The 55869-nt window shown below is 68.8% G+C and carries 59 protein-coding genes and 1 pseudogene; 36 read left to right on the forward strand and 24 right to left on the reverse strand.

Features of this window, described 5'->3' with window-relative positions; translation table 11 throughout:
* Window positions 1–368: 368 nt before the first annotated feature.
* Window positions 369–1895: a hypothetical protein gene (locus ABZ911_RS36610; RefSeq protein ID WP_358066942.1), complete on the forward strand. Its 1527-nt coding sequence runs from the start codon at window positions 369–371 to the stop codon at window positions 1893–1895.
* A gap of 72 nt (window positions 1896–1967) precedes the next feature.
* On the forward strand, window positions 1968–3746 hold the full coding sequence (locus ABZ911_RS36615; RefSeq protein ID WP_358066944.1) for a HEAT repeat domain-containing protein: 1779 nt from the start codon (window positions 1968–1970) through the stop codon (window positions 3744–3746).
* A gap of 24 nt (window positions 3747–3770) precedes the next feature.
* Here the strand turns inward: ABZ911_RS36615 and ABZ911_RS36620 are convergent, their stop codons facing one another.
* The gene (locus tag ABZ911_RS36620; RefSeq protein ID WP_358066946.1) at window positions 3771–4316 is read right to left on the reverse strand and encodes an EF-hand domain-containing protein; all 546 of its coding nucleotides are present in this window, start codon (window positions 4314–4316) and stop codon (window positions 3771–3773) included.
* Window positions 4317–4614: 298 nt separating this feature from the next.
* Here ABZ911_RS36620 and ABZ911_RS36625 point away from each other — a divergent pair, with 298 nt between their 5' ends.
* From ABZ911_RS36625 to ABZ911_RS36645, 5 genes are read left to right on the forward strand one after another with little or no spacing between them, the layout of a single operon-like run.
* Window positions 4615–5142, forward strand: coding sequence for a hypothetical protein (locus ABZ911_RS36625; protein ID WP_358066949.1), 528 nt, complete (start codon window positions 4615–4617; stop codon window positions 5140–5142).
* A 32-nt stretch (window positions 5143–5174) separates the two neighbouring features.
* A complete protein-coding gene (locus tag ABZ911_RS36630; RefSeq protein ID WP_358066952.1) occupies window positions 5175–6083 on the forward strand; it encodes a DUF4097 family beta strand repeat-containing protein in 909 nt (302 codons plus the stop codon).
* Between the two features lie 10 nt (window positions 6084–6093).
* Window positions 6094–7059 carry an ATP-binding cassette domain-containing protein gene (locus ABZ911_RS36635; protein ID WP_358066955.1) on the forward strand — a complete coding sequence of 322 codons (966 nt, stop codon included), beginning with the start codon at window positions 6094–6096 and terminating at the stop codon, window positions 7057–7059.
* On the forward strand, window positions 7056–7859 hold the full coding sequence (locus ABZ911_RS36640) for an ABC transporter permease (protein ID WP_358066958.1): 804 nt from the start codon (window positions 7056–7058) through the stop codon (window positions 7857–7859). The genes ABZ911_RS36635 and ABZ911_RS36640 overlap by 4 nt, the downstream gene beginning before the upstream one ends.
* Complete coding sequence (locus tag ABZ911_RS36645) at window positions 7856–8398, forward strand: DUF1707 domain-containing protein (protein WP_358066961.1); 543 nt, start codon at window positions 7856–7858, stop codon at window positions 8396–8398. Before ABZ911_RS36640 ends, ABZ911_RS36645 begins: the two co-directional genes overlap by 4 nt.
* A 1-nt stretch (window position 8399) precedes the next feature.
* Here ABZ911_RS36645 and ABZ911_RS36650 read toward each other — a convergent pair whose 3' ends face one another.
* Both ABZ911_RS36650 and ABZ911_RS36655 read right to left on the reverse strand, forming a co-directional pair.
* Window positions 8400–9128: a response regulator transcription factor gene (locus ABZ911_RS36650; RefSeq protein WP_358066964.1), complete on the reverse strand. Its 729-nt coding sequence runs from the start codon at window positions 9126–9128 to the stop codon at window positions 8400–8402.
* Window positions 9125–10300: a sensor histidine kinase gene (locus tag ABZ911_RS36655; RefSeq protein WP_358066967.1), complete on the reverse strand. Its 1176-nt coding sequence runs from the start codon at window positions 10298–10300 to the stop codon at window positions 9125–9127. The genes ABZ911_RS36650 and ABZ911_RS36655 overlap by 4 nt, the downstream gene beginning before the upstream one ends.
* A gap of 363 nt (window positions 10301–10663) precedes the next feature.
* Between ABZ911_RS36655 and ABZ911_RS36660 the strand changes: the two genes are divergently transcribed.
* The gene (locus tag ABZ911_RS36660; RefSeq protein ID WP_358066973.1) at window positions 10664–12874 is read left to right on the forward strand and encodes an MMPL family transporter; all 2211 of its coding nucleotides are present in this window, start codon (window positions 10664–10666) and stop codon (window positions 12872–12874) included.
* Window positions 12875–13015: 141 nt separating this feature from the next.
* Here the strand turns inward: ABZ911_RS36660 and ABZ911_RS36665 are convergent, their stop codons facing one another.
* From ABZ911_RS36665 to ABZ911_RS36695, 7 genes are all read right to left on the reverse strand, one after another.
* Window positions 13016–14908, reverse strand: coding sequence for a CocE/NonD family hydrolase (locus ABZ911_RS36665; RefSeq protein ID WP_358066976.1), 1893 nt, complete (start codon window positions 14906–14908; stop codon window positions 13016–13018).
* Between the two features lie 414 nt (window positions 14909–15322).
* A complete protein-coding gene (locus ABZ911_RS36670) occupies window positions 15323–16495 on the reverse strand; it encodes a serine hydrolase domain-containing protein (RefSeq protein ID WP_358066979.1) in 1173 nt (390 codons plus the stop codon).
* 432 nt (window positions 16496–16927) lie between these two features.
* Window positions 16928–17335, reverse strand: coding sequence for a hypothetical protein (locus tag ABZ911_RS36675; RefSeq protein WP_358066982.1), 408 nt, complete (start codon window positions 17333–17335; stop codon window positions 16928–16930).
* A gap of 677 nt (window positions 17336–18012) precedes the next feature.
* Window positions 18013–18837, reverse strand: a complete 825-nt coding sequence (locus ABZ911_RS36680; protein ID WP_358066985.1) for an alpha/beta hydrolase — start codon at window positions 18835–18837, stop codon at window positions 18013–18015.
* A gap of 82 nt (window positions 18838–18919) precedes the next feature.
* Window positions 18920–19327 carry a DUF1048 domain-containing protein gene (locus ABZ911_RS36685; protein WP_358066988.1) on the reverse strand — a complete coding sequence of 136 codons (408 nt, stop codon included), beginning with the start codon at window positions 19325–19327 and terminating at the stop codon, window positions 18920–18922.
* A gap of 2 nt (window positions 19328–19329) precedes the next feature.
* The gene (locus ABZ911_RS36690; protein WP_358066991.1) at window positions 19330–19650 is read right to left on the reverse strand and encodes a PadR family transcriptional regulator; all 321 of its coding nucleotides are present in this window, start codon (window positions 19648–19650) and stop codon (window positions 19330–19332) included.
* 654 nt (window positions 19651–20304) lie between these two features.
* Complete coding sequence (locus tag ABZ911_RS36695; protein WP_358066994.1) at window positions 20305–20952, reverse strand: hypothetical protein; 648 nt, start codon at window positions 20950–20952, stop codon at window positions 20305–20307.
* Between the two features lie 354 nt (window positions 20953–21306).
* Here ABZ911_RS36695 and ABZ911_RS36700 point away from each other — a divergent pair, with 354 nt between their 5' ends.
* Both ABZ911_RS36700 and ABZ911_RS36705 read left to right on the forward strand, forming a co-directional pair.
* Window positions 21307–21468, forward strand: coding sequence for a hypothetical protein (locus tag ABZ911_RS36700; protein ID WP_358066997.1), 162 nt, complete (start codon window positions 21307–21309; stop codon window positions 21466–21468).
* A 187-nt stretch (window positions 21469–21655) separates the two neighbouring features.
* Window positions 21656–21778: a hypothetical protein gene (locus ABZ911_RS36705; RefSeq protein WP_358067000.1), complete on the forward strand. Its 123-nt coding sequence runs from the start codon at window positions 21656–21658 to the stop codon at window positions 21776–21778.
* A gap of 785 nt (window positions 21779–22563) precedes the next feature.
* Here the strand turns inward: ABZ911_RS36705 and ABZ911_RS36710 are convergent.
* A complete protein-coding gene (locus ABZ911_RS36710) occupies window positions 22564–23301 on the reverse strand; it encodes a VOC family protein (RefSeq protein ID WP_358067003.1) in 738 nt (245 codons plus the stop codon).
* A gap of 148 nt (window positions 23302–23449) precedes the next feature.
* On the opposite strand from ABZ911_RS36710, the gene ABZ911_RS36715 reads away from it, so the two are divergent.
* From ABZ911_RS36715 to ABZ911_RS36735, 5 genes are all read left to right on the forward strand, one after another.
* A complete protein-coding gene (locus tag ABZ911_RS36715) occupies window positions 23450–24622 on the forward strand; it encodes a histidine kinase (protein WP_358067006.1) in 1173 nt (390 codons plus the stop codon).
* Entirely contained in the window at window positions 24619–25281 is a 663-nt protein-coding gene (locus tag ABZ911_RS36720; protein WP_358067008.1) for a response regulator transcription factor, read from the forward strand. Before ABZ911_RS36715 ends, ABZ911_RS36720 begins: the two co-directional genes overlap by 4 nt.
* Window positions 25282–25389: 108 nt before the next feature.
* On the forward strand, window positions 25390–26832 hold the full coding sequence (locus tag ABZ911_RS36725; protein WP_358067011.1) for a serine hydrolase domain-containing protein: 1443 nt from the start codon (window positions 25390–25392) through the stop codon (window positions 26830–26832).
* 103 nt (window positions 26833–26935) lie between these two features.
* Entirely contained in the window at window positions 26936–27835 is a 900-nt protein-coding gene (locus ABZ911_RS36730) for an alpha/beta fold hydrolase (protein WP_358067014.1), read from the forward strand.
* Between the two features lie 23 nt (window positions 27836–27858).
* On the forward strand, window positions 27859–28644 hold the full coding sequence (locus ABZ911_RS36735) for a MerR family transcriptional regulator (protein ID WP_358067017.1): 786 nt from the start codon (window positions 27859–27861) through the stop codon (window positions 28642–28644).
* A gap of 426 nt (window positions 28645–29070) precedes the next feature.
* Here the strand turns inward: ABZ911_RS36735 and ABZ911_RS36740 are convergent, their stop codons facing one another.
* A complete protein-coding gene (locus ABZ911_RS36740; RefSeq protein WP_358067020.1) occupies window positions 29071–29493 on the reverse strand; it encodes a hypothetical protein in 423 nt (140 codons plus the stop codon).
* A 283-nt stretch (window positions 29494–29776) separates the two neighbouring features.
* On the opposite strand from ABZ911_RS36740, the gene ABZ911_RS36745 reads away from it, so the two are divergent.
* On the forward strand, window positions 29777–30013 hold the full coding sequence (locus ABZ911_RS36745) for a hypothetical protein (protein WP_358067023.1): 237 nt from the start codon (window positions 29777–29779) through the stop codon (window positions 30011–30013).
* On the opposite strand, the gene ABZ911_RS36750 is transcribed toward ABZ911_RS36745, so the two are convergent.
* Together ABZ911_RS36750 and ABZ911_RS36755 are read right to left on the reverse strand one after the other, a co-directional pair.
* Complete coding sequence (locus ABZ911_RS36750) at window positions 30006–32402, reverse strand: DUF4132 domain-containing protein (protein WP_358067025.1); 2397 nt, start codon at window positions 32400–32402, stop codon at window positions 30006–30008. The genes ABZ911_RS36745 and ABZ911_RS36750 overlap by 8 nt on opposite strands.
* Before the next feature lies 1 nt (window position 32403).
* The gene (locus ABZ911_RS36755) at window positions 32404–32532 is read right to left on the reverse strand and encodes a hypothetical protein (protein ID WP_358067028.1); all 129 of its coding nucleotides are present in this window, start codon (window positions 32530–32532) and stop codon (window positions 32404–32406) included.
* Window positions 32533–32839: 307 nt separating this feature from the next.
* On the opposite strand from ABZ911_RS36755, the gene ABZ911_RS36760 reads away from it, so the two are divergent.
* The 7 genes from ABZ911_RS36760 (at window position 32840) to ABZ911_RS36790 (ending at window position 38447) form a co-directional block, all read left to right on the forward strand.
* Window positions 32840–33841: a hypothetical protein gene (locus ABZ911_RS36760; protein WP_358067031.1), complete on the forward strand. Its 1002-nt coding sequence runs from the start codon at window positions 32840–32842 to the stop codon at window positions 33839–33841.
* Window positions 33838–34638, forward strand: a complete 801-nt coding sequence (locus ABZ911_RS36765) for a hypothetical protein (RefSeq protein ID WP_358067034.1) — start codon at window positions 33838–33840, stop codon at window positions 34636–34638. The genes ABZ911_RS36760 and ABZ911_RS36765 overlap by 4 nt, the downstream gene beginning before the upstream one ends.
* A gap of 55 nt (window positions 34639–34693) precedes the next feature.
* The gene (locus ABZ911_RS36770) at window positions 34694–35827 is read left to right on the forward strand and encodes a hypothetical protein (protein ID WP_358067036.1); all 1134 of its coding nucleotides are present in this window, start codon (window positions 34694–34696) and stop codon (window positions 35825–35827) included.
* Window positions 35828–36006: 179 nt separating this feature from the next.
* The gene (locus tag ABZ911_RS36775) at window positions 36007–36405 is read left to right on the forward strand and encodes a hypothetical protein (RefSeq protein WP_358067039.1); all 399 of its coding nucleotides are present in this window, start codon (window positions 36007–36009) and stop codon (window positions 36403–36405) included.
* The gene (locus ABZ911_RS36780; RefSeq protein ID WP_358067042.1) at window positions 36402–37358 is read left to right on the forward strand and encodes an RNA polymerase subunit sigma-70; all 957 of its coding nucleotides are present in this window, start codon (window positions 36402–36404) and stop codon (window positions 37356–37358) included. Before ABZ911_RS36775 ends, ABZ911_RS36780 begins: the two co-directional genes overlap by 4 nt.
* A 62-nt stretch (window positions 37359–37420) precedes the next feature.
* Window positions 37421–37984, forward strand: a complete 564-nt coding sequence (locus tag ABZ911_RS36785) for a dihydrofolate reductase family protein (RefSeq protein WP_358067045.1) — start codon at window positions 37421–37423, stop codon at window positions 37982–37984.
* A 112-nt stretch (window positions 37985–38096) separates the two neighbouring features.
* Window positions 38097–38447, forward strand: a complete 351-nt coding sequence (locus ABZ911_RS36790; protein WP_358067048.1) for a PRC-barrel domain containing protein — start codon at window positions 38097–38099, stop codon at window positions 38445–38447.
* A gap of 286 nt (window positions 38448–38733) precedes the next feature.
* Here ABZ911_RS36790 and ABZ911_RS36795 read toward each other — a convergent pair whose 3' ends face one another.
* From ABZ911_RS36795 to ABZ911_RS36805, 3 genes are all read right to left on the reverse strand, one after another.
* Complete coding sequence (locus ABZ911_RS36795; protein ID WP_358067051.1) at window positions 38734–38982, reverse strand: DUF3703 domain-containing protein; 249 nt, start codon at window positions 38980–38982, stop codon at window positions 38734–38736.
* A gap of 106 nt (window positions 38983–39088) precedes the next feature.
* Window positions 39089–39673, reverse strand: coding sequence for a hypothetical protein (locus ABZ911_RS36800; protein WP_358067053.1), 585 nt, complete (start codon window positions 39671–39673; stop codon window positions 39089–39091).
* Window positions 39674–39690: 17 nt separating this feature from the next.
* Window positions 39691–40347 carry a C39 family peptidase gene (locus ABZ911_RS36805; RefSeq protein WP_358067055.1) on the reverse strand — a complete coding sequence of 219 codons (657 nt, stop codon included), beginning with the start codon at window positions 40345–40347 and terminating at the stop codon, window positions 39691–39693.
* Window positions 40348–41152: 805 nt separating this feature from the next.
* On the opposite strand from ABZ911_RS36805, the gene ABZ911_RS36810 reads away from it, so the two are divergent.
* Window positions 41153–41722: a recombinase family protein gene (locus ABZ911_RS36810; protein WP_358067058.1), complete on the forward strand. Its 570-nt coding sequence runs from the start codon at window positions 41153–41155 to the stop codon at window positions 41720–41722.
* A 463-nt stretch (window positions 41723–42185) separates the two neighbouring features.
* Here ABZ911_RS36810 and ABZ911_RS36815 read toward each other — a convergent pair whose 3' ends face one another.
* Window positions 42186–42374 carry a hypothetical protein gene (locus ABZ911_RS36815; protein ID WP_358067061.1) on the reverse strand — a complete coding sequence of 63 codons (189 nt, stop codon included), beginning with the start codon at window positions 42372–42374 and terminating at the stop codon, window positions 42186–42188.
* A 178-nt stretch (window positions 42375–42552) separates the two neighbouring features.
* On the opposite strand from ABZ911_RS36815, the gene ABZ911_RS36820 reads away from it, so the two are divergent.
* Together ABZ911_RS36820 and ABZ911_RS36825 are read left to right on the forward strand one after the other, a co-directional pair.
* Window positions 42553–42843 (forward strand): hypothetical protein, encoded by a 291-nt coding sequence (locus ABZ911_RS36820; protein ID WP_358067064.1) that lies wholly within the window; start codon window positions 42553–42555, stop codon window positions 42841–42843.
* Window positions 42844–43171: 328 nt separating this feature from the next.
* Window positions 43172–43525, forward strand: coding sequence for a DUF2809 domain-containing protein (locus ABZ911_RS36825; protein WP_329426274.1), 354 nt, complete (start codon window positions 43172–43174; stop codon window positions 43523–43525).
* 659 nt (window positions 43526–44184) lie between these two features.
* Here the strand turns inward: ABZ911_RS36825 and ABZ911_RS36830 are convergent.
* Together ABZ911_RS36830 and ABZ911_RS36835 are read right to left on the reverse strand one after the other, a co-directional pair.
* Entirely contained in the window at window positions 44185–44952 is a 768-nt protein-coding gene (locus ABZ911_RS36830; RefSeq protein WP_358067067.1) for a site-specific integrase, read from the reverse strand.
* Between the two features lie 103 nt (window positions 44953–45055).
* Window positions 45056–45799, reverse strand: a complete 744-nt coding sequence (locus ABZ911_RS36835) for an SDR family oxidoreductase (protein ID WP_358067070.1) — start codon at window positions 45797–45799, stop codon at window positions 45056–45058.
* 369 nt (window positions 45800–46168) lie between these two features.
* On the opposite strand from ABZ911_RS36835, the gene ABZ911_RS36840 reads away from it, so the two are divergent.
* The 6 genes from ABZ911_RS36840 (at window position 46169) to ABZ911_RS36865 (ending at window position 49615) form a co-directional block, all read left to right on the forward strand.
* Window positions 46169–46537: a YciI family protein gene (locus ABZ911_RS36840; RefSeq protein WP_358067073.1), complete on the forward strand. Its 369-nt coding sequence runs from the start codon at window positions 46169–46171 to the stop codon at window positions 46535–46537.
* 7 nt (window positions 46538–46544) lie between these two features.
* Window positions 46545–46883, forward strand: coding sequence for a YciI family protein (locus ABZ911_RS36845; protein WP_358067076.1), 339 nt, complete (start codon window positions 46545–46547; stop codon window positions 46881–46883).
* The gene (locus tag ABZ911_RS36850) at window positions 46880–48124 is read left to right on the forward strand and encodes a sigma-70 family RNA polymerase sigma factor (RefSeq protein ID WP_358067078.1); all 1245 of its coding nucleotides are present in this window, start codon (window positions 46880–46882) and stop codon (window positions 48122–48124) included. The genes ABZ911_RS36845 and ABZ911_RS36850 overlap by 4 nt, the downstream gene beginning before the upstream one ends.
* Window positions 48125–48342: 218 nt before the next feature.
* A complete protein-coding gene (locus ABZ911_RS36855; protein ID WP_358067081.1) occupies window positions 48343–48912 on the forward strand; it encodes a hypothetical protein in 570 nt (189 codons plus the stop codon).
* 19 nt (window positions 48913–48931) lie between these two features.
* Window positions 48932–49435, forward strand: a complete 504-nt coding sequence (locus ABZ911_RS36860) for an integrase core domain-containing protein (RefSeq protein WP_358067084.1) — start codon at window positions 48932–48934, stop codon at window positions 49433–49435.
* A gap of 9 nt (window positions 49436–49444) precedes the next feature.
* A complete protein-coding gene (locus ABZ911_RS36865; RefSeq protein WP_358067087.1) occupies window positions 49445–49615 on the forward strand; it encodes a hypothetical protein in 171 nt (56 codons plus the stop codon).
* A gap of 126 nt (window positions 49616–49741) precedes the next feature.
* Here the strand turns inward: ABZ911_RS36865 and ABZ911_RS36870 are convergent, their stop codons facing one another.
* Window positions 49742–49885 (reverse strand): hypothetical protein, encoded by a 144-nt coding sequence (locus tag ABZ911_RS36870; protein WP_358067090.1) that lies wholly within the window; start codon window positions 49883–49885, stop codon window positions 49742–49744.
* Window positions 49886–49893: 8 nt separating this feature from the next.
* Window positions 49894–50949 (reverse strand): MFS transporter, encoded by a 1056-nt coding sequence (locus ABZ911_RS36875; RefSeq protein WP_358067093.1) that lies wholly within the window; start codon window positions 50947–50949, stop codon window positions 49894–49896.
* Window positions 50950–51008: 59 nt separating this feature from the next.
* On the opposite strand from ABZ911_RS36875, the gene ABZ911_RS36880 reads away from it, so the two are divergent.
* Together ABZ911_RS36880 and ABZ911_RS36885 are read left to right on the forward strand one after the other, a co-directional pair.
* Window positions 51009–52007 (forward strand): winged helix-turn-helix domain-containing protein, encoded by a 999-nt coding sequence (locus ABZ911_RS36880; RefSeq protein WP_358067096.1) that lies wholly within the window; start codon window positions 51009–51011, stop codon window positions 52005–52007.
* Window positions 52008–52413: 406 nt separating this feature from the next.
* On the forward strand, window positions 52414–53055 hold the full coding sequence (locus tag ABZ911_RS36885) for an integrase core domain-containing protein (RefSeq protein WP_358067099.1): 642 nt from the start codon (window positions 52414–52416) through the stop codon (window positions 53053–53055).
* A gap of 369 nt (window positions 53056–53424) precedes the next feature.
* Here the strand turns inward: ABZ911_RS36885 and ABZ911_RS36890 are convergent, their stop codons facing one another.
* Both ABZ911_RS36890 and ABZ911_RS36895 read right to left on the reverse strand, forming a co-directional pair.
* Window positions 53425–54030: a DUF6461 domain-containing protein gene (locus ABZ911_RS36890; protein WP_358067120.1), complete on the reverse strand. Its 606-nt coding sequence runs from the start codon at window positions 54028–54030 to the stop codon at window positions 53425–53427.
* A gap of 67 nt (window positions 54031–54097) precedes the next feature.
* Entirely contained in the window at window positions 54098–54568 is a 471-nt protein-coding gene (locus ABZ911_RS36895; protein ID WP_358067102.1) for a hypothetical protein, read from the reverse strand.
* Between the two features lie 257 nt (window positions 54569–54825).
* Here ABZ911_RS36895 and ABZ911_RS36900 point away from each other — a divergent pair, with 257 nt between their 5' ends.
* Together ABZ911_RS36900 and ABZ911_RS36905 are read left to right on the forward strand one after the other, a co-directional pair.
* Window positions 54826–55092, forward strand: a complete 267-nt coding sequence (locus tag ABZ911_RS36900) for a hypothetical protein (RefSeq protein WP_358067105.1) — start codon at window positions 54826–54828, stop codon at window positions 55090–55092.
* A 13-nt stretch (window positions 55093–55105) separates the two neighbouring features.
* Window positions 55106–55465: pseudogene (locus tag ABZ911_RS36905) on the forward strand (transposase family protein); the annotation flags it as partial.
* Between the last annotated feature and the right edge of the window lie 404 nt (window positions 55466–55869).

A 55869-nucleotide genomic window follows, 5' to 3' on the forward strand; every position in this document is an offset into this window, starting at 1 on the left:
CCTGTCGCCATCGAGAGTGACCGATCAACCCGCCACCGCGCACCCCGGATCGGTGTCTCACCCGACCCGGTGAACGTTCGTGGTCATCCCACTAGATGGGCCTGGGTCTTCGCGGAGCCCTTCGGCTCGTCGGGTGTGGAGGCCGTTTCGCTACGCTTGGCGCCATTTGATGACCCGGATGGAGTTGATTGCGCTTGTCGGCGGTCGACGATGCGGTCCTTACCGCCATACGCCGCGCTGATGCGGAGCGGCTATCAACCAGCCTTGATCCGTTGAGGTGTCCGCCGGCCATCCTGCAGCTTCTTATCAGGCATGAGGATCCACGACTGCGGGGTTTGGGCCTCGTATGCCTGGCCGAACGCCTTGATGTGAGACGAGATGAAGATCGTTCCGAGCTGGCCGGGTTCGCGGCGTCGTTGCCGGGCTCGCTGGCTGGTCCGCCGGAGGCGGCGCTGGTCTTGGCGCGCCTTTACCTCCAACTGCGAGCCTACGTCCGGCCCCGGCCCTGGCCGGAGTGGCGCGGGGAGGATCTACCGACCAGGGTCCGCATCGCCTGGCTGAGCGCCGAGATCGCTGACCGGCCGGAGACCCTGCGGGACGAGCCCGTGGGCGAACTGCTCTACCAGGCCGTCCGTGGGATCGGCGCGGCTGACGTGGACGAGCCGGAGAGTCTTGCCCGGGAGTTGTCGGACCGGCTCGATCCTGTGTTGCGGGCGGAGGCTCTGCGGGTTACTCGCGAGGCCGTACACGCCGGTTTGCTGGCACCGGCACGAGCCCGGACGCTCGTGGTGAGGCTCGCCGGATCGGTCGCCGGGGAACCCGCCTTAGACGCGGCCGACCTCGCCGCGGCAGCGCTGTGTGAGCTGTCAGAGCCCTGGGCCGCGTTGAATCCGCTGCCACCAGAGCTCCTGTACCGACTGCTCGAGACCGGGCCCGACTCGGTGGACGCGGCGATCGAAGCCGCAGCCCGGCACGGGCATCAGGACGTGCTCCGCGACGTGGCCGCCGACCGAAATCGGCTCCCGGCGCTCCGACGGCGCGCGCTGGAGCTGCTCGGGGACCTTGCGAGCCACGACGACATCCGCGACCTCGCGGGCATCGCCGCCACCGACCCGCTCTTGTTCGCCGGGCCGTTCGTCCGGTGTCTGCGCGGCCTGCACCGGCGTGGGCACTTCCCAGCAGGCGATGACGCACCAGGGATCGTGAGTCTGGCCATCGCCGACCACTCGGTCCCTGCGGGCGAGGTCGCCACCATCTTGTTCACGTGCCGGCGCGAGACGCTCCAGGAGCTGATGACGGCGGCCGTGGACGATCCGCACTGGCCACGGCGGCTGGAACTCCTGGTCGCCTTGGCTGCTCAGGGCACCGGGGATCTGCCGGTGGGGGAGAAGGTCACTGATCTGCTGCGTACCGCGCCGGATCCACGACCGTTCTTGCGAGCGATCCGCGCGCTGCGCCATACGGCCGCCGAGGAGGCCGTCATCGCCGCGCTGCCACGGTCACCGGTGGCGGCGCTGGAGGCTCTTGAAGCCGTGGGCGGAGCCTGGGCGGTCACGGCGCTGCGAGACGGGCTGAGCCTGGACGGGCCACACGGCAGAAACGCCGGCGGCACTGTGGTGTCCTACCTGCGACCGGTTCGCCACCGGGCTCTGGAAGTGCTGTGGCATCTCACCGAGGACCCCGACCGGCGGCCGCGCGGGCCTGGACCCGGACAAGCCTGTGGCCGCCCTGTGCACGCTGGCACGCAACGGCAGCTCCAGTACGGTGCCCGCCATCGCCGACCTTCTGCTGCGGGTCGTGTCCGACCTCGCGGCCTCCTGGGCGCCGGGCGCGTCCGGCGGCAGCGGCAGTGGCGAACCGACGGTGCCGCCGGAAGTCGTCGCGGCCATCGGTGACCTCGGTGGTCGCCTCCACGAATCGGCGACGCCCACCGCGACCGTCTCCTCACACTGCTGGAAGACACGGTCGTGCGGCTGTCCTCCACCGACGCGTTCGACATCGTCGCGCGGATTCGCGCGCTGCCGCCGGAGGCCGCGGGGAGCCGGTCCGCGCTTGTGCTGCTGCGCCGATGCGGCGCAGTGCTGACCCGCACCGATCTCGGGCGGGCGCTGGCCGCCGCCCGCGCGGGCGCGAACCCGTGGCTGGCCGAGCAGGAGACGCTGCGGGAGGCCTTCGGGCGTCCGCGACCGGTCACCGCCGCCGCATCGAGCGGCAGCGCAGAGGCGCCCGAGCGCCCCGCCGTACGCCGATGGCGGGAGGCCCTCGCTGCGGCCGCCCGCACACCCGACACCCTCCGGCGATTCCGCGTCGCCGACCTGCCCGTAGACGGTCTCGACTCTGACGAGGTCCCCCACGGACACGACGCCCGCGCCGGACACCCAGCGGATTCGCGCGACCGGCTCAACGCACTGATCGGCGTCTTCCCGGCGGCCGGTACGGAGGTGCGCGATGTCCTGCTGGACTGGATGATCGAGCTGCAGCCATTCGACGCGCCATCGTGGACTATCGCGGAGGACGCCCGCCGATCCGCGTCTGTACCTTGTGATCGGGACCAACCCCGCTCAGCGGTCCGGCGCGAACGCCTGCTGGAGATGCTGGACGATCCCGTGCAGGATCAACGCGAAGCCGCGGCCGGTGCCTTGCTGAGCTGGCCCGAACCCCAGTTCCGGCTCACGGTGCTGCGTGCCTTCCTCCACGGGCAGGTTGACCTGACCGTCACCGCGGATCTCGCGCATGCCCTGACCCTCATGGGCGAGACCGAACTGCGCGAGGTCGGCTCCGGCGACGACGCGGCTTGCGAACGGATTGCCCGCGTCGCCGCCCATCTGGACCCGCCGGACGTGGAACGACTCATCCCCCTGTTGTTGTCATGGTGGGAACACGGTGGACCCTCCCTTCATGCGTCAGCCGAGCGGGCGTTGCGGAAGGCGGCCCCCGACGTCCTGGCCGAGACCCTGTCCGACCGTCTCGAAGCCGGAGCCTGGGGCCTGTTCGATCTCATCTCCGGCGTTGCGCTGCTGCATACCCCCACGTTGGTACGGGCGCGCCGGCGGCTACGCGAAGAAGGACGCGACGACCTGGCCGACAAAATCGTGCTGGCGGAAGGGCCGCTACGCCCTCCCCATGCGGCCCAGCAGGACATCGCCGCCCTCTCGGCACTCCGAACCCTTGTCCCGCGAGCGGCCGCCCGGGAACAACAGCCGTCTCGGGCGGAACTGCTCCGCCTGGCCCGTACCGGCGGCCCCGAGCAGGTCCGCCGGGCGCTGACCCTGCTCGCCGCGCGTTACGACGACGCCCCCGCCCGCCTGCGCCGACACGACGCGGACCAGCCAGCGGATCGCGATCCCGAGCTCGGGGAACTACTCGCGGAATCGCTCGGCCATCCCGAGGCGAGAGTCCGGCTGCACGCCCACCGGATCTCCCGCAAGGTGATGAAGTACGAGGACTACCTGGTACAGACCTCGCTGCTGCTGGACGACCGGCAACCCGACATCGTGCGCTCGGCGGTCAAGACCTTGTGCCATGCGGCGTGGAAGCCAGCCATCCCCGCACTGGTCGACCTGCTCACGCACTCCCACCCCGCCGTCCGAAGGGCCACCTCCGACGGGCTCGTGCTCCTCGGCGCGCCGACAATCCCTGCCCTCAGGCACGCCGTCGGCAAGGCCCGCCCGGACAAACGACACCTCTACACCACCGTGCTAGAGATGATCACCGCTGACCTGGATCCCGACAACCAACCAGGGTGACCGGCTCGGCCGCGACGACCTGCGTCACCCGACGCGCGCTCCGGGGAACTCGAAGCGGCCGAACATCCAGGTACCGGGGTCGTCCGGGTTGTCTCCCACCCAGAACTGCCTCCACAGCAGGATGAACTCCTCCTTGGTCAGGTATCCGTCGTCGTCCAGGTCGAGCAGTGGGAAGGTCGCCTCGGTGTCGATCGGGAACCCGTTCCACACCTCGATGAGCCGGTGGTGCTCCTCGGTCGAGATCAGGTCGTCGCCGTTCTCGTCGATGATCTCGAACATGGCTTTGGCGGTGCCTTCGACGGAGGCGGTCATGTCGCCGAGCCGGTCGACGACCCGCAGTGTCCCCTCCAGGGAGACCTCGCCGTCGGCCTCCTCGTCGGAAGCCGCCAGCAGGGTGGCCCACCAGCCCATCATCAGCGCCTGGACCAGGCACCGGTCGGTTCCTTCCCGGTAGGAGGCCCACCGCTCGGCCAGCGCGGCGAAGTCCGATTCCTCCAGGACGCCGTTGTGGTCGGCGTCCATCATGTGGAACACGTTGGAGATCTTGTGGCGCTGGAACTCACTGGACATGACCACGCTCCGATCGTTGTCACGGACACCACAGCGGTTGCATCCGCGTCCTACAATCGATCGCCGTCACTCAGGTGTGCTATCGCCACAGAGATCCACCACCTTCCCCCACCAGTGACGTAATTGCTACTTTCTGCGACTTTCCGTCCCGGGGGCGATGGTCGCGTAGTCGAACAGCTCGCCGGCGGACGAAGCCCACCCGCAAGTCGACGTCGCCGCTCTCGTGACGCCTGTGTGGCATCACTTTCGGCATCGAATCGGGATTGCGATGATGTCATGGTGATGTCATAGTGACGTCATGGATCTCGCGCCGTATGTCGATCACCTCCGCCGCGAACTAGCCATCGCCGCCGGGGCGGGCGGCGAGGAAGCTCGCGCGCTTGCCGAGCGCCTCGCCGCGACGCTCGAGTCGGCCACCCGGCTCGCCCTGCTGGAGGCCCTGTCCGCCGCCGCGGACGAGATCACCCAGGAGCTCGCACCCGGCTCGGTCGAGGTACGCCTGCGTGGACGCGACCCCGGCTTCGTCGTGACACCACGAGCCGGACGGCCGTTCGAGGGGGAGGACGAGATCGAGCGGTACGAGCGACCGCCCGCCCTGCCACCACCCGCGGACGTCGACGAGGGCGGGACCTCCCGGATCTCGCTCCGGGTCCCCGAGCACCTCAAGCCGCGCATCGAGGAGGCGGCCGCCCGAGACGGGCTGTCGGTCAACGCCTGGCTGGTCCGCGCCGTCGCCGCGGCACTCGACTCGGGCGACGCCGGCCGCCGCGCCGCCCGGCGCGCGACCCAGCAGTCCGGTAATCGCTACAGCGGCTGGGTGCGCTGATGGCCACGCCAACTCGTAAGGAGGGGACCGCAATGCCGACCTTCGACAGCCCAGAACCGATTCTCGCCGTCATCGACGTGGCGACCGCCAATGTCCGGATCAACGCGAGTGACCGCGCCGACACCGTCGTCGAGATCCGCCCGAGCGACGGGCTCAGCGACGCCGACGTGCACGCCGCCGAGCACACCCAGGTCGAGTACGCCGACGGCAGGCTCCTGGTGCGGGCGGTCAAGGATCGGGCCACTTCGACGTCCGGTTGGGGCTTCTCGTTCGACAAGCTGGTGGAGTCGCCCGCGGACTGGGCGCGTTCGCTGCTGCTCGGCTGGGGTGGCTCGGTCGACGTGACGATCGAGCTTCCGGCGGGCTCCCGCGTCGACGCCAAGACGGCGGCGAGCTTCCGCTGCCGGGGCGCGCTCGGCGAGGTGAGCTTCACCACCTCCTACGGCGACATCCAGGTCGAGCAGGCCGGCCGGCTGCGGCTGAGCTCGGCCCATGGCGACATCTCGGTCACCCGCGCGGCCGGGCACGCCGAGGTGACCACGACCAACGGCGACATCCGCATCGGCAAGATCGACGGCACGGCGGTGGTCAAGACCTCACACGGCGAGATCCGCCTGCGCGAGGTGACCGGTGAGCTGCGGCTGAACTCCGCCCATGGCGACTGCACCGTCGATCGCGCCTTGGCCGGCGTCGTCGCCAAGACCGCCTACGGCAGCGTGCGGATCGGCGAGGTGGTGTCCGGCTCGGTCGTCATGGAGACCACCGGCGGCGGCCTGGAGCTCGGAATCCGGGAGGGCTCCGCCACGTGGCTGGATGTGAGCTCGCAGTACGGCACCGTGGACGTCTCCCTGGACCCCAGCGACGGCCCCGGTCAGTCCGACCAGGTCGTCGAGGTGCGGGCGCACACCGCCCACGGCGACATCGTCATTCATCGTTCCTAAGGAGATTCCCATGCCAGACGCGATCGTGGCCGAGGGCCTGGTCAAGAAGTACGGCGACGTGGTGGCCCTCGACGGAATGGAGCTGACCGTTCCCGAGGGCACGGTGTTCGGGCTCCTCGGCCCGAACGGAGCCGGCAAGACCACCACCGTGCGAATCTTGACCACGCTGCTGAAACCGGACGCCGGGCACGCCAAGGTGGCCGGGTTCGACGTCGTACGCGACGCGCGCCGGCTGCGCGCCCACATCGGGGTGTCCGGCCAGTACGCCGCCGTCGACGACCACCTCACCGGCGCCGAGAACCTGGAGATGGTCGGCCGCCTTTACCACCTGGGCGTCAAGCGAGCCAAGCAGCGTGCCCGCGAGCTACTGGAGCGCTTCGACCTGACGGAGGCGGGCGACCGCCCGGTGCAGGGCTACTCCGGAGGCATGCGACGCCGCCTCGACCTGGCCGGCGCGCTGGTCGTCAGCCCGCCGGTGCTGTTCCTCGACGAGCCCACGACCGGTCTCGACCCACGGGCCCGTGCAAGCCTGTGGGACGTCATCTCCGAACTCGTCACGGCGGGCACGACGGTGCTGCTCACCACCCAGTACATGGAGGAGGCCGACCGGCTCGCCGACCGCATCGGCGTGGTCGACCATGGCCACGTGATCGCGCTCGGCACCGCCGACGAGCTCAAGGACCAGGTGGGCGGCGACCGGATCGAGCTGTCGGTGACGAGCGCGGCGGACCTGGAGACCGTCAGGTGGACGCTGGCGCCGCTGGCCGTCGGGGACATGCAGTTCGACGCCACCGCCCTGCGGGCCACGATCCCGGTCACCGGCGGCGCCGCCGCGCTGACCACGGCCCTCGGCCACCTGGCCGCCGAGCGGATCACCGTACTCGATGCCGGATTACGCCGGCCGACCCTGGACGACGTGTTCCTGACCCTCACGGGACACGAGGCCGACGAGAAGATCAAGGAGACCGTGCGATGAACGCCCTGCAGATGGCACTCGCCGACGGCATGACGATCACCAAGCGCAACGCGTTGAAGATCAAGCGAGCACCCGACCTGCTCGGCGGCGTGGTCCTGCTGCCGATCGTGCTCGTACTGCTGTTCGCCTACGTCTTCGGCAGCATGATCGACCTGCCCGGCATGTCGTACACGGAATACCTGCTCCCCGGCATCTTCGTCATGACGATCACCACCAGCGCGCAGATCACCGGCTACACCCTCACACTGGACCTGCAGAAAGGCATCTTCGACCGGTTCCGCACCCTGCCGATGTCACCCTCGGCGGTGCTGACCGGCCAGACCTTCAGCGACCTGATCACGAATGTGACCAGCATCGTGACCATGGCGCTCGTCGGGCTGCTCGTCGGATGGCGCATCCACACCTCGCCGCTCGAAGCGGCCCTCGGATTCCTGGTGCTGCTGCTGTTCGCGTACGCCTTCTCCTGGGTGACGGCGACGGTCGCGCTGGCCCTGCGCACGCCCGAGGTGTTCAACAACGTGGCCACCATCGTGTCGCTTCCGCTGGTCTTCCTGTCCAACGCCTTCGTCGACAGTGCGCGCCTGCCCGGGCCACTGAAGGTGATCGCCGAATGGAGCCCGATCTCCACGCTCATCCAGGGCACGCGCGAACTGTTCGGCAACACCAGCCCGGCCATGCCCGTACCCAGCGCCTGGCCGCTGCAGCACGCGGTGCCGGCGTCGATACTGTGGTCGCTCGTGCTCCTGGTCGTGTTCGTGCCGCTCGCCACGCGGCTGTACAAGAGAGCCGTCAGCCAGTGATCCCGCGCGAACCGGCGATGGGCCTGGCACCACAGGCGCGAGTCTCCGACGACGATCGCGACAAGGCCCTCCACCTGCTGCAGGACGGCTTCGCCGACGGACGCCTCAGCGCCAGTGAGCTGGAACGGCGACTCGAACTGGCGCTCACCGCGCAGTCTCACGACGACCTGCTCGCGATGATCTCCGACCTGACGGTCGACACGGTCCACCTGACGCCCAAAAGCGGACGCATCAAGAGAGAGGGCGCCTGGCGGGTCCCGCGCCTACTACGGATCGACTCCGAATACGGCAAAGTGCGGCTCGACCTGTCCCAAGCCCTCATCCGACACCCCGAGATCGACATCGAACTCTGGCTCACGTACGGCCCCGCAGCGATCATCCTGCCCGCCGGCGCCAGCGCGAACGCCGACGGGGTGCGAACCGAATGGGGCAGCGTGACCTGCAAGGCGCCGGACCATCGACGTCCCGGCAAGCTGCACGTTCACCTCACCGGAGAGCTCACCTACGGCCGCCTGACCATCCGCAACTCGCGCACATGACTCAGCGCCCACTTGTTCCGCTGTGCCCGTCGTCGGGTGGGTCCCCGGCTGCTGTGCGGGCGGTGACCAGGCCCGATTCGTAGGCCGCGATGACCGCCTGGGCGCGGTCGCGGACGGCGAGCTTGTCGAAGATGCTGGTGATGTAGTTCTTGACCGTGGAGAGGCTGATGTCCAGGGCGCGGGAGATCCCGGTGTTGTCGAGGCCGGTGGCCATCAGACGCCACACCTCGACCTCACGGGGCGTGAGTTCATCCAGGCCGGTGGGGGCCGGCGGCGCATCGCGGGGTGCCCGTACGTATGTGGAGATCAGCCGGGTGAGCAGGCGCGGGGCGACGGCGGCCTCGCCGGCGTGGACGGTGCGGATCGCCGCGCTCAGATCCTCCGGGGAGCTGTCTTTGGGCAGGAACCCGTAGGCTCCGGCGCGCAGGGCGCCCACGACGTACTCGTCGAGGTCGAAGGTGCTGAGGGCCAGGACCCGGCAGTCGGGCACGGTGGCGGCGAGTTTCCCGGTCGCGCCGACCCCGTCGAGGACGGGCATCCGGATGTCCATCACCACGACGTCGGGGCACAGTTGGCGGGCGAGGGTGACGGCCTGCGCGCCGTTCTCGGCCTCCCCCACCACCTCGAAGGACGGGTCGGGGGAGAGGATCAGCGACAGGCCGCGCCGTACCAGCGGCTGGTCGTCCGCGATCAGCACCCTGATCGGCGGCGTCGGCATGGTCCCGGTCATCGGTGTGCCCCCTCGTGCTGGACGGCCGCCTCGGCAGCCTCGTCCGTGGTCAGCGGCAGGTCGGCCACCACGGCGAACCCCCCGTCGGCCTGTGGGCCGACGGTGAGGGTGCCGCCGTACAGGGCGACGCGCTCGCGCATGCCGATCAGGCCGTAACCGCCCGAACCCACCGCCGGTGCCCCCTCCTGCGGCGGTGTGCCACCGCCGTCGTCGCGCACCTCGATGGTGATCCGGTCCTGGTGGTACGTCAGTTGTACGGACGCGCGGGCGGCGCCCGCGTGCTTGCGGGTGTTGGTGAGGGCCTCCTGGGCGATTCTGAACACCGTGAGGCTGACGGTCGGCGGCAGCGGACGCCGCGGCCCGCGGACGCTGAACTCGGTCGGCAGTCCGGCAAGGCGGGACTCGGCCACCAGGCGGTCGAGGTCGTCGACGCCGGGCTGGGGCAGCGACGGCACGGCCTCCGGTTCGTCGCCGGCCCGCAGCACGTCGAGGAGCTGGCGCATCTCGCGCAGCGCGAGCCGCCCGGAGGACTCCAGGGTGACCAGGGCGTCCCGGACCACCTCCGGTTCGGCGAGGTTGGCCCGGGCTCCACCGGCCATCAGCTGCATGGTGGTGATGTGGTGGGCCACGATGTCGTGCAACTCCCGTGCGATACGGCGGCGTTCGTCGGCCACCGCACGGTCGGCGAGGAGTCTGCGGTTGGCCGCCACCTCCTGCTGCCAGCGGTTGACCGCCATGGCGGCGCCGACGACGATCAGGGTGGACAGGGGCGCGAAAACGGCGTCCTGCCAGGGCGGAATCCGGCCGTGGCTCTGGCTCAGCAGCGTCAGCGACACCGTCGCGACGGCCGCGAGCGCCGTCACCCGACCGGGGCAGGCCCTGGCGACCGAGTACAGGGCGACCAGCAGCACGGCACCGAAGTGGCTGGGCAGCGGCACGGTCAGGGCGGCCGTCGCATCGAGTACCAGGACGGCGGCGAGCGCCGCCACCGGGTGGCGGCGCCGGGCGAGCAGCGGCATGGCCGCCAGCGCGACGAGGAGGAACCCGGCCACGCTCACGGCGTATTGGCCGTCGGGGTCGTCGAAGAACACGTAGCTGAGCAGGTTCATCGCGCAGGCCCCGCCGGTCACCAGTGCGTCGTTACGGGTCCACGGCGGCTCGGTGTGGTCCATGTGCAGCGACTCCTGGGCATCGCTTGGCCCGGTATGTCGGCTCCTGAGCATGTTTGTCCCCCTGTGTCCGGCCTCCCGGCCTCCTGAAAGGGTTGCACAGTAGCCGCGGTGGGCAGCACCGGCGGCGGCAGTTCGCGGCCCCTAACCCGGACCAGGACCCGGATCGGGACCAGGACCAGGACGACCCCGATCGGGATCAGGACCAGGACCAGGGGCCTGGTCGAGGGCCGGGGGAGGACCCAGGGCCCCGGATCCGGATCATCCGCTGCCATGACGCTTGCCGTACCTCGGAGTGATGGTCTGGATACCGGCCGGGAGTCCCCGGCAGACGTCCGCAGTCAATACCGTCCGCCGGAGGACATCGTGATCCGCGCCCTGACCGGATACTCCACCAGACACCCGTGGAAGGTCATCGCCCTCTGGGCGGTGCTGGGTGTCGTGCTGAGCGCCCTGACCCCGACACTGATCGCCCGCGTCACCCAGAACCAGACCGGGGACTTCCTGCCCCGCAGCTATGACTCGGCCGCCGCGCTGCACATCGCCCAGGAGCAGTTCGGGGTGAACCCCGACGCCACCACCGTGACGGTGCTGGTCGCCCGGTCCGACGGCAAGGCCCTCAGCTCCGCCGACCAGAAGCGAGTCGAGGCCGAGGCGGCGAAGCTGGCCAAGCGCCGGGTGATCATGCCGAGGGAAGACGACGGCCCGCAGTTCCTGGTCCCGGACCGCTCCCAGACGCCCCGGATCGCCCCGGCGATGACGGCGCCCGACCGGAGTTTCGAGCTGCTCTCCGTCGAGCTGATCGGGAATCGCATGGACAAGGGGGTCCAGGGCGTCTACCGGACCTTCCGGGACGCCGCCCGGACGCAGTTCTCCGAGGCGGGGATGCGCACTGGTTTCACCGGGGATCTCGCCGACACCGTCGACACCACCGATGCCCACGAGACCGCCGCGAAGGTCGGGGGCGCCCTCATCATGGGGCTCATCATCCTGCTCAACGTGCTGGCGTTCCGCAGTGCGCTGGCGGCCCTGCTGCCGCTGCTCGCGGTCGCCATGATCGGCTCCGTGGCGACGGGAGCCGTCGCGGGCGGCGCGATGCTCACCGGGCGCAAGCTCGACGCGGGTATCACGGGGATGATCAACGTGGTCCTGCTCGGCATCGGCATCGACTACCTGCTGTTCCTGCTGTTCCGCTTCCGCGAGCAACTGCGCAACCGGCCCGAGCAGTCCGCACGCGAGGCGGCCGAGCAGGTCTCCGGCCGGGTGGGCACCGCGATCACCTCGGCGGCGCTGACCATCGTGGCCGCGTTCGCCACGCTGGGCGTGGCGACCTTCGGGCAGTTCCGCTCGATGGGCCCCGCGATCGCCGTCGCGGTCCTGGTGACGCTGCTCGGCAGCCTCACCCTGCTGCCGGCGCTGCTCGCGGCAGCCGGACGCAAGATGTTCTGGCCATCCCGGACCCTTGGCCACGAGCCGCGCGAGGGCCGTGCCGCCCGCTTCGGAACGCTGGTCACGCGACGACCGCTGACGATGCTGATCGGCTCCGTCGCCCTGCTCGCCGCGCTGGCCGCCGGGCTGATCGGCATCAGCATGGACTACGGCCGGGGCGGCTCCGATGCCCGTACCCCTGCCGCGGCCACCGCGGCCGAGATCTCCCGTACGCTGCCGGCCGGCGTGTCGGACCCGACGAGCGTCTTCGTCACCGCCACCGACGGCGGCACCCTCACCGCCGACCGGCTCGACGGCCTCTCCCGTGCGCTCACCCAGGTCAAGGGCGTGGGCCAGGTCGCACGGACCGTCCTGAACAAGGACCACCGCGCCGCCCGGATCGACCTGTACCCGACCGCGGACCCGCAGAGCCAGCAGGCCCGCGACCTGGCCTCCGGACCGATCCGGGCCGCGGTCGCCCAGCACACGCCCGCCGGGACGACGGCACACGTGGGCGGGACGGCGGCGATCTTCGCCGACATCTCGACCGCCGTCGACCACGACCTGAAGATCGTGTTCCCGGTCGCGGCCGGGCTGATCGCGCTGATCCTCCTGCTGCTCCTGCGCAGCCTGCTCGCACCGGTGGTCCTGATGCTCTCCGTCGGGCTCGGCTTCGCCGCGACCCTCGGCGCCGCCACGCTGCTGTTCCAGCACGCCCTCGGCAACCCGGGCGTCGGCTACACCCTCCCGCTGGTGCTGTTCCTGTTCGTCGTGGCACTCGGCACCGACTACAACATCCTCATCACCGACCGGATCCGGGAGGAGATGCGGCAACCGGGCCCCGCCCGCGCCGCCGTGGCCCGCGCGGTACGGCACACGACACCGGCCATCGCGACGGCCGGCCTGGTGCTGGCCGCCTCCTTCGCCACCCTCGCCACGACCCCGGGCAACGAGCAGATCGCCTTCGCGATGACGCTCGGGATCATGCTCTCCGCACTCGTCCTTTCGCTGGTGCTGGTCCCCGCCCTTGCCGCACTCCTCGGCAGGGCCATGTGGTGGCCGCTCCGCCCACGGCCCACCAAGGACGGCCACCCGCAGCACCGTACGACCGCACCTGCCCCGGAACCCGACCGGGTCACGGCGTACTGAGCTTGGAGCGGAGTGCCTCAGGGGTGCATGAGCGCGGTGACAGCGGCGCGCACCCGGTCGTCCGGGAGGGCTGCCTGGGCCCTCACACATACGGTCGTGGCCAACGGCGGCCGCGACCGTACGCGTAGATCGATCTTGCTCTTACTTGATGGATGTGCCGTTGACCAGCGGCAGCGAAATCGACGTGCCGGCCAGGTCGACGGTGACCTTGGCCCCGGTGCCGGGTTCGACGTCGGTCCCGGAGCCGGTGCCGGTCTCATCGAGGTTGGTGTCGTCGTTGGCTCCGGTCAGCACCAGGCCGAGCCGGTGTCCTGCCTTGAACTCGTAGTCCTGCGGCAGCATCTTCCAGGTGATCTGGTAGGACTTGCCCGGCGTCAGCGGTGTCTGGCGGCTCAGGGACTTGTGGTTCTGGGCGTCCAGGATTCCTCGGGTGACCACGTTGAGGCCGGAGGTCGCCGTGTTGTCGGCGGCCCTGAGGTAGCAGCCGTCGTCGTCGGCCGTGCTCTGGCCGACGCAGTCTTCGCCGCCGATGATCTTGAGGCCTTCCGCGGACGTAGCGCCGCGTTCGCGGTAGTTGATGCGGGTGTCCTGGCCGTAGTCGACGAGCAGGACGCCCAGGTTGGCGGTCGGCTTGTCCAGCTTGACCTTCAGGCTCACCGACGGTGTTCCGGACAGCCGCATCGCGTTCTTCAGCGGCGGAGTCAGGAAGGCCAGCCGGTTGGGATTGGTGGCGCCGGGGTCGGTGGCCATCGCGATCTCGGTCTGGGCGGTGTCGAGGTAGCTGCCGGTTCCGGTCGAGGGCTTGCGGTCCAGTGAGCCGTCCTGCTGCGGCCGCAGGGTCGTCGTCCCCGTCCGCGCCGGCCAGTCGGCCTGGGTGATCCACCGGTCCGGGCCGAGCTGCACATCGACGCGTGGCTGGCGCAGGATGTCGTTGGAGACGCCCATCAGTTCGTGGTCGAACCACTGGTGCAGGGTGTTGAGCCACACCTCGCGGCGGGCCCAGAACGGGTCGAGGTGCCCGTACTGCGTCACCCACGTCTTGCGCTGCACATTGCGGGGCAGCTTGGCCCACCACTCGGAGTACTGGCTGCCCACCACGTTCCGGTCCTGCATGCCCATCACCGAGAAGACGCTGGCGCGGATGTTGCGCGCCTTCGAGATCGGCCCGGTCCGGTAGTTGCGCTCGTGCCAGTAGGCGTTGTAGTTGCCGGTGGCGTCATCCGCGCCCTCGCTCAGGCGCTGGTGCACCGCCGCGCATTTCTCGTCCGGATCAAGGTCGACCCGCTTGGCCTGCCATTCCTGTAGGCCCTTGAACCAGGTGAGGGTGCCGTTCGCGCGCGCCGTCTCGTATCCGCTGGTGTAGCCCGCGATGTTCACGATCGTCTCCAGCCCCTGCACACCGGTGCCGGCGACGCCGGCGCCGAGCGCTCCCTCAAAGGAGTGGCCGATCATTCCGGTACGGCCGGTGGTCCAGGAGGCTTTGACCGGATCGCCCTTGTCGTCGTAGGCGGTCGCCCGGCCGTTCAGCCAGTCGACGACCGCCTTGCCGCCCAGCACGTCGGAGGCGCCGTAGGTGGTCGGGCAGCCCTCCGACAGCCTGGTGCCGATCATGTCGACGGACACGAACGCGTACCCGCGCGGCACGAAGTAGTTGTCGTAATACATCGGGAACTTCGTCACGTTCCCGTTCGCGTCGTATTTCTTGCGCTCATTCTCGAAGCCGACGCCCGGTTCGTCGTAGTACGGGCTTTCTTGCATGATCACCGGGACCTTGAGCCCGGAACCGCTCTCTTTCGGCCGGATGATGTCCACCCGGACCAGATCCTTCTTGCCGTCGCCGTCACTGTCGACCGACGACTGCACCCGGACGTGCTCACGGATGGCGTCCTTGTAGGAGAAGACCGGCTGCGTCACCCCACCGGAGACTTCGATCTTCGGCTTCTCCGCCGCGGACGCGGCGGGAGGACCGGCGACCACGAGCGGGATCGCGAGTGTGACTGCGGCGAGGAACCCTCGCCGTTGCGAGTTGGACATGTGCACCCCTTCTGGGCTGGTTGTTGCCATCAATGGCGGCATGGTGAGTTTTGGCTTGTCAGTACAGGTCTGCTGGCCAGATCGGCGGCGGCCGGCGGAGCACGCGGAGGTGGCGGCGAGTGCGCCGACCGACAGCGGCCAGCTCGTCGTGGCGCGGGCGAATGGTGAGGATGCGATCGGCGTTGGCCCAGCCGGGCAGGTCACGGCGCTGTCAGCGGTGTCGATGGCGAAGGCATCGAGGGGTCGAGCCAGCCGGGCACGGCCCGGCACAGCGGCGCGGGTTTGATCACGGCACGATGCCCGGCGGCGGGCGTCGGCCAGGGTGAGCGAGCCGGCGTGCTCCTTGGATCTGTTTGGAATGCGGTCCCGTTGGTGCCCGGGGTATCGGGGTTACGGGGCCGAGACGGTTCGGTGTCAGTCGTCGATTGCCTGGTAGAGCGTGGTCCAGAAGTCGTGGATGGCCCGTGCCGAGTCCGGGGTGGACATGCCGACCTGGGTGAGCAGGATTCCGGTGAGCTGGTTGTCGGGGTCGGCGTAGGTTGAGGTGCCGGTTCCGCCGTCCCAGCCGAACTGGCCGATGGAGGTGTAGTCGGCGCGGTAGGTGCGCACCGCCATTCCGAAGCCCCAGCCGCCCTGCTGCCCTTGGCCGAACGACACATGGACGTATTTCTTGGCCAGGGCGGTTCGGAGAGCTGTCTCCTCGGGTGTCATGCGGTTGGTGGTCATCAGCTGGACGGCTGGCCGGGACAGGATCCGCTGGTTGCCGTGCATCCCGCCGTTGAGCAGCATCCGGAAGAAGGCGTGATAGTCATCGACGGTGGAGACCAGCCCGCCGCCGCCGGACTGGAACGCCGGAGGCTTGCTGACCCTTCCGCCTGCCGCCTCGTCCCACACGATGAGCTTTCCGGTCTTCGGGTCGGGGGCGTAGCTGGGCGGCAGCCGGTCGATCTTGCCGGCGGGTACGTGGAAGCCGGTGTCCTTCATGCCCAGCGGCTCGAAGACGCGCTCGCGCAGAAACGTCTCGAACGGTTTGTCCGTGACTCTGGCGACGAGCACGCTGAGGACATCGTGGCTGATGTTGTACTGCCAGTGCTCTCCGGGCTGGTGCATCAGCGGAAGCGTGCCCAGGCGGCGCATCCACTCGTCCGGCTTGAGGACTGGGTTCTCTCCCCCGCCGTAGAGCTGCCCAAATACCGCGGTCATGATCGGAGAGCCCAGCACCGTCGGATCGAAGCCGAGCCCGAAGGTGGAGCTCAGCAGGTCCCGTACGATGATGGGCCGCTGCGCCGGGACGGTGTCGTTCAGCGGGCCGTCGATCTTCTTGAGCACCTGCCGATTGGCGAGTTCGGGCAGCCACTGCTCCACCGGGTCGTCCAGCCGCAGCTTGCACTCATCCAGCAGGACCATCGCCGCCGCCATCGCGACCGGCTTGGTGGTGGAGGCCATCCGGAAGATCGTGTCCCGGCGCATCGGCGCGCCACCTTCGGCGCGCATCGTCCCCATCGCTTCGACGTGCGTCTGCCCGCCCTGGCTGACCAGGGCGACGAGTCCGGGAATCTTCCCGGACTCGACATGCCGCGCGAGCACCTCGCGCACTCTGCGCAGCCCCGTCTTCGAGAAGGAGGCCCCTCCAGAGCTCGGGCTCTTGGGGATCGGGCCAGAGGCTGTCGAGACAGCGGTGGTCGAGACAGCGGTGCTCGCCTCGGCGCTTCCCGACGCTGCCACGAGAGCACCGGCCGCCAGCGGGACGGCGCCCAACGCTCCGAGAACTGAACGTCGCGACGGGGCACGGTCCGGCGAGTCCGTGGAGCCGCTGCTGCTGTTTCCCATCATGAATCTCCTTGCGTAGGTGTTCGATCTTGTGAGCCCCGCTCCGACGTGGCGCTCATGGCTTGATGAGCGACGCACGGGAATCGGGCGTGAGCTCGGCGTGCTCTGGCCGGTTTCCCTGCTCGTCTTGCTTGGTGTGGCCTGGTTCGCGCTCTGCCTGACAAGCGGTAACTGCGGGTCGGCTTGCCGTCAGGCGGCGTCGAGGGCTGCGATGATCTTGCGGATCATGTCCGTCAGGGTGGGACTGGGCACGCCCCGGTGGGTGCGGGCGGCTGCCTCGATGGCGACGATGACGGTGCTGCGGAAATTGTCGGCCTCTGCCGGAGCCTGCTTCTTGAGCAGGCTCATGGCCGCCGTCAGGGCCGGCAGCACGAGGTCGGCGAGTTCGGCTACGGACTTGCCGCTCAGGTCCACGCCCTTGGGATACGTGGCGAGCACGTGACCGACCAGGCCGGTTCCGGAGCCCAGGGCGATGGAGCCGTCAACGGCGGCCCGGTGGGGCTTGCCGGTGGCATCGGCGACGGTCATCAGCGAGACGGCGCCGTACGCGGCGGTGCGCAGGGTGAGCTTGTCCTGGTCGGAAAGGGTGATGGACATGGTTGTGTGCTCCTTCGAATTTGAAATTCAAGTGAACGGACGGCTGGTGGAATGCGGTCCTGCTGGTGCCCGGGGTCTGTAGATGGCTCAGGTCGGGGTGGACCGGCATGGGTAGGCCCACGGAGCGGAGTTCGGCCTCGACGAGCGGGCCCAGGCCGCTGCCTGATCTTCGTGGTGGTGGTTGATCAGCCGGCGGCCTCCCAGGGACGCTTGTTCACGGCGGCGAACCGGGCGTCGTCGAGGGCGTGCTCGTTCGCGGTGAGGTAGTCGTCGAAGCCTTCCGGACCAGCGCTCTGGTCAGTACCAGGCCCTCGCGGTAGGTCGCCATGTCGTCGGGGGTGAAGCCGAGGCCGGGCATCCGGTCCAGAAGCTGCGGGTGCGCGGTCGGGGACCGGGGCCGGTCGCCGTCGGCGAGCCGGTACGGCGTGTCGCGCCGCGCGATCAGCAGCGGCGAACTGCTCGGCGTCGACGTCGAGCAGGGTCCCGATCTCGGCCGGCGGCACGCCGGCGGTGATCAGGGTCCGGACTTGGACCAGCCGGGTCGGCCGAGGACTACCTGCGGTAGCCGGAGGCGTCGCGGGCCAGTTCGTCGGCCAGGCTGTGCCGGTGGGGGTGCCGCACGGTCTTCACCGTGACAGCGACGAAGGCCGCTGCCTGACTGTTCGTCCCTCAGCTGGTCAGGTCTTCGAGCGCCGATCGCGGTCGAGGGCGGCGACCTCGCGTACGGCCGCGGCGACGGCGCGGAAGTCCTTCTTGAGGATCAAATCGTGGTTGCTGGCGACCTTCGCGCTGATCTTGATGTTCGGGTTGCGCTCGACCACCTGATTGAGGCTGGCGCGAATGCGCTCCTGCTCATCACCCTTGCTTCCGAGGGACGCCCCCGACGCGACCACATACCGGGTCGGGACGGTGATGTTGTCCAGCACGGGGCCCAACTGGCGCTCGCGGGCGATCTTGCCGAGCTCGATGTTGCTGTCGGCGATCTGTTCGGCGGTCATCCGCGGGGTCAGGCCTGTCGGGCGCAGCAACGGAAGGAGCCACCTCATCCGCCGGAACAGCTTCCGGATCCGCCGCTCCATGGCCTCGTCGAGCCAGTCGTGCGGCTGCGCGCCCTCGACCGGGACCGCGCCCATGGTACGGTCGGGATTGCGGCTGGCCCAGTGCGCCGCGACGAACGCCCCGTAGGACCAGCCCACTACCACCGCCCGCTCCACACCTCTGGCCGCGAGAACGGCATCGACGTCCCGGAGGTTCGTCTCGAACGAATAGTCCGCCGAACGCTTCGACTTGCCGCGGGCCCGCATGTCGTAGGTGATGTGCCGCCACCCTGTCCCCAGTTCGGCGATGACGCGCCGCCAGTATCCCTGAGTGGCGGTGTGGCCGTTGAGGTAGAGCACAGGGATACCGCGACCGCCAGTGTCGGTGACGGCCAGGGCCGTGTCGTCAACCGGCACCATACCGGTCCACTGCGCACGGGTCGAGGACGTGCTGTTCTTCGTCATGTGGTCCTCCCGCTCGCGTTCGGCGTCTTGGACGGCTTCTCGAGACGGTGCATACGGATCGCCTGGGCTTGCTGTGTCGTCATCAGATGGTCCTGTCCTCTTGTCCGGTGTCTCCGCCGGCGGCGCGCTCGATGGCGCTGATGAATCGGTTCCGCTCCCGGCTGATCCACAGCCCCAGCGGGTAGTTCTGCACGAACGCCTCGACGAACTCCACGGGGTCCTGCCCGACGATTTCGCGGATCGGGGTTCCGTTCGCCGCGCTCTGCTCGAACAGATCGGCAAGGTCCTCGTACATCGCAACCGCGCCGTCCCCCGGCCCGAAGTGCACCAGGTACCGCTCCAGCGCTTCGACTGCCATGCGATAGTTCGCGGGAAGCCGCTCCATGCGCGCCTTGTACTGCCGGTAGCGCTTCTTGTCCTCGAGTGACCCGGTGACCATCTCCAGGTACTGCCGGTAGCCCCTCTTCGGCTCGCTCGACCCTGTGGCCATGGCTACTCACCTCCGTCGCGGAGCTGTTCGAGCCGTTCGGTGAGGAAGCTCCAGGTTCTCCAGAACTCGGTGAGATGCTCCCGTCCCTGAGCGTTCAGGGAATACACCTTGCGCGGCGGCCCCTTCTCCGACGGGACTTTCTCCACGTCGACGAAGCCGCGCTGCTCGATCCTGACCAGCAGCGCGTAGACGGCGCCCTCGGCGATGCCCTGATCGCGCAGCCACGCCGTGACCTCGTAGCCGTAGGCGGGCCGGCCGGACAAGATCGTCAGGACGATGCCCTCCAGCGTGCCCTTGAGCATCTCCGTCACCTGCTTGCCCACGGAACACCCCCCTTCAGCTACTCCGTGTTGCTGACTACTGGTACACGGTAACACTGACTACTGGTACATAGCAACGCTAAATAGCTCGGCTACAAGCCGAGACCGCAAGCGTGTGGGTGCAGGCGACCTGATCACTGCTCGCGAGCGAGCCCGCCGCCACCCCTTAGGAGAAGACGGGCTGCGTCAGCCCACCGAAGATTTCGACCGCCGGCTTCGCCGCGGCGGCGCGCGCCGTTGGGACGGCCAGCCCCGAGACGTACGTGACCAATCCGCGCGGCTACGTGCTGGACCTGCCCAAAGGCACGCTCAGCGGGGCCGAGCCGGACCGCACCGCCAAGGTCTGGCTCACTGACCGGCGATGCCGGTGGATCTGCCCATGCTTCATGCCACACCGCGGCGGAATGGCGCACCGACACGCTGTTTTAAGGCCGCATCAAGCGGAAGGAAGGACTGACCCGTGGACACTCCCACACCTGCCCGGGTTAGCCCACCACCCACCACCTGGTCGACGCCGAAGGGACTGAGGCGCTGATCTGCGACGGGCACGCCATCGACGCCCGCAAGCGGCTGATCGGCGGCCGCATCGAACCACTGTGAGGGCCCGGAACTCCTACGGTGATCCGCCACCTGACGGTCCAGCGAAGAGGCGCGGGGTCATTCGTTGTCTGGATCTGCCGGCTCCACGGTCGGTGCGATCTGCAGTGGTATCGCAGCCCCGCCAGCGATCTCGCGCCCGTGATTCAGTGTGTAGTCAAGCTGCCTGGCCAGGTGTGGGAGGGTCGCCGGAGGTAGATACGCATCAGCGCCGGCGTCGAGTAGTCGTCGGACCGGGCCGTGGTACTGAACTCCGAGTTCGTGGTCCTCGATTTCGGTGACGATGACGCGAGCTTTCGGGAACATCGATCGGAGCGCTGTGATCAGCTGCGGGCTGCCTGGAGGTACCAGCAGCACGTCGGTTGTTGCGGGAGCCGCATGCATATCGAGCACTACGTAGTCCGTCCCGAGCTGGGTGGATAGCGCAACCCGAGCCGCGGTCGGCAGCTCCATCGCGGTGGCCACGACTGTCACGCTCTCGTAGTCGATCGGTGCTTGATCGTTGGCCTCATCTGGCGCGTTGCGATCGACGATGGCGCCTTGGACCACGTCAATGGTGCTGGAGATCGTCGCGATCGACGCGCCGTCACGCGTGAGGACCAAGTTCTCACCAGGCTCGAGGGCGTCGATGAGCGCCACGACGTCGTCAGGAAGGCGGGTCACGTCGATTCGCTGCGTGGAGCGTGGGGCGCGATTGCGGATCATCATGTCTGGGACACGCTGACGGCTGCGAGGGCACCCTGCGTCATGCGCAGCCCCGGTCGCCTATCGAAAGGCTCATCTACGGTGACATGGTTGCCTGCCCCGAAGGTGCCGTTCAACCAGATGATCACATGAGTCCCTTCTGATGCTGTGATCTTGTTGGATGCCACTACCCGATCATTGGTTCGAGGCCGCGCCGGAGTTTCTCTCATCGTCCATGTCCGCGCCCATCGACGGCGACGCGAAGGTGGGGCCATGGGAAGGCATTCCTGGCAGTCGCGCCTGCCTGAGCCGCTCACGTTGATCGCGAGCACGTCAAGGTCCCGGATCGCGCTTCTTCTGCATGTGGGAGGAGCGAACGTGCCGAAACGTGATCTCGCGGCCATTCGTCTGCCGAGCTGGGGGCGGGTGGTCCCCCAGGACGCCGACCTGGTTCCCTTCGTGGTGCTCGACAACGCGGCCGATCAGCTGCTTCTTCAGGGACTTCTCGGCCTCGGGGAACCGCCGTTCTTCCACGCGTAGCTACGCCTACGTGTTGCTGCGCTGGTGGAGGTTGACCGCGTGATGCTGCACGATCACCGCCAAGACGTCACGCGGGAGGTCCGGTATGAGGTCGAGCGGGCCCGCCGGGACGGTGGCCGCGCCGAGCCCGCCCTGCTGCGCTGCCCGCCGACATCCTGAAGGGGATGCCGGCCCGCAGGCGTGGGGCGTGGAGCAGGCATGCGAGGCCGCCGCCGGGCTGCGTGCCCTGGCGGGTGCCTCGCAGGCTCTGGACGGGCCGGAGCTGGCCGCGCGCTTGGCCGCCGTGCTCGACGCCGAGCGCGGCAACTGATGGAGGTGTTCTCCGTCGGCTGCGCCGCCGTCTACCGGGGTCCTCCAACGCACTGGGTGAGCGGAGCCGGGACGCCATCTATTCTGCCGTTTGCAGTTGGGCGGTCAGCTCGGCGGTCTGGGCACAGTCGGCTACCTTCCATCGCATCGGATGCGATGGCACCTACGCGAAGCACCATTTGCGCCAGAATCTGGCTCGGTCGTTCCAGCCCAGGTCTCCAAGATTGTTCACCCGCGTCCGATGGGACAGCCAGAGGGTTCCGTCCTCTGGAAAGGGTGTGATCTGCAAGGTGATCCCGGAGTATGAGGTCATCACGTCGACCGACGATATCTTCAGGTCCGCGTTCTTCCAGCCCCACCAGAGGAAGCCGCACGCCCAGACTTTGGACAGGTCGCTCGAGTCCTCACTGAGGACTGTGTGGAGTGGGGTTCCGTGCAGGTCGAGCACCCGGGTCGCTGCCACCGCATGTCCATCCAGGTTCACCGGAAGACGAGGAACCCCGTGCCGGAGGTGCCGGGAACCGATGGATGCGTCGATGCCCTCTGACCATATAGAGCCCGTCGGAGCTGGGTATGGGTGGAATCAGATTAAGTCGATTGGAACTTCGGATGAGCGGCATGTCAATGCCGGAGGTCGCTGTCCGTCGAGCCGATGGGCTCCTGCCTGGACGTACCACCTGGGCCGCCGAACCCTCCTCCACGCCGCCGTCCCACCCCTGACCCGCCAGGAAGGAGCCCATCGCCGCCGAGCGGTCCCGCCGCTGACCCGAAGCCGGCCGGGACGGGTCAGCCGGGACCGAGGAGGCAGAACTCGTTGCCTTCCGGGTCGGCGAGGACCGTCCAGGGGATGTCGGACTGGTCGATGCCGGGGTCGGTGGCGCCCAAGGCGCGCAGTCGGGCTTCCTCTGCTGCCAGGTCGTCGCCGCGGTAGGGGCGGACGTCGAGGTGGACGCGGTTCCAAACAGTCTTGGGGTCGGGGGTGCGAAGGAACTCCAGGTAGGGGCCGACGCCCTTGGCGGAGCGCATGACCGCGTGGTCGTCGGTGACCTCGTGCAGGGTCCAGTCCATCGCCTCGCCCCAGAATCGGGCCATCGCTCGCGGGTCGGTGCAGTCGACCACCACCGCGGCGATCAGGCCGGTGTCCTGGTAGAGCGGCCGGGGCTCCAGGACGCAGAACTCGTTGCCCTCCGGGTCGGCCATGACCGTCCAGGGGACGTCGCCCTGGCCCACGTCGGCGGGGGTCGCGCCGAGAACCTGGAGGCGCGCGACCAGGTCCGCCTGGTGGGCGGCCGAGGTGGTGGCCAGGTCCAGGTGAACCCGGTTCTTCACCGTCTTGGGTTCCGGGCGGGCGATGATGTCGATGCAGACGGCGGCGGGGTCGGGGTAGGCGAAGCCCACGGGTTCGAGGTTGGTGACGCCGGGCCCCTCGCTGTCGATACCCCAGCCGAGCACCTCCGCCCAGAACCGGCCGAGCGCGGAGTCGTCCCGGGCCTTCATATTGATCTGCACCAGTCTCGTTGCCATGCCGCAGATCCTAAGGGCCGTCGTCACAAGCGTGATCAGCGCGGGTTTGTGGCGGGGCGCCGGGATCGGCATGCCCGCTGCTGGCTATCCTGTGGCACGTCGAGCCAGGCACGGCTCCCCACCACGAGCCCACCGGAAGGCGACGACCGTGACAGCCTCCCAGCGCCGGAGCACATGGCCGGCGACGACGGTGGTGGCGCACGTGGTCCTGGCTCTCCTGACGGTGATCATCCTGGCGGGCGTCTGGCACCTCGGCGCGGACCTGTGGCAGATCTTCGCCGCAGCGGGTGCTGCCGCCCTGCTCCATGTGGGAGCGGTGGTGGCCCATCGACGGCCGTGGGTGGGGTACGCGATCGGCGCGCTGGCAATGCTCGTCATGGTGATGACGCCCTTCCTGGGTTGGTCACCGAGCATGCTGCCCTCGGCTGTGTGCTTCCCCCTCACGTTGTGGCGGCTGACCAGCCTGGTCTCGGTCAGGTCCTCGGTGGTTGCGTTGGCCGTCGCCGCGCTCGGGATCGTCCTCACCGAGCTGGTGGCGTGGGCCCGGCTGCCCCCCGCCCCTGGTTGGACCCGCCTGGTCGAGGGCGGGCTGCTGATGCTCGTGGTCGGCGGTGTGTGGCTTGCGGCCCTGCTGGTACGCCGCAGGCACGAGGCCGGCCGACGAGCCGAGAGCGAACGACTGGCCGCGGCGGTAGCGGACGAACGGGCCAGCATCCGCCGCGACCTGCACGACGTGATCGCCCACACGGTCACCGTCATGGTCGCGCGGATCGAGGCCGCGGCGGTGACGACGGCGGATCCGGCGACCCGCCGCGAACTCGGCGACATCGCCGAGGCCGGCCGGGACGCCCACCAAGGTCTGCGAGCGATGCTGGCCACCTTGCGCCCGGCCACCGTGGCGCCGCGCGCCGATTCCCGGCCCAGAGAGGTCCCGATCTCGCTCGATGCCCTCCCTGACCTCGTGGCCTCGGCGGCGAGCCCGCTCCATGCGGTGACGTTCGCGGAGGTGGGTGAGCGACGGCCACTGAGCCTGAGTGCCGAGGTCGCGGCGGTCCGTACCGCGCAGGAGGGCATCACCAACGCGCTGCGCCACCTCGAACCACCGGTCGAGGTGACCGTTCGCCTGCACTGGACCCCGGCCGAAGTGGTGGTGGAGGTGCGCGACGACGGCGGCAAGGCGCTTCGCGACGTCGGCAGCCAGGGGACCGGCTTGATAGGGATCGAGGAACGTGTGCGTACCGCAGGCGGCACCCTGTCGATCGACGACGGGGACGACGGGTGGGAGCTGCGGGCGCGGCTCCCCACGAAGGAGGGGGCATGACCGGGATCCGTGTCATGCTCGTCGACGATCAGGAGTTGCTGCGGGCCTCGCTCCGTACGGTGCTGTCGGCCGACGAACGCATCGAGGTCACCCACGACGTCGCGAACGGCAGCGACGCGATCGAGGTCGTCCGGCGGCACCGCCTCGACGTGGTACTGATGGACATCCGCATGCCGCGCATGGACGGGGTCGCCGCCACGGCGGAGATCGTCAAAATCGCACCGGCGACCCGGGTGCTCATGCTGACGACGTTCGATGATGACGAACTGGTCGTGGCTGCCATCCGGGCCGGCGCGAGCGGCTACCTGACCAAGGACGTCCGGCCCGCCGCCCTGGCCCAGGCCGTGTGTGACGTCGCCTCCGGGACGTCGGCGCTGGCCCCGGGGGTGGCCGCGACGATCCTCGATCTCGTACGGCAGATGCCGATGCGGAGGACGGCAGCCCTGGACGGCCTCACCCCACGCGAGGTCGAGATCTTCGGCCTGCTCGCCCGCGGCAGGTCCAACAGCGAGATCTGCGCGGAACTGGTGCTGAGCGAGAACACGGTGAAGTCGCACGTCCGGGCCGTCCTGCAGAAACTGAACCTGCGCGACCGCGTGCACGCGGTGATCCACGCGTACGAGAACGGGCTTGTGGGTCGCAACGATCTGCCTGACTGAGATTCCATCCTGCCGGGTGGTCCCGTCTCACGCCTTAGGGTGATGTCGGCCGGTGACGCCCGGCCTAGGTTCGACGTCGTGCATTTCCTACGTCTGCGCTTTCCTCGTGTGACCTCCCTCCTCGTCCTCGGCGGTGTGCTCGTCGCCGTGCTGCTCGGCTGGACAGCACCGGCTCATGCCAGCGGCGAACGACTGGTCGACGACTACCGCTCCGTCTACGGCACGCCGGGTGTCGCGGCGGCCGTGATCGACGGGTCGTCGGTCGAGACGATCGTCCGCGGCCGGGACGGGGGCGGCAACGCGGTGACGGCGCGGACACGGTTCCGGATCGCGTCGATGAGCAAGTCGATGACGGCTGCGGCGATCATGCTGCTGGTCGACCGTGACCGCATCTCCCTGGACGACCCGGTCGTCAAGGTCCTGCCCGACTTCAGGATGGCCGATCCGCGCTTCACCGGGATCACCGTGCGCCAGGTCCTCAGCCACACCTCGGGGCTGTCGATCAGCACGAACAACGAGTACGTGTTCCCGCCTCCGCGCGGCGCGCAGGAGATCGTGGCCGGGCTGGCCGACAAGACCCTGGCCGCCGATCCGGGCACTCGCTCGGAGTACCACAACACCAACTACTCGATCGCGGCGAGGATCGTCGAGGTGGTGTCGGGGAAGTCCTTCGACGCCTTCCTCCACACCGAGCTGTTCACGCCGCTGGGCATGACCCACACCAGCTCGACGCTGGGGTGTTCCGATCGTGCCGAGGGCCTGCCGTCCGGGTACGAGGTCGTTCTCGGGGTGGCCGTCGCGGCACCGGAGATGCCGGGGTTCTGCGTCGGCAACGGCGGGGTGATCTCGACCCTGGACGACATGGTGCGGTGGCTGCGGTTCAACCAGGGAACCTTCGGGGCGGACCTGCTGAGTGCCGGCTCCCTGGCCGAGTTGCACACCGTCCAGCCGAAGGCCGGCGACTACGCCCTCGGCTGGCAGTCCCGCCCCGTCGCAGCAGACGCCCCGCCGTCGGTGATCGGCCACGGCGGAACACTGGCGACGTGGACCGGGGACATGGTCTTCTCGCCCAAGACCGGTGTGGCCGCCCTCGTCCTCACCAACAGCGGCGGCGATCCCAGCCTGCTCTCGACCAACCTTCTCGCCGAACGGATCGGGGCACCGGCAACGCCGATGAGCAACCCGCTGACCGTCGTGAACGCGGTCCTGCTCGGGCTCACGGTGGGGATGGCCGCACTGCTGGTCACCGCGGCCGTCCGAGCGCGCCGCTGGGCCTCGCGACGCCGTGCGGCGCGCCGGCCGAGGCTGGTTCTGCGGCTCGTGCCCCTTGCTCTGGTGACGGTGCTGAGCGTGGTGCTGCCGATGCCGATCTGGGGAGCGTTCAGCTTCCATTACTGGATCGTCACCGCCTGGCTGCTGCCGCTGCTGGCGCTCTTCTGCCTCACCTGCTGCGTGCTCGGGGCGGTCGCACTCGGCCGTCGCCTCTGGTGCTTCCGCCGCGCCGGTCAGGCGACCTTCGCACCGGTACAGCAGGCCACGGCGGACAGCTGAAACACACTGGCCATCGAACGCTACGGGTACACCGAGGCCGCCAGCTCCTTCTGTCGCCGCTCCGCTTGACCCTGACGCAGGGTCAATCTCTCAGCATGGTGGCATGACCACGGAAACCAGTGCAATCGAGGTCGTCGGACTGCGCAAGTCGTACGGCGAGCACGACGATGATGGAGAGCGGGCTGAGAGAGGCGACAGGACGATGCGGCACGTCACGATCCACCACGACGGCGTCACGATCCCGGTGTCTCGCGACGGCCAAGGACGACCGCTGGTCCTGTGCCCTGGGCTGAACTCGACACAGGCCGACCTACACGAGCTGGCGGAGCTGCTGCGGCGCGACCACGACGTGGTGACCTTCGACCTGCGGGGCCATGGCCCCGCCTCGGCCGCCGCCCAGTACTCCTTCGAGGCCTTCCTCAGCGATCTCGTCGCAGTGATGGCGGAGCTGGGAAACCTCGGCCTGCCCGCGGCGCCCGTGCTGGTGGGCTACTCGTTGGGCGCTGACCTGGCCGTGCACTATGCCTCCGAGCATCCTGACACCGTCGCCGAGCTTGTTCTCATCGACGGGGCGAACCCGGTGCCCGAACCGTTCATCACCGAGGCCGTCCTGCCGGAGTTCCGCGCCATGTGGGAGGATCTGGCGACGCAGCAGGAGGCCGAGCGGGGCACCGCGCATCAGGTGTTGCTCAGTGCCCAGGAGATTCTCGACCTGAACCTCGAGGTCGATGTGATTCGGTCCGAGATCCTCGACCGGTACAGAAAGATCAACCGGCCCATCAGCATGATCATGTCGACCTCGATGGCCGGCGACAGCGGCGAAGGGCACGCGCCGCGGTTCAACCAGAACTGGCGTGCCGGCGTCGAGAGGCTTGTCCGCGAGCACCCGCACATCGCCACCACCTGGCTCGACGCCGACCACCAGCTCGTCTTCACCCACGCCCCGGAAATCGCCCAGATCATCCGGAGTGCACAAGGCCCAGCCGGCCAGGCGACCTCGTAAGCAACCCCTGGAAGGCTGGTCTGATGCTGACCATCGGCGAGCTGGCGTCGTACGCCGGAGTGACGGTGCGCGCGGTGCGGCACTACCACGCAAAGGGGCTGCTGCCGGAGCCGGAGCGGGACCACTCCGGCTACCGCAGATACGACGCCGGCGCCGTGGTCGAGCTGATCAAAATCCGGACCCTCGCCGAGGCCGGGGTCCCGCTGGCGCGGGTGCGGGAGCTGCTGCAGGTCGGGGAGGAGGAGTTCGCCGCGGCGATCGCGGACATCGACAGGCGGCTGCGGGCGGAGATCCGCGAGCGGCAGCGGCACCGCGAGCGAATCGCCCGGCTCGCCTCCGGGGACAGCCTGGCGCTGCCCCCGGAGGTGGTCGAGTATCTCGACCGACTGCGGGCACTCGGGGTCGACGAGCGGATCGTCCAGGCCGAGCGCGACGGCTGGATCCCGCTGGCCGCGCACTCACCCGAGCGAGTCCCGGAGTGGATGGCACGCAAGCGGGAGCAGATCGCGGACCCGCTGCTCGTCGACTTCTACCTCACCCTGAGCCAGGCTCTCGACCAAGCCGACGACGACCCGCGGCTGGTCGAGCTGGCCGACAAGCTGGCCGCCTACATCACGCGGATGGCCGACGAGCGAGGCGAGGACTATGTCGACGACACCGATATCGAGTCACCGCTTGTCAAGCTGATGGACACGCTGGCGTTCGACACTGTGCCGCCGGCGCGTCGGCTGATCGAGCTGCTGAAGCAGCGAGGCTGGACGGGCTGGACCAAGCTCGAGCGCGTGGCCCCCACGCCGGGTGCGGCTTGAGCACGATCGTGAAGGACCTGCAGGCCGCCACCCACATCACCGCCCTGGGCATCGACTTCGCCGCCTACCACCGCTTCCGCCTGCTGATGCCACACATCAGCGACTTCTTTGGTGGTCAGAGGGACTATAGGGCTACGCACCGACGCCGGAAGAGGTCAGCTGGTGCTGCCAATTCATCGTGACGGCCGCGCTGCGTCTGGCCTCCGCCGAGACCCACCTGACCCAACCGCCCTGGCGTGCAACGGCGACGAAATGGACCACGATCGCCGAGCGGCGACCCGTGGCCCAGTGACCGCGTTGGACTCCCGGCCCCTTGCCGCCGCCGGCCGCCCTCCACATGATCCACGGAATGGAGGGAGGGGGGGCGACGGCTCAGGACTGCGGGAGCTCTGGACCTGTTTGCTAGTCCAGGTGGGAAGATTCGGATCAGACGTGGGTGACCAGGAGGGTCACGCCTGCCTCGCCGCCACAGTCGACGAAGACAGGACCGACACCGTTACCGACCTTGGGGGCGAGTGTCGCCTTTGCCACGAATCCCTTCGGGTTGTCCTCGATGATGCGGATGTTCTGTAGCACCGGGTGTTCCCTGTCGAGCCCGGCGAGCACGGCTTTGAGTCCTTTGCCGCCGCCGCAGTGGCCGGTGATCGTCACCTCCTGGCCTCGCTTGGTGGTGGGATTGGGGCTGACCTGAACCACCGCCCTGGCGCCCTTCGGCGGCTTCGGCGCGGCCATCGCAGCGGTGGCCGCGCTGGCCGTGCCGGCCTGGGCACCAGCCGGCGCGCCGACGAATCCCAACAGACCGGCCGTCAAGCTCAGCCCTGCGATCGCAGTGATCACTCTCTTGCTCATGGCGATTCCTCCAGTTCTCATCCGATTGGTTCGACTGGAACGCTAGGCCGGGCCGCAGCGGGAGCGCGTCGTCCGTTGATCGTCACTTGACCTTGCGCCATTCGCGGTACGAACTACACCGAAGGGAGTAGGCCTTCGGGGAGGATCGAACCGGACCGCGCCCGCGCGTAGTCGTGTCGGAAAGTCGGAAACCCGGCTCGCGGCCGTCGTCTCGGGGCTGATCACGACTCGGGCACTCGCCGCGCGGAGCGGATCCGCTGGGACGGCCGCACTCGGATAGAACATGCTGACGCGTTCGGTCAGCATCGGCACCGGCGGCTTCGCCTACACCATCGACGCCGCCGGGTTGAACGTCAAGACGTTCAACCCGGGCTTCGACTCCTTCGCGTTCGGCTTCGACCCGGCCACGGGCACCTACGACGCCCGCACCACTTCGCTGAACACCACGGAGGGCTTCGGGCCGAAGTGGGCGCGCGACTGGAACCGCGCCTTCGCCCTCGAAGGCATCGGGCCTAGGTAGCGACGAGCTGGCGGGAGATGCTGGGATCGCTGATCTTGGTGTCGTCCGCCAGCAGGAACGCCTTCGACAAGATGACCGACAACATTCCGCCGTCCTCCTCGAACGGTAGGAACACCGATGGGGCGGAGCGGTCGCGGCCAGGGACGATGCACAGGTAGGCGTCGTTCGGCTCCATCAGGATGTTGCCGGAGCCCAGATGAATCCGGTAGGAGCGCAGTTGCCCGCGCACGCGCACGAACCGGTCGGTCAGCTCCACCCGGTCGGCGATCTTCAGCCGGGGCAGCAGCCGGGCCAGCGCGTCATGCCGCGTGCGAGCGGTCTCGCTCAGTTCGCCGAACCCGTACGACTGCCAGTAGCCGTCGTGCCCGGCCGCCGCCTGCTGGTCGAGCCCCAGGGACCCGACCCCCACGGCGAGGTCGGCGTCGCGCAGCAGTTCCGACAACACCAACGGCGGCACTGCGGTAAGCGGCGCGTCGCCGGGAAGATCCGCATGGCGGAACCGGATCGCGTCGGTGGCGGCGCAGGAGGCCGTGCCCCAGGCGTCCCGCTGGGGGTCGGAGGCGACCCGCATGCCCCAGCTCGCCTGCCAGCCGGCGAGCGTCTTGACGGCCGCTCCGACGTCGCCGCCGCACTCGTAGTCCCAGTGACCGATCGACAGCCCGCTCCAGCCGCGCTGCTCCAGCAGCGCCTTGGCCTGCCCGTAGCGCACGAAGTGGCCCTTGAAACGGTCGGAGTGGGTGCGGGTGCGCTCCTCGGCCGGGGTGAGCAGGTACACCTCGCGGAACGACTGCTTGAACGGCTGCCTGATCCCCCGCTCCAGCAGGTGGTCGCGCCAGCCACGCACCCCCTCGGCGCTCTCCTGGATTGGGTGCCACAACCGGACGGGCGTGTCGGCGCCCGGACGCACGGATCTGCCGCTCGCGCCGGCCAGTGCCCAGCCGCCACCACTCCTGACCGGCAGCCCGGCGAACCCGTCGGGGAGCCGCCAGATGAGGGCGCGGGTGTAGGGACCGGTGACCGGATGGTCGAAGAAGTACTGCTCGGCCTCCTGCCAGGACAGCTCGCGTTCGACGATGAGCATCTGCTCCAGGCGCAGCCGCTCGGCGGCCTGCGTGCGTTTGAGGTCCTTCAGCGTGGCCTTGAGATCGGCGAGCACCGGCTCCTTGCGGATGGACTGGGGCGCCGACTTGACGACCCGCCCGGACCCGTTGACGAACCGCAGCACCGGCCCGTCGACGTCGAGCCGGACGACGCAGTCGCCGGCCTGCTCCTCCCGGACCCCGTCGGGGCCGAGGCCGAAGGCCGGGACCGTCCGGTCGACGAGCTGTTCGTGGCTCAGCCCCTCTTGTACGGCCACCGCGTCGAGGGCATCTGACGCCTTCGCCAGCAGGGCCGGTCTGCGCAGCTTGGCTCGCACGCGCGCGAGCACGCCCACCGTGTCGAGGCCGCCCCGCTTGGCCAGCACGTTCAGTGCGGCGTTGGCCAGTCTCTCGTTGCGGCAGACGGCGGCGCCGCCGGTGCCGTTGCGCCCGATGCCGCAGTTCGTGGCGACGTCGCCGAGCAGCGTGGACACCCAGGGCGCGTCGATCACCTCGCAGGTCCACAGCATGCCGCGCAGCGGGAGGGCGGTGTGGCGGGCGACGAACACCCTGCCGCCGGGCTCGCGACTCTCGCGGTGGGTGGCCACGCGGGAGAGGATCTCGCGCAGCACCGCCACGCCGTCGTCGGTGAGCAGCGTGCGGACCTTGGCGAGCCAGGGTTCGCTGGGCCTGTTGGCCTTGGCCTTGCACCAGTGTTTCAGCAGAGGCAGCACGGCGGGGTGGGCCAGCCGGGCGGCGTACTTCCCTGCCATGGCACGGGCGATGGGGTCGCCGTCCCAGACCAGGCTGCGCACGACCCCGGCCGGCCCGTGCTCCGGGGGCTCGGTCAGGACGCGCTCCAGGTCCTTGCGTAACGCGGCCCGGCCCGGGCTTCGGTGGGCCGGGTGCCACAGCGGCGCGTCACCAAGGATCTGACGGCGCTCGGAGTATCCGAGCGTCGCGATGGCGGCCAGCGGAATCCGGTACAGCTCGGCGTGGCCGGTGTGACCGCAACTCGACAGCGCGTCGGCGATCTCCCATAGGAAGCGCGTGTCCTCGAACGTCCAGGAGATGTCGCCATCGGCCACCTCGCGCACCAGTCGGAGCACCTCCTCGGGGTGCTCGTGGCCGCCCTTGTCGCCCAGGCTGAGCCGCAGTTGCGCCCATATGCCGAACGCCCTGCGCCCCGCCTCGTCGGCGCCAGGCCGCCCGCCCGCGTCGTACAGGGCGAACAGCTCACGTGGCAGCCCCTCGACGCGGTATCCGAGCAGGTAGCCGTAAGACTGGGGAAAGTTGTCGAGGACGCCCATGTCAGCCTCCGGCCCGCGGCACGAGGCGGACGAGCTCGCGCGCCGGGCTCGCGTCAGGCCGAGCGGGAAGGGGGATCTCGACCGAGCACCTGCCGGTGGCGCTCTCGTCTCCGAAGGTGGCCGTGGCCATGGGGGGCTCCATCGTCGTCGGTCGGTTAACGTGACGGGCCATAGTTATCAACAGGCACCGACAATCCGGAGGCGGGCGCGAGCCGGGGCCGAAAATCCGGGCGATCGGCGGCACCCACCAGTGGCAGGGCGACGGGCTCCAGATCGCGTTCGGCGACAGCACCGGCGGGTACGGCCCGGAGTACGGCCTCGCGTTACTCGACAGCGGTCCCGAGATCTACCGGTTCAGCGACGGCTCGGTCACCTCGCCGGTCAGCGACGTCACCTTGACCGCTCGGCGCGACGGCGCCGAAACCCACTATCTGGCAGTGTTTCCGTGGGCTTCGACCAGTGTCGACGCTCCCGGTCCCGGCGGCTCGGTGCTGTTCAACGCGATCGTCAACGACAACGACGGCGCGAACCGGCGGGGCTGGATCCAGTGGCGCCCCGGCATCGCCACCGGCAAGTCCGCGCAGGAGTTCGTACGGCTGGCGGCCCTGCCCGAGTCGGGTGCGTGCCAGGCCTGGATCACCCTCGACGAGGACCAGGTCGAGGTGGGCGCCCAGGTCGAGGCGGCGATCTTCGTACTGAACTGGGACGATGCCGACCGCCGCGTCGAGGTGGTCGGCCCCGACGGCAACGCCACCCCCGCGACCATCCCGGCTCGCACCACCCTCCAGCTCACGATCCCGATCACCGCGACGACCGCAGGTGAGCTCGGGATCACCGCCTCGGTGAAGGACCTGACCGGTGGCACCACCGTCGACCTGGCGGCGACCGGCCGGGTGACGATGTCCGCCGAGGCGATCGCGCAGGAGCTCGCCAAGATCGCCGCATCGGGCGAGACGGCTCGGGACCTGCTGGCCCAGTGCAAGGGGCGAGGGATCCCGACCCACTACGAACGCGTCGACGCGACCACCTTGGAGAAGTTCGTCGGCTACACCCGCGACGACGTAACGGCCGGTCAGAGGTGGCGGGCCACCTACAATACGGTCGCCATGACCGCCATGGCCGGACACCTCCTCACCCGGTCGCGATCCCGGGTCGCCGGGACGGCGACGGGGACGCGGGTGCCGCGCTACGTCACCGGGCCGATCGGCCGCGATGACTGGATGTTCACCGGTACGGTCTCCGACGGCGAAACCACCCAGAAGGGCCGCCCGGTCGTGTTCAGCGGCCCGATGGGCTGGGCCGAGGTGGTCAGCGACATCCCCAAGCTGGCCGATCTCGGCTTCAACACCTGCGCCCTCGAAATGGGGCCGCAAAGCGCGATTCTTCCGCCGGACGCGATCCCGGGCTGGAGCACGACGGGCGTCGGCGACGCGGCGTGACCTTCGCCCGCGACGCGTCGGTCTCACACGACTCCGCCGCCGCCTTGCGAGTGTCGTTCGCCGGTCCGAAGAAGCCGAACAGCTACCGCCAGTTCTTCCAGCCGCTGACGGTCGAGCCCGGAGCCACCTACCGGGTCCGGGCGTGGATCAAGGGGCAGGACGTCACCGCCCGTGCGGTGTCGATCCCGACCGCCACCTGGGCCACCCGCTACTACCCGCCGGAGGGCACCTACGACTGGCAGCAGGTCGAGTTCACTCTCACCCCCGGCAACGTGTCGACCTACCGCTTCTCGATCATCGGTGAGGGCCCGGTCGGGGCGCTGTGGATCGATGAGCTGACCATCGCGCGAGCCGATGGGGCCGATCCGACGAACATCGCCGGCAACGCCGGCTTCGACGATGCGGCGACGGTCGCCGCGAATGGCGAGTACGCCGTGTCAACGTACGCGATCGATCGGGGCCCGGTCCGCTGGCTCGAGGCGGCGGCCGAGGCGAACGTCGCCATGAGCCTGCTGCTGGCACCGCAATACTTCCCGGCCTTCTTGACGGCGAAGCATCCCGAACTCGTGCTGGCCGAGGAAGGCTACGATGTCCACCACCCGTTGGCGCGGGAGGTGATCGAAGCGTTCCTGCGCACGACGAACCCGTCGACCAAGCGCGGGTGGGCGCGATACCTCACCGAGCAGTACGGCGACATCGCTGAGCTCAACAGTGTGTACGGCACCGCGTACCGAACCTTCGATGAGGTGCCGGCGCCCGGCGTACGGGCGGTTGAGCCGACGGTGCGGGTGCTATGACTGGATCACCTTCAACACCAGGGCTTTCGCGTCGTGGCACGCGTGGATGGCCGAGGTGATCCACAGCATCGCCCCCGACATCCCGGTGCATTCCAAGATGGTCGGCAGCACCCTGAAGGACCGCAACTATCTGTTGTGGGGACCCGATCCCGAGCAGTGGGCCACCTTCTCCCAGCTGTCGGGCAACGACGCGTCGAACTATCCGGGACAGGGCGTCGACGGCTTCCTGGGCAAGTTCGCGTTCTACGACCTTCAGGCCAGCATCGCGCGGACTCCGGTGTTCGACTCCGAGGACCATATGATCCCCGACCGCAGCACGTCGTACTCGAAGGCCGAGGCGGCCCACGTCGCGGCGGACCTGTGGCAGGGCGCCCTGCACGGGCGTTCCGCCACCGCGTTCTGGGTGTGGGCGCGGACCACCGAGGTGGCGTCCACCCTGGCGGGCAGCATGCTGCACCGGCCGGACGCGATCGCCGCGGCCGGCCGTACCAGCCTGGATCTGAACCGGTTCGCCGCCGAGGTGGCGCTGCTGCAGGGCGCAGGGTCCGGCGTCGGCATCGTGTACTCGCGGACCTCGTCGGTGTACTCGTCGCAGCACCTGGCCGCGGTGCGCGAGGTGTACAGAGCTCTGCTGATGAATGGGATCCCGGTGCATTTCGTCACCGAGTCCAGCCTGGCCCGGCAGCAGGTCCGCGATGGGGTGAAGCTGGTGGTCGCACCCGGGGTGACGCATCTGCCGGCCGCCTGCCTGCAGGGTCTTCGGGTCCTGGCCCGGAAGGTCCGGCTCGTCGTCGCGGGTGCCGATCCCCTGACGTCTGACGAGCGAAACCAGGCCCATTCGGCTCGTGACCGTACGGCGGTGCTCCGGGAGGCGACTGTCCTGTCGGCCGACGGCCCGGCCGATATCGGGGCCGCCGTGCTCGACCTGGCGCGGCGAAGCCGGTTGGCCGCGGTGACGCTGGAGCGTACGGCCGGCGGTGCGCCGACGGCCGTCGAGTGGCGGCCGGTGCGCGATGGCAGGCGCTGGCTGGTCGGGGTGACGAACTACGGTGCGCAGGCCGAGGTGGTGACGGTCAGACTCCACGGTCGCCAACCGCTCGACCTGCACGACCTGCTCAGCGGCGAACGCCTCGGCTCGTCGCCGGTCGAGCTCACCCCGTTGACGCCTCGGCTCCTGGTGCTCCGGTAGGACGGTGGCCCGGGTGCCGCCGCTCCACCTCAACGGCACCCACTCCGTCGACATCGACGGCGAACTCGCCCAGCTCGACGCCGACGGGTACCGGCCGCTACGCCCCACGGTCGTACCTCTGCTTGACTGAGCCCCGCTCCGGCCGGCACCCCGCCAGCCGTACACAGAAAGGAGTCCTGATGGAGATTCCCCTGTTCAAGGACAGGCAGTGGAGCACATGCCCGCACCCGGTGCCCGAGGACGACGAATCCGACTACGAGGCATGGATGAAGAAGGGCGGCTACGGTCACGCCGCGCACTTCTTCGTCCACGACGACTCGCCCGTCCAGCTGACGATCTGGGGCGACGGCCTACACGGAGGTCAGCTCAGCGGGCGAGCGCCGGCCGGGCACGTGGGAACCGGCGGCGCGCTGCCGCACCTGGGCCCGCGCGCGGTGCTGTGGGTGCTGGAGGGCAACGAGCGGGCCCGCCGGTTCTACGAGAAGGCCGGCTGGTCGGCGGACGGCGTCACCCGGGACGCCCCGATGGGCGGCGAGCTGACCCACCAGCTGCGGTACGCCCGCATGGCCGCCCGGTGACCGACTTCGCCGAACGTGCTGAGCGGCACCGGGGCGAGCTGCGGGTGCACTGCTACCGGATGCTCGGGTCGTTCGACGAGGCGGAGGACCTGGTCCAGGAGGTGTTCCTGCGGGCGTGGCGCGGCCGGGACGGCTTCGAGGGCCGTTCCTCACTGCGCGCCTGGTTGTACCGGATCGCCACCAACGCCTGCCTGGACTTCCTCGACGGCCGGAGCCGCCGGACGCTGCCCGACCAGGCCGATTCGCCGGCCGGCCCGTGGTTGCAGCCGTTCCCCGGCCACCTGTGGGAGCCGGTGGCACCGAGCGCCGACGACCCGGAGGCCGCGGTGGTCGCGAAGGAGACCCTGGAGCTGGCGTTCCTGGCCGCCATCCAGCACCTGCCGCCGAGGCAGCGCGCCGCGACGATCCTGTGCGACGTGCTGGGCTGGCCGGTCCGCCAGACGGCCGAGGCCCTCGACGGCAGTGTCGCCTCGGTCAACAGCGCACTGCAGCGGGCCAGAGCCACCCTGCGCACCCACCTGCCGCCCGGCCGGTCGGACTGGGCCCCGTCAGTCCCGCCCACCGACGAGGACCGCAGGATCCTGCGCCGCTACATGTCCGCGGTGGAGCGCGGCGACCTGACCGAGGTCGCCGAGCTGCTGGCGCGGGACGTGCGGGCGACGATGCCGCCGTACCCGGAGTGGTTCGCCGACCGCGACGGCGTGCTGGCAGCGCTGTCGGCGAGCTGGGACGCCGGCTCACCCGACTACATCGGAACGCTGCGCATGCTGCCGGCGAGCGCCAACGGCCAGTTGGCCGCGGCGACGTACCGGTGTCCGCCGGGCGGGCACACGTACGAGCCGTTCGGCATCGGCGTGCTGCGGGTCCGCGACGGCCGGATAACCGAGATCGTCGCGTTCCACGAGCCGGCCCTGTTCCCGTCGTTCAACCTCCCACCCACCCTGGACCGATGAGGTTCCGCGGTGGATGCCGTCTCAATACCGCACGAGGCAATCAGCCGGCAGAGGAGACAGCAGTGAACGACATCGAACCGCAGACCGCGAACGGCAAGGTGCTCTGGCACTTCACCATGTCCCTGGACGGGTTCGTGGCCGGGCCGAACCACGAGATGGACTGGATGATGACCGGCATCTCGCCCCAGCCGGGCCTGATCGAGGAGTACGTCGGGACCACCGGCGCGATCCTGGGCGGCCGGCGCGGCTGGGACCACTTCCCGGATCCCCGCAGCGTCTACGGCGGCGCCTGGACCGGACCCATCTTTGTGCTCACCCACCATCCGGAGGACGCCAAGCCCGCCGACGGCGTCACATTCCTGGACTGTGACGTGGCCGAGGCGGTACGGATCGCGCTGGCCGCGGCCGGCGGCAGGAACGTCGAGGTGCATTCGCCGACGATCGGTGGCCAGCTTCTCGAACGCGGGCTGCTCGACGAGATCAACCTGCACATCGCGCCCGTGCTGCTCGGCGAGGGCATCCGGCTGCTGGACCTCCCCGGTGGCCGGCCGCACTACCTCCACCGGGTCGGCGCCGGCGACCCCACGGCCGAGCTGAGTGTGCGGTACCGGCCGGTCAGGCCGTGACCGCGAGCGTCACCACGGCGACGGCGAGCGCACCCAGCAGGGGGCCGATCGCCAGACCCCCGGCCCAGGCGCGGGTAACCGACCCACTATCTCGACACACAGGAGGATTCACATGAGCGAGCTATGGAACTACCGCGAAGGCGTCGTTTCCGGCACCGGCGTGAGCTTGATCGGCTTTGACGTCGAGGCCACCGACGGCAAGATCGGCACGGTGGACGAGGAGAGCGACACCGTCGGCAGCAGCTACCTTGTCGTCGACACGGGCTTTTGGATCTTCGGTAAGAAGGTCGTCATGCCCGCCAGCTCCATCGTTCAGATCGACCCCCAGGAGAGAAAGGTCTTCCTCGCTCGCACCAAGGAAGAGATCAAGGACGCTCCGGAGTTCGACGAGAACACCTACAAGGAGCCCGGATACCGCCACCAGATCGGCGACTACTACGGCCGCTTCCCGAAGCTGCCGTAAACGACCACGTCGCAACTCGGGGTTAGTGCGGTCGTGACCATCAAGCCAGAACCCGATAACTACAGTCAGCATTTGATTGGCTACACATAGCTATCTCCGCCTGGGGTGGGCAGAATGTCACCCACTCCAGGCGCGTGAGCGCCATGGGCGTGGCCGATTTTCCGCAATTACTACCGAGACCCCTCCTGGGCCGCTATGCCCTCTCCCGCGCCGATGTGGCCGGGGGATTGCGTCCCTTCCACGACGGCGCTGTCGAGAGCGGCTGAGCCCCCCGGCCGGGGGTGGTTCAGGCGGTGTGCAGCAGTGCGGCCAGGTCGGCGGGCTCGGGCATGGGCTGGGTCAGGCGGACCCGGGCGCGGCCGGTGTTGCCCTCGGGATAGCGGCCCAGCGCCGATCCGGGCGCCGCGACGATGGTCCGCACCACCTGGCCGATCGCTTCACGCCGGTCGCGCCGGCGTACCGCGAGGGCGAACATGGCCAGGTGGTTGGCGGTGTGCGGCCAGGGCCAGGGCTGGGAAACGATGTGCGCGGGCACCACGGCCTTGGGAGCGAGGGCGATGAAGTCACCCCCGCTTCCCCGAGCAGCTCGCGCCGACCGGCGGTCTTTTGCGATGACCTCCAGGAAGGGCGAGCGGATGGCGTTAGGCCGGCTCCCGGATGGGGGGCTGGCGGGCTCTGTAGTCCTGGGCACGGGCGGTGAGTTCTCGGAAGAACACCGGTGGTGGTGTGACCTGGCCCTCGCGCCCGATCGGGGAGGGTGCCAGCGGTATGAGCAGGTCGGTGTTGGGTGAGTGCAACCACAGGGCCATCTGGTAGAGCTCGGGGATCCGCAGGAGTCGGAGGTCGAACCCGGCCAGTTGGAGCTGCGGCAGGGCTCGTGCGGCTTTGACCGCGGTCGCGGTGGCTCCAACGGATGAGCCTCTGTAGAACGTTGGCGGGAAGGTGCGTTCCGGCGTTTCGGAGATTTCGGCGCCGGCGAGCACCTTGCCGCCGGACTCCAGCAGGAATCGCCAGCCCACCGGCTGCGCCTTTTCCAGGCCGCCGCCGGCCTCGATGTCTCGCACGAGCAGTGCGAACACCCGGTGTGGGGTGGACACCTCCACGTCATCTGGGGCGATCTCGCCCAGCAGTTTCGGGCCGTCTCCGCTGGCTCTGGCGATTTGGCCGAGATGGGAGCGCGTTTCGTCGCGAATCCGTCCCGGCGGTTCAGGCGTGTTCAACGGCATTGCAAAGCTCCCTGAGGCTAGTTGCGCCGAGTCTTGAAGGTCCTGTTCCAGGTGCCGTTCTGGCCGCCCGGGTAGCCGCCGAAGAGCGTCTCCCATGCGATCCACATGATGGGAGCGTCCTCCATGCCCGCGTATACCCCTCCCGTGTCCTCCCACGGGTCATGCACCCATACGTGCACCAGTTCACCGGTCTGCGGGCGGTAGCTGTACCCCCAGATGTTGACGATGTGGCCGGAGAGGCCGCCACCCCAGCCGATGTTCATGATGATCGGGCGTCCGGCGTCTATCTCCGCCTTGACCTCGTTCTTCGTCAACTCCGTGAGTCTTCTGACCCCCACCCACCTGCCGCCCATCCACGTCTGGTCGACGCGATGCCTGTCAGCTTCGGCGACCGGGACCTGAATCCCGGCTTGCTGCAGCGGCCCAGCATCCGGCCACCAGCCCTGGTTGCAGTCCCCGCGTAACTCGCCATCCGGGCAGCAGCCGAACGGTCGCTGGTCGGCGAACCGGGAGTCGTCCCTGTTGAGGACTGCGGCGGCGAATCCGCACTGGGTCCAAACCTGCGCGTTGGCGTAGAAGTTCGCGACGCTGATCGTCGTCGCGTTCCAACACCAGAATGTTTGTTCCTGGTATTGAATGCTGCGCCAGTATGTCGAGCCGAGGCTCTTGATCATGACGCTCTCGTCTGGTTGTGACACGCGACGTCATCCCTTCGCTACGCCGGTTACGTCGTCGCCGTCTTCGTGTTGATGATTCAACGGCATCCTTTAGCCAGAGCTTTTACCGGATAGCCGAGAATGTAAATGGGCAGATTTGCCGGAGTGGAGCCGAGAAACTCGAACCTCTGAGACCAACTGGGGGTGCCGTCAAGGCGGCTGTCACCAGCCGTCATTTGGGTGCTGACGTGCGCAGTCAGTGAGTACGGTGATGGGGTGCCAGAACCTCGGTGACCTTGGCGATGGCGTGCGTTCGTGGCGCGTTCCATACGGAACGGTGTCCAGATCCGGCCAACCTCGCATCCGTCGGGGCCGGGGCCCTTGCCGGGGGGCGGGTGCGGCCGGATGATCAGGCGGGCGAGAGGGGCGTTGAGCAAGGTGAGGCCCCTCCTCGGTCGTGGCGATCCGCACGCCCGTCGTGGCGTCGTGTTGTGTGCGCACCCTGTGCGGCGCGGGCACGCGGATCTGCCCTGCACCACCCATGTCGTCACGGATGTTCCTGACCCGACTGGGTCAGGCCGGGGCGGGGCGGTCAAGGTGGACGATCGAGCATGCGATCGGCCCTTCCGGCACGCCCTCGTGGGCGGCGCAGGCTGCCTTACCTCTCTTCCGCAAGTCCGGGTTGTTTCTCAGAAACCCTCTATTGCCAGAGAAGATCACCAGACGGCTTCGCAGGGCTGGTTCTGATCACCAGAGAAGCTGATTTCTTCTCAGAACTCGTTCTCATGCAAGTCTGTGGATCTCCGGGTTCTGGGAAATGTTTGTGAGAGCATCTGGGGCATGGCCGAGGCCCCGCAACCCGGGCCATCCGTGGCGGCCGGGCACGCCGCCGCCCGCGCCGCTCAGTGACGATGGGCCCTCAGCCGACATCCGGATCGGCTACGCCCGCTGCTCCGCGCTCACCCAGGAACTGCAGTCGCAGCTGGACGCGCTGGCCGCACATGGCATTCCGCGGGAGAAGATCTTCTCCGAGAAGATCTCGACCCGGGTGAAGGTGCGCCCGCAATTCGAGGCGGCGCTCGCGCTGGCCCGGCAGATCAAGGCGCACGCCCCGCACTGCCGGGTCATCCTGACGGTGTATGAGATGAAGAGGCTGGGCCGCGACGCCGCCGAACTCACCGCGCTGGCCGACCACCTGACCGCGCACGGCCTGGTGCTGGAGATGCTCGCCGGGCCGCTGGCCGGCATCTACGATCCGTCCGGGCCGGGCCGGATGTTGTTCGCGTTCTTCGCCGCGATGGCCGAGACCGAACGCGAGGCCATCCGCGAGTCCACCCTGGAGGGCCTGGACGCCGCCGCCCGCAAGGGCAAGCACGGCAACCGCCCCCTGTGATCATCGACGACAGGCTGCACACCGTGCTGCGCCGCCGCGCTGCCGGGGAACGCGTCGAAGGCATCCCAAGAATCTGATCATCCCGACCGGGAAACGCAAGGGCCAGGCGCGGACGGCGCAGGAGGCCGAACTTCGCCATCGCCTGCAAAGCCAGCCTCACCCGAACGCGGAGCTCCGATAGCTCGCACGATCAGTCTCGGCGCTGTCAGCTCATCCAAGCCCGCAAGAGTCGCTCGCGCTGCTGGTCGTTCAGCGCTGTGCTCGGCATCCCAGGTCGCGGCCTGCTCATCGAACAACGCCTGCACGACCTGAGCCAGATCCGGCCCCCACACCCCGTCCACGGCAACCTGCCGGGCCAGCGTCTGCAGCTCAGACACGTTGTCCAGGACCGGCTTTCATGGTGGCGAGGGCACTCCAGAGGGCAACGCAGTGATCGCCATAAGACTGAGTCTGGCGCCAATCATCAGCGGTCGGCCGTAGCGCCAATATCCGGTCCGATCCTCCCCGGAGGCCACTCCATGCCCAGCCGCTCGTACACGTCCCACACCTGCCGGCCGCGCGGCACCAGGGCGACGAGCGCGACGAGCGCGTCCGCCTCGGGTGAGGGGTCGGCGAGGACGGCGAGGACCGCCTGCTCCGGCGGCAACGTCACCCCTTCGCGCTCCCACATCGTCCGGTCGACGCCTGCCGCGTACCGGGCGCCAGCATGATCCTGGCTGGCGGCCTTGAGATTTCCAGGCGGACGGTCATGCGGCGTCTGGGTGGGCGGACAGGTCAGGATGGTTTCGACGGAGTGAGGTGGAACCTACCCGGCGGAAGTGGTTGGGCACATGGATTACACGCCGGACGACATCGTGTTCCGGGACGGTAAGGCGGCCGCGCTGATCGACTGCGACATCGCCAAGCTGATTGCCCGGGTGGATGAGGTGGCCGACGCGATGATGTGCTGGTCACCGTTGTGCGACCCCCGTCGACGCCGACCCGCTGTTGCGGGAGATGGACGTGCCGCGCCGTTGCCGGATCCTGGCCGACGCCTACGGGATGTCAGACGTCCACCGTTCCGGCTCGTCGAGGTGTTCGCGCTGCGGACCCGGCGGGCGTGGTTTCTGATGACGCAGTGAGCCGAGGAGCGGGGTGGCGGCTGGGCGCGGATGTGGGATGAGGGAATCGGCGATGAGATCAAGCGGCGCGAGGACTGGCTGGATCGGCCATGGCGCGGTCATCGAGGCGGCGCTGAGCGCACCGTAACCCCCTGTCTCATCTGGTCGGGCCTCATTCCGGATGAATCATCACTACGTTCCAGCGTGCTGGCATGCCGTCGCCATGGCACTCCACTGCGCGGTCGCTGACCTGACGCAATCAGCATGCCGCCATAAGGGACGAGCTCTATGATCAGGTTCGTCCTGATCGTTGAGATTCGGAGAAGATGTCAATCTCATGCGCCGTGCCATGGTCCTTCTGGGTGGCGTCGCCCTCGCCGTCGGCGCGTTCGCCCTCTTCTACCGGGGCCCGGGACAACCGTTCATCCGCGGTTACGTGAGTGACGTCGGCGCCACCATGCTGGTCTACGCGTTCTTGGGGCTGCTGTGGCGCACCACCGCCGCACGCCGCACCCTGGCCACGGCCGCGATCGCCGCCGCCGTCGAGTTCTACCAAATAGTCGGCATGACCCCGCCGGGCATCGGCGGTGTCCTGGTCGGCGCGTTCCCCGACCCATGGGACCTGGTCGCCTATGCCATCGGTGTGGTCGCGGCCCTGGCCTGGGAACGCCGATTGGTCCGATCCGGTGATCAGACCGGCTGACTCTCGGACGCCACCCCACCGGCACGCTGACGGTACGGATGCCCCCACAGCGGCGAGGTCATCGGGTTCGTCCTTCCAGGAGCTCCGGTAGTAACGGCAAGATCAAGAGATTACGTGGCCATCGACCAGGATTTCCGATGTCCGCCTGTCGGGACCCTTCCGAACCATCCGCCTGGATTCACCTGTCCGTCGACCTGGAGTTTTAGATGGCCGCTTACACAGGGCCAGCCGGCCGCACTGGCTATCGAGCGCTCCGACGCTCACTACTCAGGCACCTTCTACCTGGCCTAACACCGCTCGCGTGTACTTGGTAGCAGCTTCCTTAACGGCAGGCCATATCCCAGGAGTCGACTCCACAGGAGCCCCCCTGCCGCCGGCCCGCGACTTCGACTCCTGGCGCCATCTCGGCTCGCCCGGCACGCACGCCTTCTGGGTCCATCACCAACCCCTGGTCCGGCCTGCTGCAAGGAGCCGAGGAGTATCTGCGGCACACCGCGCGACGCCCAGGCGTCTATCCCGACACCGCGCGCCGACTTCAGGCCGTGCTTGAAAGATGGGACGCACGATCGTGACGTTCAGCCGGGGCCGCCACATCTAGGCGTACTTGGGGGGCAGCCGGAATACGGGAGAAAGACACCGCGGCCGGGTGTTCCTGCTGGTTAGTGGCGTCGGCGGGGTGGGGCGAGGTGTTCGGTGACGGCGGCGATTGCTTCGCTGCCGGGCCGGGTGTAGCGCATGGCGGTGCGGGGGTTCTTGTGCCGGGTCTTGGCCATGATGAGCTGCAGGGGAATTTCGGCGTTGCCGAGGTGGGTGGCGGCGGAGTGGCGGAGCTGGTGGAGGTCGAGCCCGGAGTACTTGTCGAGCAGTACCCGGGCACGGTCGTAGCCCAGACGTCCCCGGCCGGTGTGCGGGCAGATGTCGGCGGCCGCGGGCTGTCGGGCGGGGACGGGGCGGCGTTCGGAAAGGAACAGCGGACCCCGGGTGCGCTGAGTCCCGTCGGGCAGCTGGGGTAGGAGGTGGGCGGTGCCGGTGTCCCAGTACACCCATTCGATCGCCCAGCCCTTGGATCGGATCGGTGCGCGGCGTCCTTCGAGGTCGAGTTCTTCGACGTTGAGGGCGAGGATCTCGGCGGCGCGGGCGGCGGTTTCGTAGAGCATCCGCCACAGGGTCTTCTCACGCAGCGGCACGTCCCGGCGCGACAGTAGCCGGTGGATCGTCGTCTTCGCGACCGCCTTGGTTTCGTCTGGGGTCTCGCGGCGCCGTTCAACATCGCTCGGCACCGACGGGGCCACCCACCGCTTCTTCGTCGTGCACCAGGTGAGCCAGGAGGCGACCGCGGCCCGGTTGCGGTTCCACGTCGCCGGCGCGCACCCACCCCACAACTGGGTGAGCGCGGCTCCGATCTCGTCGTCGGCGACCTCAGCCAACAGCCGGCCCGCACCCAGAAGCGCGACGGTCCGGTCGATCGCCGAAGCGTAGGCGCGATGCGTGTTCGGATTGACGAACGTCCGGCTCGCCGCCCACCGCCGGTCAGATCATCAGGCCACCGGAGACACGCAGGTTCTGACCCGTGATCCATTGCGAGTCGGGCCCGGCCAGGAAGGCAACGACGTTGGCAATGTCCTCCGGCCGTCCCAGCCGTTGCAGTGGCGTCATGGCCACAACGTGCTCGATGGCCTGCTCCAGATTCTCCCCAGCTGCGGCGCGCATCATGTCTGTGTCGGTGGCACCAGGGGACACGCTGTTGACCGTGATGCCCCTGGAACCGAACTCGCGGGCGGCGACCGCGGTGATCGACTCCAGCGCCGCCTTGCTGGCGAAGTACAAGGCCAGGCCCGGCACCGCACCGGCAGAGGAGATGTTGATGATCCGCCCACCCTCGCCGAGCCTTTCGGCAGCGGCTTGGATAACGAAGAACGGCCCCTTGGTGTTGACGGCCATCACCTCGTCAAAGTCGCTCTCAGCGGCGTCGCAGATGTTCCCCATCGGATTGATCGCCGCGTTGTTGACCACCACGTCCAAACCGGCCAGGCTCCGGTCGACCTCACCGAAGAGGTACTTCAGGTCCTCCAAGCGCCCCTGGTCCGCTCGTACCGCGATCGCCTGCCCGCCAAAGGCCGCCACTTCAGCCACCACGTCCTCAGCCGCCGCCTGGTCGCGGTTGAAGCTGAACATCACTGCCGCGCCCTCACGAGCCAGCCTCACCACGATCGCTCGCCCGATCCCCCGCGACCCGCCGGTCACCAGTGCCGTCTTCTTCTCCAGGGTTCCCATGTCGACTCCTTGCCATCGGCCGCTCCCCTGATGGGAGCGCCTCACAGCAGAGTCGTAACAACGGTGTCAGTCTTGACATCCGCGTCGAAGAAAATCCAGGAAGGGGACAGCGGCACCGGGCCCTGCCGCAACCGAGGGCGACTGGGGCATCGGCCGCGACAGGAAGACTCCGGGGCTGAGCAGCAACCGTACGGCCAGTGGCGGCAAGGTCGGCTGAGCGCGTAAACGCCCAGGCCGGGCGCCCCTTTGGGGAGGTAGTTGGAGCGGTGGGAGATTCTTGCGGCTCGGTACCGCAAGAATGCGGCACCGGCGTCGACTCTATGGTGAACGGCAGCCTCAGGGGGCCGCCTGACCAGCGAAGGAGACGACATGAAATTCTTGTTGATCATGCACAACAACCCGAAGATCTGGGACGCGCTGACCGAGGAGGAGCGCAACGAGGTGATGCGGGGCCACGGCGCGTTCATGGAGACCGTCAAGAAGTCCGGGGAGATGCTCAGCACCGTCGCGCTGACCGACCCGTCGCAGAGCGCCGTGGTCAGGGTCCGGGGCGGCGTCCCGGCGGTGACGGACGGGCCCTACCTTGAGGCCAAGGAGTACCTCGGCGGCTACTACCTGGTGGAATGCGACACCAGGGAGCGTGCACTGGAGTTGGCCGCGCTCATTCCGGACGCCGGCGTCGAGGGCCTCGGCATCGAGGTGCGGCCGGTGGTCTACGCAGGCACGGCAGACGACTGAGCACGCGGTGAAGTTCCTGCTGAATCTCTACCTGAACGCCGCCGACTCATCGGGGGAAGGATTCGGCCATGAGGAGTTCCTGGCTGCGGCCGGGCAGGCAGGAGAACTGATCAGTGCCCACGCGTTCGCCGATCCTTCCATCAGCGCCGTCGTACGGGTTCGGGACGGCGTGGTGACGGTGAGCGAGGGCCCGTACATCCAGACCTCGGATCATGTCGCCGGCCAGTACGTGGTCGACTGCGAGAGCCGGGAGCGCGCCGTGGAACTGGCCGCCCTGATACCGAGCGGCCAGGCCGGCGGCGTGGAGGTGCGGCCGCTGATGGACTCGGCCGGGATGGAGATGTGAGCGCGTCCGAACGCCTCGGGGACCTGCTGCGCGAACTCGCGCCGCAGGTCCTCGGCGTGCTCCTGCGCCGGTACGGCGGGTTCGAGGAGTGCGAGGACGCGGTGCAGGAGGCGTTGCTCGCCGCGGCGACGCAGTGGCCCGGCGAGGGCGTCCCGGAGAGCCCGCGGTCCTGGCTGGTCACCGTCGCCTCCCGCCGCCTGGTCGACCAGGTACGCAGCGAGCAGGCGCGCCGCCGCCGGGAGGCCACCGCGGCGGCACGGGAGGCGCCGGACGCCGACCTCGCACCGGCGCCCGGCAACGAAAGCGGGGGCGACCAGGACGACACGCTCACGCTGCTGTTCCTGTGCTGCCATCCGGCGCTGACGCCCGCCTCTCAGGTGGCGCTCACGCTGCGCGCCGTCGGCGGGCTCACCACCGCCGAGGTGGCTCGGGCGTTCCTCGTGCCGGAGGCCACCATGGCGCCGCGGATCAGCCGCGCCAAGCAGCGGATCAAAGCCGCCGGCGCGTCATTCGAGCTGCCTGCCGCCCACGAGCGCGTCGCACGGCTGGACGCCGTCCTCCACGTGCTCTACCTGATCTTCAACGAGGGCTACACCGCCAGCTCCGGCCCCGACCTGCACCGCGGCGAGCTCACCACAGAGGCGATCCGGCTCACCCGTATGGTGCACCGGGCCTTGCCGGATGACGGTGAAGTCGCCGGGCTTTTGTCGCTGATGCTGCTGACCGACGCCCGCCGCGCGGCCCGCGCCGGCCCGGACGGCGCCCTCGTGCCACTGGCCGAGCAGGACCGCAGCCGGTGGGACACCGCTCTGATCGAAGAGGGTTGCGCGCTGGTCACCGACGCCATGTCCGCCTCACCCCTCGGTCCTTACCAGCTCCAGGCGGCAATCGCCGCGCTGCACGTCCAGGCGCCGCGAGCCGGGGACACCGACTGGGAACAGATCCGCATTCTGTACGGAATCCTCACTCGGATCACGCCGAACCCGATGGTCACGCTCAATCACGCCGTCGCGGTCGCGATGACCCGCGGGCCCCAGGCCGGCCTCGAACTGCTGGAAAGCCTGGACGGCGACCCCCGGATCGCCCGTCACCACCGCCTCTACGCCGTGCGCGCCCACCTACAGGAGCTGGCCGGCGAGTACGCTGCCGCGCGAGAGAACTACCGGCTAGCGGCCCGGCGTACCACGAGCCTTCCCGAACACCGCTACCTGCGGGACAGGGCAGGCAAGCTAGACCGATAACAGCCGGCGAGGGCGCACCCGGTGGACTGCCAGCAGCGCCATCTCTGCTCCCACACTGCGAGCGGCTGGCCGCTGCAGTGTCTGACCTCCGGTGTCTGGGGTCGGTGCGCTTGCCGATAATTACATCCGCCCAGGTCATGGCCTTGTGGGGCTTCGTGTGGTGGGCGCGAGCTTCGGCCCCTCAGGAGAGGGAGACGCATGGGGCATGATGATCGGTCGTGCTTCTTCGCCTGGCCTGTCTCGCCGTTACGAACGCGTTCGCCGCGCTGCGGTTGCTGCCCGTGGGCGAGACGTCGAGATCCTTGCTTTGCGCTCAGATCACGGTCCTTGAACGGCAACTCGGCGCCGATGCCAGGGTGAGGTTCGCGCCCGAGGACCGGGCCTTTCTCGCCGCGCTCCTGACCTCGTTGCCCCGCGAGGTCCTGCACCGGTTACGGCTTCTCGTCCGGCAGGATACCGTCTTGCGCTGGCATCGCGATCTGATGAAACGGCGTCACGCCCGTACCTGTAGGAACAACAACAGGCGAGGTCGCCCGCCTACGGTCCGCTCCATCCGTGTCCTCATCCTGCGCCTGGTTCGAGAGAACCCCGGCTGGGGATATCGGCGGGTGCACGGTGAGCTCACCACGCTCGGCATCAAGCTCGCGCCGTCCACGGTCTGGGAGATTCTCAAGCAGGAAGGTCTTGATCCGGCTCCCGAGCGGGCGTCCATCACGTGGGCCGACTTCCTGCGTTCCCAAGCGGATGCCCTGCTGGCCTGCGATTTCATCGAGGGCCATCACCCTTGATGGGCAGCGCTGGTACATCTTGGCGGTCATCGAGCACGCCACCAGGCGCGTCCGCGTGCTGGGCACTACCGCGCACCCGAACGCGAGCTGGGTCATCCAGGCGATCAAGAATCTGGTGATGGATCTGGACGATGCGGGCTGCCGGGTGCGCTACCTGATCCGAGACCGGGATGGGAAGTTCCCGGCCCTGATGGATGTGGTCCTCGCCGAGGTCGGCATCCAGACCGTGCTCGCCGGTATCCGGATGCCGCGGATGAACTCGATCATGGAACGGTGGGTGCAGTCCTGCCGCCGCGAACTCCTCGACCGGTGCCTCGTGTGGAACGAACGCCACCTGCGGCATGCCCTGCGCGAATGCGAACGGTTCTACAACCAGCACCGAGCCCATCAAGCCCTGGCCCAAGCGGCCCCGCTGCGTCCCGTCCCGGATCCGATCGCGGATCCAGAGCGAATCGTCGACTTGAACATACGCCGACGAGACCGACTTGGCGGAGTCCTCCACGAGTACTCACATGCCGCTTGAACTGCATGGATGGATTTTTCGGCAGGCGCAGAGCTGCTGGCCCACATCTCCCCGGCGCACAGCGAGAATGTCAACTTCTTCGGCGTGATCACCGTGGATGTCGAGGCGGAGTTGGCCAAGTTGGCTGGCGGCGGCTGGCGGCCACTGCGTCCGGCTGCCGCAGACGTGACGTTGATGTGATCGCCGCGTCCTTGCCAACCAGTCCGCGCGGGCGCCTGCGCTATCGGCTTTGTTTCGCAGTCCCGGGCGCACCGGAGGCGACCTTGACCAAACCCTCCTCCGACATCGGCCGCTCTTCATGCGCTGCTACGCCCTCGGCGACGCGAGCACGCGCCAGAGACCCAATACGGCCAGCAGGGACGCCGCGCCCGCCGCGCCGACGACCAGGCCGGGCGCTGACACCTCGCCCAACGCCCCGCCGCCTGCCGCGAACAGCCCCTGCAACGTCATGGTCCCTGTCAGCGCCAGCCCGAAGGCCTGGCCTCGGTTCGCCTCCGGCACCGCCTCCAGGAAGCGCCGGGCCAGCCCCAGCTGGTACGAGACCCCGAACCCGGACACGGCGAGCAGCAGCGCCGCGATAACCGGCCCGGGCGAGAGCGCGAAGCCGAGCAGCGGCGCGCCGAGCAGCAGTGCCAGCGGCCCGGCCAGCCGTTCCCTTCGTTCCGGGTGACCAGCCGGCCGATCGCGAGGTCGCCGGTGAGCATGCCGAGCGCCACAGCGGTGAACAGCAGCCCGGCCGAGTCCGGCATGCCGATCTGGACGGCGTACGGGACGAGCACGCCCTCGGCGCCGACCACGAGCGCGGGCGGCAGCCACTGGGCCAGCAGCAGCGAACGGATCGCCGGCTGGCGCAGCAGTTCGCGATTGACGCGCCAGGTCTCGCGTACCGCGTACCCTGCGGCCATACCGCGGCGCGGCCGCTCGGCCAGCCGCAGGCGCAGCAGTGCGGCGGACAGCAGGCAGCTCGCCACGGTGATCCAGAGCGCGCCGTACGGGCCGAGCGCCGCGATCAGCATCCCGCCCACGGCGAAGCCGAGTACCTGCGTGCCGCCGGCGGCCATGGAGAACACGGCCCGGCCGAGCACGTACCGGTCGCCGTCGAGCAGTTCGGGCAGCAGCGCGCTGCGCGCCGCGGAGGCGACCGCGCTGGGGATGCCGGTGACGAACACCAGCACCAGCATCGCGGTGGGGGAGAGCAGCCCGGCGGCGAGCACAGCGGCGACCGCGGCGCGGACCAGGTCGTAGCCGACCATCACCGCCCGCGGCGGCCACCGGTCGGCGTACGCCAGCAGCAGCGTGCCGCCAAGGGCGTAGGGCAGGAAGCCGGCGACGTAGGCCAGCGCGGCCAGCAGGGGCGAGCCGGTGCCGGCGTAGACGGTCACCGATAGCGCGAGCATCTTCACCGTCTCGCCGCCGAGGAAGAGCGTGTAGCCGGTGAACAGCACGCGGAACTGGCCTACCGCGAACACCTCGCGGTAGGTGGCCCGCGCTGGTGCGGCCTGGGGTGTCGTCATGCGGGCCAGTCTCGGGGCGGTGCAGGCGGAGGCGTTAAGCTTTCGCGTGGAGGCGAAAGATGCTTGCCATCGAAGTCGGGCCGGTCGACGTGGCGCACACCCGCTACGCGATCTCGCCGCTGGGTGAAGCGATGAACGCGCTGCGGGTCGCGGCGGGCAAGCAGCCGGCCGGGCCGCTGCGGCCCTGGGCGGAGCGCATCGCGCCGCGGTACGCGCGGCTGCTCTGCGAGACGCCCGCGGTCGGGGCGCTGACAACGCTGCTCCGCCGCGGCGCCTACAACGCCGACTTCATCCAGCCTCCGCCTTCGGGCCTCGGCGACGACTTCGCCGTCGAACTCGCCGCGGTGCGGGCGACCCCGCTGCGCCAGGTTCGCGCGGAGATCGCCCGCAACCTGGTCGGGCTGCGTACGCCGCCGCGCCACGTCCAGCAGATCCTGACCGCCCCGGAGGTGCTCACCCGGCTTTCGGACGCGATCGAGGCGACCTGGCACGCGCTGGTCGAGCCCGACTGGCCGCGGCTGCGTACGGTGCTGGAGCGCGACCTGGTGCACCGCGCCGGGCACCTCGCCATGTACGGCTGGGCCGCGGCGCTGTCCGACCTGGATCCGCGGGTGGGCTGGCGCTCCGAGGGGGCCGACGGTGTGATCGAGGTGCGCACCGGCCCCCGGAACGAGTGGCAGCGGTACCGGCTGGGCGGCAAGGGACTGCTGCTGATGCCGACCGTCTTCGGCACCCTCATCAGCTACGTCGAGCCGCCCTGGCCGTACGCCCTGGTGTATCCGGCGCGTGGCGTCGCGAACCTGCTCGGGCCGCCGCCCCCGCAGGGCGGTGCGGCGGCGCTGGCGCGGCTGGTCGGCCCGCACCGCGCGCAGGTGCTGCGGGCGCTCGAGGTGCCGGCGACGACCACGCAGTTGGTCCGCCAGCTGGGTCTCAGCCTGGGCGCAGTCGGCGGCCACCTGGCCGTGCTGCGCGAATCTGCCCTGGTCACACGGACGCGGACCGGCCGATCCGTGCGCTACGAGCGCACCCCTCTGGGCGAGACTCTGGCCGGCGACTGAGCGCGGCCCCCGGCGGCGGGCTGGATCCCAGCCCGCCACCATGAGTGCTTATGCGAAACATAGCCGAGAGCGCAGGCGCCGGCTTCGCCAGCGATGCAGAACGTCACCAACGGCGATGCCGGCCGCGCTCGAAGTCTTCGCCAGGGGAGGATTGACCCGGTAGAGCATCCCGTCGGGAGTCCACCAGTGGCAGTCCTGCTCGTGCGGCAGCGCCGACGCCGGGGGCTTGCGTGTGCGCTGCCCCCGCGAGACCTGTGAGGTGCCAGAACTGGTGCAGGGCGGTTGACCTGGGATCCGCGATCTGATCGTTCGGTTGGCGCGGGAGAATCCACGATGGGGGCATCGACGCATCCAGGGCGAGCTACTCGGTCTTGGGTACCGGGCGGGGGAGGGGACGATCCGCCGGGTGTTGGCGGCGGCGGGGCTTGGGCCCGCGCCGCGCCGGGCTTCACCGACCTGGCGCCGGTTCCTCATCGCTCAAGCCTCCGGCATCCTGGCATGCGACTTTCTTCACGTCGATACGGTGTTCCTCCAGCGCCTGTACGTGTTGTTCATCATGGAGATCGAAACGCGGCGCGTCCACATTCTCGGTGTCACCGCTCATCCAACCGGTGCCTGGACGGCGCAGCAGGCGCGCAACCTGCTGATGGAGCTGGGCGAACGAGCCGATCGATTTCGGTTTCTGATCCGCGACCGGGACGCCAAGTTCACCGGAGGCTTTGACCCGGTGTTCGCCGGTGCGGGTGTGCGGGTCCTCAAGACGCCGTCCCGCTCACCGCGGGCGAATGCGTTCGCCGAGCGGTTCGTCGGGACGCTCCGGCGCGAATGCCTCGATCACCTTCTGGTCCACGGCGAGCGACACCTCCGACAGATCCTGGCCGAGTACGAGGACCACTACGACCAGCACCGGCCGCATCAGGCGATGTCGCTACGACCCCCAATGCACGATCCGGCCCGGGAGGCCGATCTCACAGCTCAAATACGGCGACGACCGGCGGTCAGCGGTCTGATCAGTGGTATCGCCGAGCTGCCTAACATCTGCACGTAACCGCAGGCCAGGAGACGTCGCGCGGATCTTGGCGCCGCACAAGTTCAGCGTTGAACGCGACACATCGACTGCGGCACGGTAGAACAGCATCCGAGACCCCTGGTGGTGACGGTGTGGATTGTGGTGATCAGCCCGTCTACCAGGGGTTTCTCTACTTGATCAGGCGATCCCCGAACTCGCGATCATGCTGTGACCAAGAGCCTGCCGGCGGAGGATGAAAAAGGGTCAGTGAAGGGCCCACAGCGCGGCTCCCGGCGTCCGACTAAGCCACCGCCTCAACCGGACCATAGAGACACGACGTCGGCGGGCAACCACCCCGACTTTCAGCCCGGAACGGGCCGCCCGCCAGGGCGATCGGAGACTAACCCGTCACCTTCGCGTCAGTCCAATGCGAGAGTGCACCGCCTCAAGCCAGTCAGCGGCCATGTCCGTTTCCGTTATGCGGCCGATCAACGCCAGGGTCGAGCTGATGCTCTCGTCCTCTTCCACGGGGTTGTCATCGCCACTGACCTGAAAGCGCAGCCCATCCATCAGGTGATCGAGCGCGTGCGGGTCGCTGCCGTGCTTGGAGTCGGGCCAGGTGGGCCGGAAAGAGACGATGGTGTCCCCGTCCCGGATGTACTTGAAGCTGTCGTGGCCGTTGATGTCCATGCTGAAGCTGAGGGCGTGACGGCCTCCTTCGGTCAGCGACAGCAGGAAAGCGTCGTCTGAACGTGTCGGCAGGATGCCCGTCCAACCTCTGGCCTCGGCTACCCAGAGAGAACCGTCGTCGCCGTTGTGATCGAGGATTTCGCTCAGGTGGCTCGGGGTGCGGGTGGAAAGGTCCAAGGAGAAGGCTTGGGCGAGGGTGTCGAGATCCGCTCCCTTGATCCAAAGGGCGCTGAATCCCAGCGACCACAGGTCCATGTCGTGATCGAGTTCTTCGGTGAAGAGAGTCGAGACCAGAAGGTCGTGCAGGTACGTCGGCGACCGCATGATCACCTCCCGATTGTCGGTGCGCCAGGAGGGGGCATCCCGGAGACGCCCCCTCCTGACTGTGGAGTTATGACGGTGGCGTGCCCGTGCGGATTCTGACCCAGAAGGCGTTGGACGGCCAGTTGCCCGCGCCGCCTTCACGGGAGCTCGAGGTGAAGACGCGATAGCGGGAGTAGAAAGCTCCCAGATCGCGTCCGGCGGCCTGGTTGTGCGCCGCGCTCACCATACGAATTGAGGCGTTGAACGTAGGCGTCCAGACATTGTTGACCATTTTGCCCTCGACGCCGAGCGCTTGGAAGGTGAAGCGGAACGGATACTCGTCGCACTCCTTGCCCGTGCCGGCCCCGCTGAGGTTCGGACAGTACCAGGTCATCTGGGTGCGGTTCTTCCCGTTCAGCAGCACGCCGTCGGGGGCGAGCTCGCTGTTCGCCCGCCTGGTCAAGGGGGCCCTGGGTATCACGTCGTAGTTGCCGGGGAAGTTCTTGGGGTTTTGGAAGGCGTCCCTGATGTGTCTCGCCTGTACCGCTTCAGAATCCATCGAGGGCTGCTTGATCTGCGGTTTTGACCTTCAGCCACTGTGCGGGCAAGATCGCGCTTCACGCAGGGCCTCGGCGTGGTGGCGGTCGCCCGTCACCATCAAGACGAAGTGTTGTCGCCGGAGGAATAGATGGTTGAACAGGCTGTCGACCCGCCGGTGACCTCAAGAACGCGGCGAGCCATAGCCCGATCGACATTCGCAGGGTCACCGGCGCAGTCCTCGAAGTCTCTCGCGCACTGGTTCAGTACGTTGCCGGGTTGCTGCGGGCAGAGCGCCGGCTGCGTGGAACACCCAAGGGCAGCCGCGCCTTGACCCCGTTCCGGCAGGCGGTCATGGTGCTGTGCTGGTTCCGCGGCGACTTGCCCGCGTACCAGACGTCGATGGGCTCGCCTTTGACGCTGAGGGCCTGCGCGCCGATCAACTCAGCGACCTGGAGCAGCGACTCACCGATGAGCCTCGGCGCCGCCATGCACGGAGATCTCGACGAGACGCGCGTCTACCAGCAGGCACTGACCGCCGCATAAGTGAACGAAAAAGCTCGGCCGCGATCACCGAGTCTCCCGGGCCACCGCCTACCGTTACATCGACGAGGGGATCGACGCTCTGGCAGCTCAGGCGCCGGATCTCCACGAGGCTCTGGACCACGCCCAGGCCGAAGGACTGGCGTATGTGATCCTGGACGGAACATTGATCCCGATCGACCGCTGCGCCGAACCCCACCACCACGCCGGCAACCTGCAAGCACTATCGTCACCAAACGGACTGCCATTGTGGATCGCCGAGGTCGAACCCGGCTCCGTCCACCACCTGACCGCCGCCCGCACCCACGTCCTGGGTGCGCTGTACGCCGCTGCCGCAGGCGGCCTGCCCACCCTCGCCGACAGCGGCTACAACGGCACTTCTTCATCCTCGCGGTACGGGTGAGCCCAGCAGCGAAATAGTTCGGGGCGATGGGGATTTCTTGGACGCCTATGGTGGCGTTCCGGGTCTTTCGGGAGGAGTCGTCGAAGGCCGGAAACAGACGGCAGCACACCCGCGGTGCACTGAGGTGATCTCAGCGAATAGCCGGTTGATGGTTGTGCTCAAAATGAGTGAGGACAAGCGGCCCTCGCCGCCGCACCAGTCGACCGGCTGGTTGCCGGGCCGGACCTGGTGAGCACGGCCGCACTCCTGGCGACAGAGATCTTCCAAGGGTTCGGCAGATCGGAGGCTCTACAGATCTCGCAGAGCGGCCAGGTGCGAGAGCCGTACTGGAGCAGTCGAAATGGGCGTCACCCAATCACGGGGTGGGCAGTCGATCA

The organism is Nonomuraea sp. NPDC046570 (assembly GCF_040645915.1).
Taxonomy (GTDB): domain Bacteria; phylum Actinomycetota; class Actinomycetes; order Streptosporangiales; family Streptosporangiaceae; genus Nonomuraea.

Excerpts from the sequence above, each read along its gene's own strand:
- ABZ911_RS36800 (WP_358067053.1), bottom strand. The coding sequence starts at position 39,673 with ATGCCGTTGAACACGCCTGAACCGCCGGGACGGATTCGCGACGAAACG.
- ABZ911_RS36730 (WP_358067014.1), top strand. The coding sequence starts at position 26,936 with ATGACCACGGAAACCAGTGCAATCGAGGTCGTCGGACTGCGCAAGTCG.
- ABZ911_RS36665 (WP_358066976.1), bottom strand. The coding sequence starts at position 14,908 with ATGTCCAACTCGCAACGGCGAGGGTTCCTCGCCGCAGTCACACTCGCG.
- ABZ911_RS36870 (WP_358067090.1), bottom strand. The coding sequence starts at position 49,885 with ATGACGTTGCAGGGGCTGTTCGCGGCAGGCGGCGGGGCGTTGGGCGAG.
- ABZ911_RS36805 (WP_358067055.1), bottom strand. The coding sequence starts at position 40,347 with ATGATCAAGAGCCTCGGCTCGACATACTGGCGCAGCATTCAATACCAG.
- ABZ911_RS36620 (WP_358066946.1), bottom strand. The coding sequence starts at position 4,316 with ATGTCCAGTGAGTTCCAGCGCCACAAGATCTCCAACGTGTTCCACATG.
- ABZ911_RS36655 (WP_358066967.1), bottom strand. The coding sequence starts at position 10,300 with ATGGACCACACCGAGCCGCCGTGGACCCGTAACGACGCACTGGTGACC.
- ABZ911_RS36685 (WP_358066988.1), bottom strand. The coding sequence starts at position 19,327 with ATGGCCACAGGGTCGAGCGAGCCGAAGAGGGGCTACCGGCAGTACCTG.
- ABZ911_RS36880 (WP_358067096.1), top strand. The coding sequence starts at position 51,009 with ATGCTTGCCATCGAAGTCGGGCCGGTCGACGTGGCGCACACCCGCTAC.
- ABZ911_RS36890 (WP_358067120.1), bottom strand. The coding sequence starts at position 54,030 with ATGCGGTCGCCGACGTACCTGCACGACCTTCTGGTCTCGACTCTCTTC.
- ABZ911_RS36895 (WP_358067102.1), bottom strand. The coding sequence starts at position 54,568 with ATGGATTCTGAAGCGGTACAGGCGAGACACATCAGGGACGCCTTCCAA.
- ABZ911_RS36790 (WP_358067048.1), top strand. The coding sequence starts at position 38,097 with ATGAGCGAGCTATGGAACTACCGCGAAGGCGTCGTTTCCGGCACCGGC.
- ABZ911_RS36865 (WP_358067087.1), top strand. The coding sequence starts at position 49,445 with ATGGATTTTTCGGCAGGCGCAGAGCTGCTGGCCCACATCTCCCCGGCG.
- ABZ911_RS36630 (WP_358066952.1), top strand. The coding sequence starts at position 5,175 with ATGCCGACCTTCGACAGCCCAGAACCGATTCTCGCCGTCATCGACGTG.
- ABZ911_RS36740 (WP_358067020.1), bottom strand. The coding sequence starts at position 29,493 with ATGAGCAAGAGAGTGATCACTGCGATCGCAGGGCTGAGCTTGACGGCC.
- ABZ911_RS36745 (WP_358067023.1), top strand. The coding sequence starts at position 29,777 with ATGCTGACGCGTTCGGTCAGCATCGGCACCGGCGGCTTCGCCTACACC.
- ABZ911_RS36835 (WP_358067070.1), bottom strand. The coding sequence starts at position 45,799 with ATGGGAACCCTGGAGAAGAAGACGGCACTGGTGACCGGCGGGTCGCGG.
- ABZ911_RS36820 (WP_358067064.1), top strand. The coding sequence starts at position 42,553 with ATGGATTACACGCCGGACGACATCGTGTTCCGGGACGGTAAGGCGGCC.
- ABZ911_RS36680 (WP_358066985.1), bottom strand. The coding sequence starts at position 18,837 with ATGACGAAGAACAGCACGTCCTCGACCCGTGCGCAGTGGACCGGTATG.
- ABZ911_RS36625 (WP_358066949.1), top strand. The coding sequence starts at position 4,615 with ATGGATCTCGCGCCGTATGTCGATCACCTCCGCCGCGAACTAGCCATC.
- ABZ911_RS36735 (WP_358067017.1), top strand. The coding sequence starts at position 27,859 with ATGCTGACCATCGGCGAGCTGGCGTCGTACGCCGGAGTGACGGTGCGC.
- ABZ911_RS36875 (WP_358067093.1), bottom strand. The coding sequence starts at position 50,949 with ATGACGACACCCCAGGCCGCACCAGCGCGGGCCACCTACCGCGAGGTG.
- ABZ911_RS36635 (WP_358066955.1), top strand. The coding sequence starts at position 6,094 with ATGCCAGACGCGATCGTGGCCGAGGGCCTGGTCAAGAAGTACGGCGAC.
- ABZ911_RS36720 (WP_358067008.1), top strand. The coding sequence starts at position 24,619 with ATGACCGGGATCCGTGTCATGCTCGTCGACGATCAGGAGTTGCTGCGG.
- ABZ911_RS36640 (WP_358066958.1), top strand. The coding sequence starts at position 7,056 with ATGAACGCCCTGCAGATGGCACTCGCCGACGGCATGACGATCACCAAG.
- ABZ911_RS36775 (WP_358067039.1), top strand. The coding sequence starts at position 36,007 with ATGGAGATTCCCCTGTTCAAGGACAGGCAGTGGAGCACATGCCCGCAC.
- ABZ911_RS36695 (WP_358066994.1), bottom strand. The coding sequence starts at position 20,952 with ATGATGATCCGCAATCGCGCCCCACGCTCCACGCAGCGAATCGACGTG.
- ABZ911_RS36650 (WP_358066964.1), bottom strand. The coding sequence starts at position 9,128 with ATGACCGGGACCATGCCGACGCCGCCGATCAGGGTGCTGATCGCGGAC.
- ABZ911_RS36840 (WP_358067073.1), top strand. The coding sequence starts at position 46,169 with ATGAAATTCTTGTTGATCATGCACAACAACCCGAAGATCTGGGACGCG.
- ABZ911_RS36825 (WP_329426274.1), top strand. The coding sequence starts at position 43,172 with ATGGTCCTTCTGGGTGGCGTCGCCCTCGCCGTCGGCGCGTTCGCCCTC.
- ABZ911_RS36750 (WP_358067025.1), bottom strand. The coding sequence starts at position 32,402 with ATGGGCGTCCTCGACAACTTTCCCCAGTCTTACGGCTACCTGCTCGGA.
- ABZ911_RS36755 (WP_358067028.1), bottom strand. The coding sequence starts at position 32,532 with ATGGCCACGGCCACCTTCGGAGACGAGAGCGCCACCGGCAGGTGCTCG.
- ABZ911_RS36675 (WP_358066982.1), bottom strand. The coding sequence starts at position 17,335 with ATGTCCATCACCCTTTCCGACCAGGACAAGCTCACCCTGCGCACCGCC.
- ABZ911_RS36710 (WP_358067003.1), bottom strand. The coding sequence starts at position 23,301 with ATGGCAACGAGACTGGTGCAGATCAATATGAAGGCCCGGGACGACTCC.